Below are 55,928 nucleotides of genomic sequence, written 5' to 3' on the forward strand. Positions count from 1 at the left end.
ATAGCGTCTACTAGGCCGATAAATAACAGCTGGCGTCTATAATTTTTTTCGCAAACGATTGATTTTAAATACACAAAATTTTAATCGAAAAAAAAATCAAATTAGTTGTATCTTTTTTGAACTATTTTCTCAGGTGACAGTCTTATTTAGTAAGACAGTGTGATTTCACTTTCATCATCTCCCTGGGACTTCTAGCGCGGTCCCCTTGATCTCAAAGTGGATCGATAGGCAATCATTTGATTGCCTTTTTTTATGGCTGTTTTTCTTTTGCTATCACGTTTTATCATTCCCTTTGGAAACATGGATTACTAGGACATCCACCGTTTTAGCGTATTTAATGCAGGCAAGCCATTTGGTTATTTTTCTCAGAGATGGGAATTAGCATCATTGATTTAGCCGTTATGACGGGCTTAGAGACACCAGCTTAATAGGAAATTAAATAAATTTGATCTTTTTTATAAAAAATTTGAACCTTTCTGAAAAGCGTGACTCTGAGTAATGTAGCAAGTTGATAATGTCGATTTACTTTAAAACGAATAACCCCTTCATCACGGTTTATTCAAAGTTAATAAACATATCAACATGGTCTCATCAACCAATGCTAATCGAATTAGTTTTAAGACTTTTTCTTTGTTTTAAAGTTTCATCATCATCCCCCACATTTGGGAACGTATCGATAAGCTAGCGCAACTTTGATACATGTCCCGCAAGAGATACTTCTGGCAACCCGTTGGGTTGCCATTTTTTTTGCGTTCGATTTATCGTAAATCAGTCTCTGCCATTTTGGTAAAACGCCAAGCTGCTCTTCCTGTAAAAAGCTAAGCTGATTTTAAAGTTACAGTGCCAAAGGTGAATATCAGAAACAGAAACGGACAACGACTGCATAGCAATCTATTGATAGCTGAGAGATGGCGATGTGAAAGTAGATGCTATCGAAAAAGCGTTTACAGAAGTGTGACAAAAAATGAAAAGAAATAATCAACAGCAGCTTGAAGAGCTGATTACAAACGAGTTGACTCACAAGCCGTTAAAAAAGCCTATTCAATGATAAGAACAAACGACTTTTCAAAAAGCTCTTTTTAAAATAATGACTAAAAATTAAATTTTTTATCGAGCACATTGAACCTTTCTAAACAATGATACTCATAGTAACTGTAGCGAGTTGATAATGATTTAAACGACTTACTGTTTACAGTAAATCAAGACATTATCTAAGGTTAACTAGCCCTTCATCACGGCAACTTAATTATCGCTAAAAGAATTAGTTTAAAACGGTTTTATTGTTTTTCATTAATTGTTCATCATCATCCCCCTTATTTGGGAACGAGTTAATACGCTAGCGCATTATTAGCCATGTCCCGCAGAGATACTTCTGGCAACCCTTTGGGTTGCCATTTTTTTGAGTTCAATTTCGATATTTCACTTACGCTTAACTTCAGTCACAGTTAACTTTAGCCCCGCTCAAGCTTAGATACAGCCATGCTCATAGCCACACTCAAAAAATAAATTGAAAAAAAGATCATTTTTTATCGATCTGATTGAACCTTTTATAAGGTGGATACTCATAGTAACTGTAGCAAGTTGATAATGTTTAAATGACTTACCGTTTTTGACTGTATCTCATTACAATTTCAACGGTTAACTTGCCCTTCATCACGGCAAACTAATCATCGCTAACCGAATTAGTTTTAGACTTTTTCATTGTGTTTCCTGTAAACGTTCATCATCATCCCCCCTATTTGGGAACGTATCGATAAGCTAGCGCAACTTTGATACATGTCCCGCAGAGATACTTCTGGCAACCCATTGGGTTGCCATTTTTTTTACCTCCCACTCATGCAACTCAAACTTAAATACATAATATCTGTATAGCCATAAGCGCAATCTCGGACGTTTATGAATAAGCTTGAACGACTTTAAAAACAAGAAAGTTGAGGGTTGAGGGTTGAGGGCTAAGAGTGAATTGATGAAGAGATATAGCTAAAACCGTCACTTAAATCATTTAGTACGGCATAAATTAGCTTAGGAGAAAGTATTAGTATTAAACTGAATAAATAAATCGAAAAAAAAGATCATTTTTTATCGAATCGATTGAACCTTTTCCAAGGTAGGTACTCATAGTAACTGTAGCGAGTTGATAATGACTTAAACGACTTACTGTTTCAGTGAATCAAAACATTATCTAAAGTTAACTAGCCCTTCATCACGGCAACTTAATTATCGCTTAAAGAATTAGTTTAAAGCGTTTTGTAGTTTTTCATTAATTGTTCATCATCATCCCCCTTATTTGGGAACGAGTTAATACGCTAGCGCATTATTAGCCATGTCCCGCAGAGATACTTCTGGCAACCCATTGGGTTGCCATTTTTTTATCTTTAAATTTGCTAGTACCATTAAATTAACCACTACTAGTGATTTAAATTCAATCTTTAAATATCAGGTCTAACTGCACTTGTAGTGAAGGATGGTAGCCAGCTCTAGCTTGCTCAAAAATTGTTGTTGCTTGAGTTCGGTAACCCGCTATTAGTAGTTCGCTATAAAGAGGCTTAACAAACTTAGCTCGGCCAATATTGGTGAGAAATTCTGCTACTTTTGGTAACACGATTTCATATTGATTTTTGATCGCAACTCTAAACCAATCACATGCGAGTTCAGCGTTTTGGCTGTTAGTAAAATCAAATGCCATATCAAGATCTTTTAATTGCACTTGGCTTAAGGTAAAAGGCAGTTGAGTGATGAAATATTGCCAATGATGTACTCGCCAGTTCGTCACGTTAAGCTTCGCGGCATTGACTCCCTCACCAAACTGCTTCAAAGCAAATTTTACCTTATCAAGACTGGTTGAAGTTGGCCCAATAAACCACTCAGGTAACCCCTCACCATAAACCCAAATCATTAACTCTGACTCGCTGATTACTGAACTATGTTGGGTGAGTAACGTTTGCTTTGCATACTTAACGAAGTCTTCCGTGGTAATTGCTTCAAATTTGAAATGCTCAACATAATCAAATAAAAACTTATCGAAAGCTTCGCGACCTAACCGCGACTCTAATTCATGGACAAACATCGATGCTTTATCGTAAGTAAATCGATTAAATGAGTCGTTGGCATCTTGATCTTGTACATTAGCTGGAAGAGTTTGCGACGCTAATGGCATTGACTGCATTTCTTCTTGTAGGCGCCCATACTCAATCACCCATTCAAGTTCTGCCTGCTCTTTGCCATATATTTTCTCAACTAACCGATTAGTAAAATAAGTGGTAAAACCTTCATTAAGCCATAAATCGCGCCAAGTGGCATTACTGACTAAATTACCCGTCCAAGAATGAGCGAGTTCGTGAGCAACGGTCGACACTAAGCTTTTATCACCAGCAATTAAAGTTGGTGTTATAAAGGCTAATCGCGGGTTCTCCATTCCGCCAAATGGGAAACTTGGTGGCAATACAATCATATCGTAACGTCCCCATGGGTAAGGCCCAAGTAAAGACTCTGCAGCTACAATCATTGATTCAGTATCTTCAAATTCTTTGAGCGCTTTTTCAAGCATCGCTGGCTCTGTGTAAATTGCGCAGCGCTCGCTCACTTCACCATAGGCAAGATCGCCTACCGCAAGTGCGAGCAAATGCGTTGGAATCGGCTTCTCCATTTCAAAGTTAAACAAACCATCTCGCGGCATTTCAGCAGAATTGGCGGCACTCATCACCGCCCTCAACCCGTTATTAACTTTAATTGACGCACTGAAAGTAATTCTGGCTTTCGGAGTGTCTTGTAGCGGGATCCAACTGCGAGCATTTACAGGCTGAGATTGACTAAACAAATAAGGAGACTGTTTTCCTAAGGTTTGTGCTGGTGTTAACCACTGTAACCCTTGTGCATCCTTGGAGGTATAATAGTTAACTACAACCTCAGTGAGCTCACTACCAACTTCAATTATGATCATTTCGCCCTGAAGTTCATTAACATGCTGCTGGGTAAATTCAAGCTGACGGCCACTTGTATCAGTGATACTAGCAATGTTTAAGCGGCGACCATCCAAAATTAATTGAGTTGAAGTGGTAATGCGGTTAAACAATAGATTAACTGAACCTTGTAGCTGCTGTTTATCAAAGTCTACGTCTAAGGTAAGTGCCATATGATGCACTTTCATTTCGTTAGTATTCGCTAAAGAATGGTAATCGGTATTGAAATCAAATTGTTCAGCCACAACAGTTCCTTATAAGTATTATTCTGCTGCTATTTTAGCTTAATATCTTGGCTTCATCGAGTGTAAGCTTGAGTGGATTTCAGACACAAAAAAGCCTCACGAATGAGGCTTAATAAATCAGATAAATCTAGGCTTTTATCACTTCAGTAATTAAAGCTTGATACCTGCTTTTTCTAGGTCTTTAGCAACTACACTGCGTGGTAGTGGTACATAACCGTCTTTTTCTACAATTTGCTGACCTTGCTTAGATAACACGTAACGGATGAACTCGCGATCCATTGGTGATAAATCTTTGTTAGGGTGCTTATTGATGTAAACGTATAGGTAACGTGATAATGGGTAAGTACCATTCGCAGCGTTAGCAGCTGTTGCATCAATATATTTAGTGCCTTTCTTAGAAATAGCTACCGCTTTAACACCTGCAGTCTTGTAACCGATTCCAGAGTAACCGATAGCGTTAAGGCCTTGAGAAACAGACTGAACTACTGACGCAGAACCTGGTTGCTCATTAACGTTTGCTTTGAAGTCACCTTTACAAAGTGCTTTCTTTTTGAAGTAACCGTAAGTACCAGATACTGAGTTACGACCGTATAACTGAATGTCTTTCTTAGACCAGTTTCCCTCTAGCCCAACATCAGCCCAGCGAGTAACGTCATCGCCACCACATTTTTTAGTAGACGAGAAAATTGCATCGATTTGTTCGATGCTTAAACCTTCAATTGGGTTATCTTTATGTACGAAAACCGCTAATGCATCGATTGCTACACGAATTGCCGTTGGTTGGTAACCGTAATGCTTTTCAAATGCTTCAATTTCGTTAGGCTTCATTTGACGGCTCATAGGACCGAATTGTGAAGTACCTTCAGTCAAAGCCGGTGGTGCAGTAGAAGAACCAGCAGCTTGAATTTGGATATTTACATTAGGGTAAATGTGTTTGAAATCTTCAGCCCATAACGTCATCATGTTTGCTAACGTGTCTGAACCAACTGATGACAAGTTACCTGAAACACCACTTGTCTTTTCATATACAGGTAATGTTTTATCAATTGCTGCCATCGATGTTGCTGAAAAAACACCAGCTGCTGCAAAGGCGATAGTGCCAACTAGCTGTTTAAGTTTCATTGTAATGCTCCGGTATTATTAGCGTTGTTATTTAAGACACGCTCAGTATCAATCGCTTCAATGACAAGTCTATGACTAATATGTGACAGTTGTATGACAATCAACATTTTAAACAATTAAGAAACAAACCCACCAAACGCTGTGACACATAACAAAAAGCAAATTAAATCAGACAAATAACCCTACTTGACACAGTAAAAAACATAGAACATATAGTGGCATAACCACAAAACCATGACAGCTAGTTTTCGTTTAAATTAAAACCTACGGCCGAAACCTACAATGACATGCTGCCAATTTAAGAAACCGTATTCAGCATAAAAATTCCATTCATTCTTAGGGCCAAAGTCATAATTGACACTAAAAGACATGTTTTTAGTTTCTTTTTTAGCAAGGTCTATATCAAACTTTACCTCTTCCATCAAAGGTTCAAGCTCTGTCCCAATAAAGGAGTAATCACCTGTCACATTCTGATTAACACTCTGATGGCTAAATGCTAAAAACCAAGCAAGTTTATCACTGCCGACATCAAAACGTTGCCCGACCCTAATTGAAGCAAGTTTGGTTTTAATAACACTGTCAGTGGTATCTGTATGGGCTTTTACTATCGCCCCAACCGCCATAATAATTACCGGTGTATCACCGATTAACGGATCGATTTGCCCAGCAAGCACTGTACCGATCCCATAATTTTTAGCAGTGTATTCAATAGGGATAGGCAAAACGATGCCATTACAGGCCTCGTCACAAGGTAAACCTTCAACATTATCAAGTTTAGCCTTGATGTTTTTACTGCCTTCAGTATATCCAAGCAAACCATAAACATTCCAAAATGGTAGTATCCATGCATCAATTTTTAGCTGTACACTTCTGTCAGTACCAGTAATGCTGACATCCTCCGCTGGTACGACATAGTCGTTTGGCCCTCTAAAGCCTAAAAGTCCACCATCGACCTGAACTTGAAAGTCATTTACCGCGATATAGTCAGCGTCAATATTGTTATAAAAAAGGCTTACCCCCACAGGAATGGGTAGCTCATGACCGCGCTCTGTAGCTTTATCGGCCATTAATGGTAAACCACTCCAATGAACCGGTTTAGTTTGTTGTTCTACCAGTTCTTTGACATCATTTTCAGCCCAAGAAGACAAACTAATAGTAATGAGTAGTATAAAACCACTTATGTTTCGAGAGTAATTAGCCATATATCCGAGACCATAATGAAAGTGAAAGAAGGTCAGGTTTAGAAACTGACTTATAGTAGAGTAGCAGTCTTATATAGAGGAGCTGTCTTATCTAGAGGAATAACCTTGATACATATTGTAAAACATATTAATTAAACTGGAGAAGTACTTAAGCAATCATTAAATCAAGGATGTTAAGCCCATCACACCGAACAGGGCTGAAATATTCCACCCAACAAAAAAGCCAACCCAATGAAATTGAATTGACTTTGTTAATAGAACTTTCACGCAAACGTTTTACATCTTATTTTAGCTTTTTTTTACCACTAAATGGGTTGGAATGATAAAGCTAAAACAACTGCCCTTTTCAAGCTCACTGCTGATGCTTAATTCACTGTAGTGATGGTTCAACGCATGCTTAACAATCGCTAAACCTAAGCCACTACCACCAGTTTTACTTGAACGGGCATTATCAACTCGATAAAAGCGCTCTGTCAGTCTATTAATATGCTGCGGCGCAATACCAAGACCAGTATCTGTCACACTAAACCTAGCCCCAGTCGATACGGTTTCCCATCTTATTGAAATTTTGCCACCAGGTTCTGTATAGCGAATAGCGTTAGAAATTAAGTTGGTACACGCGCTGCGAAGCTGCACTTCATTACCATGACAATCTAAGTTATCTTCAGCATAAAAGCTGAGCTCGTACTGATCTAATGCTAATGCTGATGCTTCATCTTTTAAGATATCAAGCATCACTCGCATATTAATGGTTTGTTCAAGGTCGATGTCAGCACCATCTTCAATACGAGATAAAGCAAGTAGTTGCTCTACCATTGATTGCATGCGCCGAGTTTGCTGCTGCATTAGGTTCAATGGTTTGTGATTCATGCTGTCTGGCTCTTCCATACTTTGCATGATCTCTAAGTAACCTTGAATCACAGTTAGCGGCGTTTTAAGTTCATGAGAGACATTTGCCACAAACTCTTTACGCATGCCTTCTAGCTGATTAATTCGAGTAACATCTCTTGCAATAAGCAGTAACTGCCTATCACCGTAACTCATCAAGCGAATTTCTAATAACCGTTGTTCAGAAACTGGAGACGCAAGTTCAAGTGGCTCTTTAAACTCGCCTTTTTTTAGATAATCAGAAAAGTCTGGATGGCGAATTAGATTATCTATTCGCTGACCATTATCCTGCGGCCAAACGAAACCTAAAATCAACTGTGCTAGTTTATTACACCAAAGAATATTGTGCTCAGAATCGAGAACCACAGCAGCATCAGGAAGCGCTTCAGCACCTTGTCTAAACCGGCTGAGCAGTGACGCTAATTGGCCTACACGACGACGGTTTTTTCCCTGAAGGCGATAGATACCGTTAAAGATCCCTTCCCAGCTGCCAGTACCTTGAGGCGGAGTTAACTTTCTATCTTTCCAAAGCCAGAAATTGAGACGACTTATTTGACGATAATGCCAACCTAAAAGTAAAACACTGCCAACAATAATGGCAAAAGAGACTTGCTCAATGATAACGCCGATGAGAGCAAAAACTAGCAGTATTCCAACGAGGCGTAGGAGCAACCGGGATCCTGAATAAGATCGAAACATAAGCGGCCTAATAATTAATGAAAATAATCTCTTAGCGGATATTTAACTAATTGTCGGTAGAAATAATGGCTCACAAGATAGCTTAAAATGATGACACTGACTATAGCCGACTGTTAAAAAAACTGCTGAATAAATGTGACAACGAAACAACACTTCCTGTATGTATCATTTATAAACAATCTGATTCAGCAGTCTTTCATTCGCGGTCTAATGAGCGATTACATTCTGGTTGAAAAACGGTATCCCGCCCCGCGCACAGTCTGAATTAGCTTATCATGGCCAGAGTCTTCAACGGCTTTACGTAAGCGACGAATATGTACATCTACAGTTCTGTCTTCAACATAGACGTTTGTGCCCCAAACGTTATCTAATAGCTGCTCACGGCTATAAACACGCTCTGGATGTGTCATAAAAAAATGCAGTAGTCTAAATTCTGTCGGCCCCATATCAAGGACTGATTCACCCACCGAGACGCGATGACTCACAGGATCAAGTAGTAATCCTTGTACATCAATCGTTTCTTCTAAACGTGTTGGTGCACTGCGACGTAATACCGCTTTAATACGTGCAACCAGCTCCTTAGGTGAGAAAGGTTTAGTGATGTAATCGTCAGCACCGACTTCTAAGCCTTTTACCTTATCTTCCTCCTCACCACGTGCGGTGAGCATGATAATAGGAATTTGACGTGTAAACTCATCTTGCTTTAAACGCTTCGCTAATTGTATACCACTGCCACCAGGGAACATCCAATCCAACAGAATCAAGTCTGGATAAGGTTCTTGCAGTAGGTCTATCGCTGAATCAAAATCTTCAGCAGCAGATGTGGTAAAACCGTGTTGTTCCATAACAAAGGTCAGCATCTCTCTGATCGCTGATTCATCTTCTACAATTAAAATCTTAGCTGTCATAATAGTTTCTGTGATTAATTTGCCGCATGGGTATTATTGGTCAGTTTTATTACAGAAATATGATCTTAGGGCTAATAAAACCTACAAAATCATATTTTTGTCATAAATCTATCATGTTTTAGCTTAGGTCATTGGTTTAAAAACACACAAAGGAGACATACGCCTCCTTTGTGATACTACTTTATTCAAATTAAATCGTTATGAATAACGACTCAATTTAGAATTTGTGTTCGATACCAACAGCGAAGTAGCTTTCATCAATTGAGATATCAATCATTTCGCCATCATCTTCTTCCACTGTACCCATTGAAGTACGGTCAGTGTAGAAAGCGAATAGTTTAGTAGGCTTACCTAATGAATAATCGGCACCAATTGACCATGAATCACCTTTATCTTCCATGTCTTGGTATTGTGCTTTCAACGTCACTTGTTGAATTTTGTAAGCTGCACTTAGTAAGTAACCATCAATGCTTTCTCCGCCATCAACAGCTTCTTCTTGTTGGTACATACCACCTAGTACGAAACCAGCAATTTTACCCTGAACAGTACCACGAACAATATCGTAACCAGCGACTTCTGAATCATAGGCAATGGCTGCGTAAACGGGTGTACTCTTAAGGCCTGAATCACCGTACATAGCCGCAAGACTGAAGCCATCATTTTCTTCTTGCTTGCTATCGCCTTCAGCTGCGTAAGTCACGCCCACTTGGAAATCACCAAACTTAGGTGTTAAGTATGTTGCTGTTTGCGCTAGACGGTTTTCGCCTTTGAATAGCGCCTTTAAATCACCTGAGTAATCGTTGAATTGGTCAACTTTACCTTGTGACTTTTTAAGCATTGTATCGTTACGACCTACAGCAAAAGAACCAAAGTTACCTTTTAAACCAACGAATTGGTTACGTGCTGTGAAGTTATCAGAGCTTGAGTTACCCGTATCAACTTGGTACTCGATTGTGTAGAACGCTTCTAAAGAGTCGCTTAATTCGAATCCACCTTTAACACCAAAACGAGACGCATTACTTTGAATTTCTGTAACTGAACCATCGCCATCATCATTCGACTGAACAGTAACATTTAACTTACCGTATACTTCAAGTGGTTCAGCAGCGTGTGCAGTTGAAAGCGTAGCAGCGGTAATAGCTGAAGCAACTAGAGTTTTATAAAAAGCGTTCATCATTATCATCCTTTAGACATAATTTATTGGTGTTCTACACCTAGTTTTTGCTGCTATTTGGTTGGAACTAACAGATTACTGCTAACCAATAGCTTGGGAACGAGGCGAATTCTGCACGTCTTTTGTTGCAGAAATATTTCAATTCGTTATTTTTATTTAGCGAAAGCTAAATTAAACACACAAAAAAACAAACAAGTCATTGTAAAATAAAGGGAATAATGCATATTTAGCAAATATGACAGTTTAATGAATTCTGTTATTGCAACAATCTTTGATCATTAATCTGATGGTTTACCCCAGCGCTGTGATACCGTAAACTGCATTTTTAATTTTGATGAGCGCCTTATATGTGGTTTAAAAATCTCACCCTTTATCGTTTCAACAAGCCTTTCACTACCGATACCGAGGCACTCGAAACAGCTTTAGAAGACTTCACCTTTTCTCCTTGCTCAAGCCAAGACATCAGCAAGTTTGGCTTCTCTAATGCATTAGGCAAAAAAGGCCAAGCCTTAGTTCACAGCGCCGAAAACCGTCACTTAATCTGTGTAACCAAAGAAGAAAAGATAATTCCAGGTCAAGTCATCAAGGAAGCCATTGATGAAAAAGTGGCGATGATTGAAGATCAAGAAAGTCGCAAAGTCACTAAGAAAGAAAAAGACGCGATGAAAGAAGAGATAACCATGACATTGCTACCACGAGCATTTTCTCGTCGAAGCCAAACTCATGCGCTTATCATGCCTGAACTCGAAATGATCCTTGTGGACAGCTCAAGTGCAGCAAAAGCTGAAGAGCTATTGGCTTTATTACGTAAAGCATTAGGCAGCTTGCCTGTAGTGCCTTTACACTTCACAACGCCAATTGAAACGACGTTAACTGAGTGGTTACGTAACGGCTCATCTCCACAGCCATTTGAGATGCAAGATGAAGCAGAACTTAAATCAGATTCAGATGAAGGCGGTATTGTGCGCTTTAAGCAACAAGTGCTTCAAGAAGATGAAGTCCTTGCGCATTTAGCGACAGGCAAGCAAGTGCATAAACTAGCGCTTCATTTTGGCCAATCTATTGCGTTTTTATTGCAATCAGATGCCAGCGTAAAACGCCTTAAATTCTCAGAAGAATTTAGAGCAGCGACTGATGATGTTGGTACTGAAGATCCTTTAGCAAAATTAGATGCGGATTTTGCATTGATGGGCGGCGAACTTGTAGCCTTCATCAATTCGCTTAAACAAGCACTTGGTCCAATTGAAGAAAATATTTAATTGCTGCCGCTTTTAACGTAATAGCTTGAAAATAAGCGTATAGATTAAAAAAGCCCCCACAACCTAGGTTATGGGGGCTTTTTATTAACTGAATATTCGCTAAAGCAGCTAACTTAAGAAAGCTAACTATTTGCTAAAACCACTTATTTGAGAAAGTTGCCTTCTTCATCAAATGGCCAATCAATTCCGAGCCATGCTTTTAAGAAAGCTTTTTGTTGAGTGCTAGCGTTCTCAATACCTTTAATAGATAACTCGCCTTTGGGTTGCTCATCCAATGTAATGACAATCTGCTTTAACTGATCATTATTAAACAATGACACAGTAATCTCATCACCAGGTTTAAAGTCTTCTAAACGTTTTTTAAACCCTGCAGCTGTCACTTTTAATCCATTAATGGCGACAATCTCATCTCCTGCAACCACACCGGCATTCCAAGCAGGGCTGTTACGGCTAACGTGTGCCAAAGTTAAGTCATCGTGTGCACCAGTTAATCTCAACCCGCTATATACCGTCGCTTCATCCTTTTTGCCATAGCGAATAACAAGACCAGCCTTTGCTAACATCGAATCAAAATCTAAACTAAACGGTGAAGTAATGTGTTGTTGCCACCAAGGTTGATAGTCTTTGCCTGATAAGTTTTTTAAAATACCTTTGACATCATCAACGTTATAACCCTTAGGTAATTTAAAATCGCGATACAGTTGACGATGAACATCACGGTATGAATGCGTTAACTCAGTATCACTTAGCAAACTAAAGTCTAATGATAGCGACGCTAAATAACCTTCTGAGTAGATATTAACTCCGTGGTTTATCGCGTAATCCCCACCAGTATTAGTCCACTCATTAAGGCTTGCCTCAGATACTGATTGAACTTCTCGGCCAGGTTTGTGCATGTTGCTATTCACCCGTTTAGCTAAGTCGGCAAAGAACTCCTTCGGCGTAATCACGTCTGCACGCAGCAATAACTGATTTTGAAAGTAGCTAGTAGAACCTTCGGCCATCCAAAGTAACTCAGTCATGCTAGCTTCTTGGTAATCGTAAGGTACCAAACCTTGTGGACGATATGCCTTCACATTCCATGTATGGATAAACTCATGTGAAGCCGTGCTAATAAAGCGTAAATAATCTTTGCGCTCTCTGAAATTAAAGCGAGGCAACTGAATAATCGTTGAATTTAAATGCTCTGTCGCCCCACGTGCACCACTGGTTGCATGAACCATGTATACATAACGCTCAAACGGATAGTCATCCCAAATGACGCTAGCAGTGCTACTGATTTTTGTTAAATCTTCAACAACTTGCTTAGCGTCATAATTTCCTTCACCCCAAAAAACAAGTTCATAATCTCTACCATCTGCTTCAAAGCTATAGTGAGTATTTATGCCGGTTTCAATAGGGGAATCAATAAGTACATCGTAATTGTCTGCAATAAAAGTATGAGACTTACGGCCACTTTTCATGCCAGAATGGCTATCCCACCCCTTAGGCACTTTCATTGCTACTTTGACATTATCATCTCGAAATTCTGGGCTATACATAAACACACCACTGGCATCTAGGTATGCATGGGTATTGTCAATATGGCGCACCCGAGTGCCTAAGTCATTGGCATAAAGCTGATAAGAAACGTTAACTTCTGTAGGTTTGGTTAAGTTAACTTGCCATTCGCCTGTAGCGCTGCGTTGCCAGGTTAATGGGTTTCCTTTGTTATCGGTTGCTTCAAAAAGGCGAATCCCGTCAGCTAACGGCAACACCGCATACTTTCCTGTGCGCCACACAGGTAAGTTAACAGTTAACACATCAGCGGATGATTTAGGAAAACTCACTTTTACTGTTGCTAAGTGGTGCTGTGGATGGGTTAAATCAATTTGGTAGTTTACCTCAGCAAGGCTGTTTGCTGAAAAAAATACCCCTGCAGTAAAAATAGCCAGTTTTGAGACTTTCACTCTACATTCCTTCTGTTATTATTCTTGTTATGTTTTTATGTATTGTAGTTATTTGTTTTCAATATCATACAAATTCTTTGCTGTAAGTTTACTTTTTACCAAGTGATATTATAACAAGCGCGATTGTTCGCCCACCTACTTCCAACAAAAGCTTACAAAAATAATAATAAGGTCGTCATTAACTTATGCAAAAATTGATTCTTTTCTATCACACCTTACTGTTATTAATTGTAACTTTTCCAGCTCACGCTGAGATTAACCAGCAACGTGAGATTGAGTTTATAGAAACCCCTAATATTTTGTTCGAGCGACTTTCAGCTCGTACTCAGTTTCCACTGTCATTTAATAATCGCTCTGAATTTGAAGCAGTTGCAGACTCTTTAAAATATCGCCCAGATGAGTTACAAGCAGATTTAGAGATTCTGGCGCGGCTGTTTCTGGAAACAGCGCTCAAAGCAGATGATAAAATAAATAATGCCCGTTTATTAACACAGCAACTTGAGTCTCTTGCTGAAACGCCTATGCAAGAAGCAATTATTTTACTGCTCGAAGGCAGAATAAGAGGCCTTGAGGATCAACAGTACAAACAATCGATAATTTTATTTAAAGAAGCCCTTAATAAAATAAACAATCTCAATGATACTCAGAGTTTAAATTTGCAATTTATATTGCATCAAAACTTGAGTTCCTTGCACACTTTAGTGAAACAAGACACGCAAGCCTTATATCATTACAAACGCTATCGAGAAATTGCCTACCGACTGCGTAATGATTACTTCATTGCCCTATCTGAAACAGCAATAGGCATCTATTACACTGGCCGCAATCAATTAGCTAAAGCACTGCAGCATCACAGTGAAGCTTATCGAATTTCGAATCGCTTAGACTACCCCGTCATTCAAGCGCAAACTCAATTTCAATTATCTCGTGCTTACCGTGACTTAGGTCAATGGGATGAAGCACTTAAAAACGCCAACGAAGCTGCTATCAGTTATCAAAAACTGGGGCGAGATGCATCTCAGTCTAAAGCGATGACTGTCATTGCGATGATCTACGCTAATCAAGAACAATGGAATAAAGCCATTGACTACTACCTTAATGCTCAGCAATTGGATGAAAAGCACAATAGGAGAATTAGCCAAGGGCTTAATTTCCATAATATTGGTGAAGCGTATCTTCATTTAAGTAATTACCCTTCAGCAATGAATTACCTACAAATGGCTAATGATATATTCAGAGAAAAAGGGGTCATGCATTATCTTGTTTATAATGAATTGCTATTTGCCCAAGCATTGTCTGAACAGTCATTATGGAAAGAAACAATAACCCACGGGGTCGCAGCATTAATCATAGCCGACTCAAAGCAATTACCTGATGCTCAAAAAGAAGCACTTGAATATTTAGCCAACGCATACAGAGAAGAACGTAATTACCCTGCGGCATTGGAAATGATGGACAGATTAGTCCAAATGCAACAAAGTACAGAAGAAGACCCTGTTGAAGAAACACTCTCCTCAAACTTAACTGAAGAAAAATTAAAGTTTGAAATCAATATCTATCAGCACAAACTTAGTGGTTATATTAAAAACAGTAAAGACCAGCAAATGGCTATTATTATCTTGCTTGCCGCCATCTTTATTTTATCTTTTGCCTGGCTTTATAGCTTAAAAAGGTTAAACAGTTTTAAACAACAGAAGACTTTACTCGCCACACAAGTGCTACAAGAGCCTCAAACTCAACTTAAAGGGTACCAAGGGCTACTTCACTGCATGTCTGATGAGAACTCACCTAAAACCATAGCACTGGTCAATGTTAAGCTATTAGCCGATTTAGACAATGAATTTGGACTTACAGAATCTAAAATCATCACTGAAAACTTAATCAATCAATTTGAATCACAATTAAGTTGCAAAGTTTATTTGATTAAACCCGGTGAGTTTGCATTTTGTTTTACAGACTCTTTAGCACCAGAGCAAACTTTGATTCAAATATCGGAGGTACTTTCTCATCAAGCGTTAACAATCAATAGCAATGTGCCCAACTACTCAGAGTTACATAACCTTGAATTAGATTGCATCATGGGTCACATCAATTTGCCTTTGTTGGCGAACCCGGATTTAAGACTCACCACCGAATTACAGTTTGAAACGGTACAATATGCATTGGCGGCAGCAAAAAGCATAGATATAGGCCATACTTACGTCAGTATCCGAACATTAAACTTTGCCCCAGCTGCAATCTTTTTCAAGCCTTTATATTTAAACCTAACGCATGCATTGCAAAGAGGCATTATTCGAGCTGAAACTAATAGGACTATTTCAGATATTAAATGGCCTAAAAATTAACCACAAAAGCCTCAGTTAGTTCAGCTTTTATTCAAACTGGCCGATATAAATATATAGTTAGTTGATAGCATATTAAAAGTGTGGGTTTTACTATACAATCTGTAACATTCAACTCGCTAGATGATTGAAGTTGTTAGTAATTTATTTGTTCATTTCAGGGAGCCAAAAAGCATGAAAGATTCTTCAACTGCTGTCTCGCAAGTTTCATTATTAAAACAGAAACTTAATTCAGCTAAGTTGGCCCTCGAAGAAATCCATGAAGATCGTAATGAAAAATTACGCACTTTAATCCAATTTTTAGGGCATTTGAGTCTAGCTTGTAAAGGACAGAACCTAGAGCTCGACAATCGTTTAGCTAAATTACGTCATCATCTGCAAGGCTATGATCAAATTGATGAAGCCCTACCAGAATTAGTGGAAATTGAACGCCTTTTAAAAGGCCAATATCACCACACTATGACCCGCTTAGAAGAGAGTCGCACTAGTCTTTCTCGTGTCATCAGCCAGATTCAAAGAGTTGACTCTGCACCTGATGAAATAAAAAAAGAAATTAATTACTTCAAAAAAGATCTCAATAAGCCAATCCATACTATATGGGAGTACATCCCAAAAGTAGAACAGGTCATTAGTTTCTATGAACATATTCTTCAAAAGGAATTTGCAGATAGCGATGACCATGTCATCTTGCCTCAGCACCTTATCCTAGCGAAAGAGTTGGCACATAAAATTTCAGAGATAGAGTTTAGAAAAGAGCAACGTGATCAGATTCTGGTTATGAAAGAAGTGTTAATGGGTGATATTAAACTCAATACTTTGCTTGAATCTTATCAAACCATTTTAAGTTTATTGCTCAACAACATTGCTCGTGAGAAAACTGCATCTCAAGATTTCTTATATTCATTAAATGATGCCATTAGTGTTGTGCGCGATGTTGTCACGAACACAGCTAACAACAACGATCGCTCACAGCAAATTAAGACTCAACTTAATAAAGAAATTAACTTACGTGTAGATAATGCAGATGGAATTCTCATTGAGTCCGATGATTCATTGTCATTAAAGACTGCACTTACTGTACAACTTGCTTCACTAAAAGATGCCTTGAGTCGCAAAGAGGCATTAGAAAGTCGGGAACAAGCTTTATTACGTAAATCAATCGAGTCGATGCGAAAAGAACTCTCAAGCATGACTAAAGAAGCCAATGCCTATAAAGAAAAGTTATTCGAGCACCAAAAACTTAATTTACTCGATCCGCTAACTCAATTACCCAATCGGGCAGCTCTTGAAGATCGTATGGAACAAGAGTTTAGAAACCATAAACGGTTTAATACCCCACTTTGGGTCGCAGTCACTGATATTGATTACTTTAAATCTGTGAATGATAATTTTGGTCACAGTACCGGTGATAAGACCTTACAAGTTATCGCAATGGCGCTCAAAAACTCCCTTAGAGAGAGTGAATTTGTTGCAAGATATGGCGGTGAAGAATTTGTTTTATTGCTGCCAGAAGTCAATGAAGACAATATTGGTTTATTATTAAACCGTGTACGAGAAAAAATTAAGAACATTCCTTTTAAATTTAAGAATCAGCGTATTACCGTCACATTATCCATTGGTGCAGCGCAAGTTATGGACAACGAACGTATCGAAGAGACTTTTGAACGTGCTGATGCTGCCCTATATAAAGCCAAAAATAATGGCAGAGATAGAGTCGTAATCGATATTTAATATCAAATGCAACTCATCTCTTAGAGGAGTTGCTTATGATTATAAAAATAAGTCCCAGAGGCAGTTTAGATCAATTGTCTCAAATGGAAGTTAATCGCCTTAAACAAAGCGCTAAAAGCGAACTATACCAACTTTTAAGAAACTGCTCCCTTGCTGTACTCGCCTCAGGCCTCCAAAGTGATAACTCTGAGGCCTTATTCGATACGTATTCCAACTTTGATATTAATGTGTTGCAGCGCGAACGTGGCCTACTCATTGAATTAATTAACCCTCCTGAGCAAGCTTTTGTTGATGGAGAGATCATTGCTGGTATTCAAGAGCATCTTTTTGCAGTACTACGCGACATTGTCTATATCGATAACAAATACGATAATTTAAAACACATCAATCTCACTAACGCCAGTCACATAACCAATGTTGTGTTCGATATTCTACGCAATGCTCGAGTCATTTCTCCAATGAAAGATCCCAACGTCGTGGTATGTTGGGGCGGTCATAGTATCAACCCCACTGAATATCAATATACTCGAGAAGTAGGCTATGAACTTGGCTTGAGAGGCTTAGATATTTGCACTGGTTGTGGCCCTGGAGCCATGGAAGGCCCCATGAAAGGCGCGGCTATTGGACATGCTAAACAACGAGTCAATAATGCCAGATACATAGGGCTTACAGAGCCAAGTATTATCGCCGCCGAGCCCCCAAACCAGATCGTCAATGAATTAGTCATATTGCCCGATATCGAAAAACGCTTAGAAGCCTTTGTTCGCTTAGGACATGGGATTGTTATCTTCCCTGGCGGTGCGGGTACGGCAGAAGAATTACTGTATATCTTAGGCATTTTGCTCAACCAAGCTAATCAAACACTGCCGTTTCCACTCATTCTTACAGGCCCTAAAGAAAGTGAAGATTATTTTATCGAAATCGATGCTTTTATTGCTGCAACACTAGGACAAGAAGCGCAGGACAAGTATCAAATCATTATTAATGATCCAGTAAAAGTCGGCCGCACAATGAAACAAGGCATGCTGAAGGTAAAAGAGATGCGTAAGAGTTTAGGCGATGCCTATCAATTTCAGTGGTCATTAAAAATAGAGCCTGAGTTTCAACTACCGTTTGAGCCTACTCACGATGTGATGGGGAATTTGCATCTATATTTTCAGCCAAACAAAGCAGAACTTGCGGCAACGCTTAGGCGCGCTTTTTCAGGTATCGTGGCAGGTAACGTTAAAAGTAATACCATCAAATTAATTGAAGAATATGGCCCCTTTGAAATACGTGGTGACAAGCAATTGATGAAAATGATGGATAAACTGTTAAACGCTTTTGTTAAACAGCAAAGAATGAAATTGCCGGGTAGCGCTTATGTCCCTTGCTATCAAATTGTTACCCCTGATGACTAGAAGCCACTTTGACAAAGTAAAATACAGGACGTTGTTTAATATCATGTTAAATAGCTATATGATTAGTCATTATTATTTGCGCCATATGGAATAGGTTATCCTGTGATGTTAATAATAAAATATTCCCTGCAACGGCTCAATTGAGCCATGTCACCAGCAACGAAAAGATAAAACATGAATAAACTATTGATCATTGATGGTCTCAATCTTGTTAGACGTATTCATGCTGTACTGCCAGATGAAAATGATATCACCAGTGTAAAAGAGCGCACCATTTCAGCTGCCCAAAAACTACTTAAACATCATCAGCCCAGCCATGCTGTTGTTGTTTGGGATGGCGATAAGGAGTCATGGCGAAAACAGTTATATCCTGACTATAAAAAAGGCCGCAAGCCAATGCCTGCTCCGTTAAAATCAGGCTTAACTGATATCAAAACAGCTTTAGCTGAAGTCCACGTAAATTCACATGACGCAGTATCTGAAGCTGATGATGTAATTGCGACTTTAGCGACAAAAATTGCTGAAAATAATGGTCAAGCCATCATTGTTTCTACCGATAAAGGCTTTGGCCAAATCAGTCAGAATAATATTGATATATGGGATCACTTTAAGCAGCAATATTTTGATATTAAAGAATATGAAAAAAAGCTCGCTGTGCAGCAAAATCAAATTTTGGATTTTATTGCATTAGCCGGCGACTCAGGAAACAAAGTTCCTGGCATCGCTGGAATTGGCCCTAAGTCAGCTGCTGACTTACTCAACAAATTCAGAAGTCTTGCCAACTTATACAAATCAATTGATAACCTTGGAGCCAAACAAGCTCAGAAGTTATTAGACGGTAAAGAAATGGCGCGAGTGAGCTATAAACTTGCCCAACTTCAATGTCATATGCCGCTCAACATTAACCTAAAACAATTCAGAGTCCCTTCCAACAATGAAGGGAGAGTTTAGACAATGAAGCCTTCCCTGTCGTTTCTTATTGCCTCAATGTTTATTGCTTACGTCGTGTTTGCCATTACCGTAGTACTCGTCTATGAACCTCGCCCAGAAGACCGCAGCTGGCAAGATAGGCAAGAATTTAATCATAGGATGCTTAGCGAAATCACCATTGGTCAGAGTATCACGAGTATTCGTCAGAAAATGGGACGAGCTGACTTTACTGAAGCTAAAGCCACCGAAGATGCTAACTTTCAAATTATGTTTTACCGCACGCATCACGTGAAATCTGATGGTATAACAACCAAAGATGAGTGTACCCCATTGTTATTTAAAGATGATCAACTCATAGCTTGGGGGCAAGAAACTTACGATCAGTTTCTACAAATCCCAATATTGAATGTTGTCATCGAATCATCACCGGTAGTAACTTCCAAACCTGCTGCTAGTGAAGAAAAACAGGCTAATAAATCTCTACAAAAGTAGCCTCTAATTTTAAATGAAACCCTTAAAATTCAGACATAAAAAATGCCACATTAAGTGGCATTTTTATGTCTAGCTTGGCCAAAGCTTGTGATTAAATAGGCCGTAAATCTTGAGGCTACTTATATTCTTTATAAGCCTCACCTTTCTCTAACCACTCTGGTGCTTTTGCCCCTTTTAAGTAATGGTCAAAGTACTGCTTCATTCGAATAGTGTAGTCCAGTTTATTAGGGTACTTCTTCAAATGATGTGGCTCATCTTCGTATTGTAAAAACACCACATCTTTGCCAGTACGGCGCATAGCTAAATAAAGTTCAACCCCTTGCTCCCAAGGCACCGCATCATCCTTGTCACCAAACATTATCATCATAGGTGTTTGAATGCGCTCGACGTAAAATACAGGTGAGTTCTCAATATATTTTTGCGGAGATTGAAATAAGCTTTCTGCAATACGGCTTTGCCCTGTTTCATATTGGAATTGACGTGCTAAACCAGAACCATGACGAATGCCACTATAAGCACTGGTCATATTCGATACTGGTGCGCCAGTCACAGCCGCTTTAAAGATGTTGGTTTGAGTCACAGCAAAAGCCGTTTGGTAACCGCCCCAAGAGTGACCTTGGATACCTACAGCATCAGGGTCTGCAATTCCCATATCAATCAGCTTTTGTACCCCTGAAGTTAATCCTTTAACCGCTGATGCACCAGGGTAGCCGACTTCAAATCTGATATCTGGTAAGAAAATAGCGTAACCATTATCAGCATACCAAGCAAAGTTAGGTCGATGGTTAATTGCCATGTGAGGGAATGAATGCAAACGGTCACTCATAAAACGATAGAAATAAACCATCACAGGGTATTGCTTGCCCTCTTGATAATTGGTGGGCTTAATTAATACACCATCGGTTTTACGGCCATCAGCATCGCTCCACTGAACCAACTCAGCACTGCCCCAATTAAAGCCATCGCGTTGCTTATCAAGATCCGTTTGTTTAACCGCATCATTTGGTGAAGTCACACTTGCTGTGTAAAGGTCTGGGTATAAATCATAGCGCTCTTTTGAATACACAATGGTGTCAGCATTCTTACTACGCGCAAGAACTTTAAGCTTAGCTTTACTGTCCACTAACTCTGTCAAACCTGGTACACCAATCGTCACACTATATAAACTATCAGCTTTAGTCGATTCGTTATAACCATGAATAAGCACAGACTGTTCTTGAATCACTTCAGCTGGAGCATTTTGATCTTCATATAGACCTTCAATTCTCAACTGCGTACTCGTTTCACGACCTTGCCCTTTTGTCAGCATGTATCCGTCAAAAGACGATGTATTGAACTGCCAAACATCATATTTATCATAAGCGATAATGCCAGAACCATCGGCCAACCAAGGTCCAAACCCATAGCTAGGGGCATTACCAGGGTAGTCGTGGTCTTCATTGGCAAAACTCACACTAATATCTCTTGAAATAGTGTGCTTTCTTACTCCTGCAATGTCATACATAAATAGCTGACCTTGCTGGTAATATGCAACAAAGCGTGCGTTTGGTGACAATGTTGGCATTTCATTTGTTGGATGCTGTGTTAATAACTGCTGCTTTCTTCCCGTGTTTAAATCAACTAAATACACATCTTGATAAAAACCAGCCCAAGTAATCATCTTCTGGTAAGGCACATCAGATGTCGCTAACAAATAACGCTGTTGCTCCCCGTACAGAACATTAGGGATCGTTTCATCAGCAAGTTGAACAACGCGATTAGCATTAATATGAAGCACGGCTAAATAAGTGCGCTGTACCTCTTTTGAATATTGCTTGATTTCATGAGGCTTAATTTTGGGGTCGTCGCCATGCCAGACTTTTAAATTGCGCAGACCAGTTACCACCGTTTCATCAAATAAATCAGCTTCGGTTTCTATTTCTGCAAGCGAGATAATTTTATCAACCTGTGGGACACGCCCCAAGAAAAGACGTAAACTGTCTTCGGAGAAAAAGACTTTAGAATATTGGTTTAATGTCCAATCATCATCTTGTGGGGTATCTTTAAGCTCGAAGGTTTCCAAACTCAATAACGAAAGTTGATACTCACGCTCATCCCGGTCATCAGTTGCGTTACCTTGAGTAAAGGCTAACCAATTTCCATCGTCAGATAGACTTAACTCACCTATTTGATTATCAGTACTTTTATACAGTTGCTTTAGCGTATTATTCGCTAGGTTTACCTTTTTGATGAAATGTTGTTTTGCTTTGTTGTCATTTATGGCTACAACAAAGTTCTTACCCACTCGATCAAAAGCAAATTGAGTTACGTTGATAAAATCATGGCTAGAATTGTCAGCTAATTTAATCAGCTTAATCGCACTACCAATGTCTTTTTCATTGATTTTAGGCGCATCTTTATCATCTGAATCAGCCTCTTTTTCATCTTCAACGTCAAACCAGATCGCTAAAAATAATCCATCATCGCTAAACTCTGCCTGTTTTACCTTTTCAAAACGTTGTTGTTCACCCGTTGCTGTATTCAGTAATGCCAGTCCAGAATTAAGTTCTGACTTCTTTAAAGTTTCTTTGTCTAATAAAGATGGTTTAAGCGTCGCGATAGCATAGCTACCTTGGCTATTTACTTTAACGTCTGATCCGCCATCAATAACAAACTGCTTCTTAGACTCAATGATATTGATTAAAGCACGGCTATCACCTCTATCAGGCATAGCTTCAACTGCCAATGTTCTTCCATTATCAGAAAGTACAGGCTGTTTCAGCGTTTCAAAATGCATGATGTCATTCAGCGATAAAGAAGTGGCTTGTTCTGCCGCGGTGAGCGACATTGACGCTGTCAATAACGTCAAAGGAATAAGTTTATGTAACTTCAAAGTCATCCTCATTATATTTATTATTTTAAGCAGTTAAGCCTTAATGACTCATTTCTACTTCAACCTTGATAAAACGACACATTGGCTTCAATTTGAAATATATCGTTCAGTATCGTATTAAAATTAGCGAACTTGATAATAAAGTTTATTTATTAAGCTGTTAGACCAAAGTCGTCTGTTCAAAAAATCTAACCTCAATAAGCTGTCTTGGTAAATCGACCCGCTAAGTTAACGTTTTAGCAACAATCAAAGTCGAAATATGACGCATATTGAACCTTTAAATTAAGCTGTTGTGAATATCTTAAAGCAATCAGCTGAGGATTAACTTAAAAAATATAAAAAATATGTGATTAAACTCACTAAATCCTGTAAAAAAATTTCAAAATTCGTTAAAATGCGCCGCAACAAAACCGTTAGTTAATCGTCCCGTAACCGTGTTATTAACACTTACAGGAAAATGCAGTAACCACTAAGTGGAAGGACTATCCATGCCAAAACGTACTATAACCGTAATCCCAGGTGACGGGATTGGACCAAGCATTATCGATTCCGCTTTAAAGATTCTCGACAAGGCTGGTTGCGACTTTGAATATGAATTTGCAGACGCCGGTTTAGCCGCACTAGAAAAACAAGGTGAATTAGTACCACAGCGTACCTTAGATCTCATCGAGAAGAACCGTATTACTTTGAAAGGTCCACTTACGACTCCAGTGGGTGAAGGCTTTACTTCAATTAACGTTAGCTTACGTAAAAAATTCAGCTTATACGCTAACGTACGTCCAGTGCTTTCTTTTAAAGGTACTCAAGCACGTTACGACAATATTGATATCATTACAGTACGTGAAAACACTGAAGGTATGTATTCAGGTCTAGGTCAAAAAGTATCTGATGACGGTGCTACAGCAGAAGCCACCAGTATCATTACACGTCAAGGCGCTGAGCAAATCACAACATTTGCTTATGAACTTGCAAGAAAAGAAAACCGCAAAAAAGTCACTATCGTTCACAAAGCCAACATCATGAAATCTACTTCAGGTTTATTCTTGAAAGTGGCACGTGAAGTTAGCCTACGTTACCCAGATATCGAAACAGAAGAAATGATCGTAGACGCAACTTGTATGAAGTTGGTTATGAATCCAGAAAACTTCGATGTCTTAGTTACCACTAACCTATTCGGTGACATTTTATCTGACTTATGTGCAGGTCTTGTTGGCGGCCTAGGTATGGCTCCTGGTGCTAACATTGGTAGTGACGCTGCAATTTTTGAAGCAGTACACGGCAGCGCACCTGATATCGCTGGTAAAAACTTAGCTAACCCTACTTCTGTTATTCTTGCTTCAATCCAAATGCTTGAGTACCTAGGTATGGCAGATAAAGCTGAAATGATCCGCAGTGCAGTATCTGCAGTGATCGAAGAAGGCGACCGTACTACACGTGATTTAGGTGGTACTCATGGTACTACTGACTTCACTCAAGCTGTTATTGACCGTTTAGGTTAATTTTAAACGGCAATAAGTCGGTAATATAAAACCTTTAAAAAAGCCCTTAGTGATTCACTAAGGGCTTTTTAATATCTCTTATTTATTCGCGATATGAACACGCGATATCAGCTGCTACTTAATCGTGAAAATTCCAAGCTGTATTAGGCTTAACCCATAAATGCACCGTCACTTCATCACGGTCATGATAAAGGTGCTTACATTGAATTTTAAAGTCGTCGATTTCGTTTTCTTTTAAAATCTCAGCCATAGTATCAAGAATTTGTCTTACTTCTTTATAACGGCTCTTCATTGGTAGTTTCAAGTTAAAAATGGCTTCTTTAAACCATCCATTAATCGCCCAAGCTTCCATAAGCTCAGCAACCCGTGAAGGCTTCTCAACCATGTCGCACACTAACCAATAAATATTCTTTCTTGGTGGCTCAAAACGGAAACCATCAGCGCGGTAATGACGTACTTGCCCTGTATCCATTAACTTTTGATCCATAGGACCATTATCAACAGCCGCCACAAACATACCGCGGCGGACAAGCTGATAAGTCCAGCCACCAGGACAAGCGCCTAAATCGACTGAATGTAAACCAGAACGACAGCGTTGCTCTTGCTCTTCTTTAGTTAAAAAGTGGCCAAAAGCTTCATCTAGTTTAAGACTTGAGCGACTTGGTGCATCAGCCGCCATTTTAAGACGTGGAATACCCATGAAATGTGGCGAGCTATTATTGGTCAGCGAATAACCGACATAAGCTTGACCGGGTGCAACAAAACATACGTGGATAATCGGTCTTCTATCATTTTCTTGCGCAAGTAAAGAACCTGATTTTTTTAAGCCTTGACGAAGCGGCACAGTAAATTTGCGACAAAAACCTGAAAGCTCTTTTGCTTCGTTGGTATCTGGGGTCTCAACTCTTAACTCACCAGCTTTAGTTACTCCCGCTAATGCAGCCACAATTGGCGTCATGCGATCAGTTTCTGGCAAGTCTTTTAATAAGTCATTTGCTGCAAACATTTGTCTAGCAAACACTAATGAGTTTAAGTCAATTTTTTTAGCTAGCTGCTCACCACCATCTTCTTCAAAGCATTGGTAAATAACATAGGCATCGTTGGTATTGGTTTTAACAAAACCACCAATATTCAAGTCAGCTGCGCGCTGTTGAATTTCTGCAGCACAATCTTTCTCATAGCCTGCACGGCAGAACAAAAATAGGTTTTTCATGGTGAACCTTAAGCTTCAATAACGCCGTTCAATAATAAATTGCGTTAGTGTGTACGAATAAAAATACAATAATGAGCTGCATTATACGCAACTTTACTGACACTGTGTAAATTGAAGATACAAAAAAAACAAAACAAAAAAGCAGCTGAAATGGTGTATTTCAGCTGCCTTGATTAAATAACGAATATTAAATTTTAAAGCTAACTGGCTTTAACGTCGTCATTTTGCTTAAAAATCGCCACCGCAAACAACAACCAGCCTAAAAGCATACAAAAACCGCCCATTGGCGTTATCGGACCAATCCATTTAGCCCCCGTAAATGCATACACATATAACGAACCTGAAAACAGCAATATGCCGACAAAAAACAAACCCGCTGCCCAATTAAGTAATTTTGAAGATATCCAATGGCCGGCAAATGCCACCGCAATGATCGCGAAGGTATGATAGAAATGATAATCAACACCTAGCTTAAAAATAGCGACAAGTTCAGGTGGGGCGATATTTTTAAGTCCATGAGCGCCGAAAGCACCTAACCCTACCGCTAAAAAACCGCTCAGTGTCGCTAACAATAACAAGCCTTTTTTCATTTCATTGCCTTTATAAATTCTACTATCATAAAAAGTGATTAAATCTGTGATGCCATAAACTGCTGACATTGTTTAACGCAGGCTTGCAGATTAGCCTCTAAACTTGTACCTGACGACTTCCTAGGTTTAAAACTATGATCGCCATCGGTAATCCACCCTAATGAGATTGATTCATCAATTGGCCAATTTGGGATTTCAGCTTTACCACCAAATTTATCTCGCTCCCCTTGCAACACCATCACTGGAATCGTGGCATTATTGATGGGGGCTAAACGTGGTTCGCCACCTTTAAGGGGCACAAACGGGTAACCTAAACACACTACGCCTTTGATAAGCTTTTTAACTTGCTCAAACTCTGGGTGGATTTCCACTTTAGCAATGTCACTTAACTCTGGGGTCATTAGCATAGCTGACATTCTGCCTCCCATGGATTTACCCATAAGGAATATATTTTCAGTGACCAAACTGCCGTCTTTAATTTGATTCAATACGTCGGCTAAAACTTGTTGATAGTAGTCAAGCAACTTAGGCGCTCTATCAGGCGGTCTTCTTTTTCCATCTTGCATGTTGGCTTGCATATACAAAAAATTAAACCGTAAAACTTGTACGCCTGTTTTAGCTAGGTCTTCCGCTACTTGCTCCATAAAATCTGAATGCATATTGGCGCCAGCGCCATGAGCAAATACCACTAAGGTTTTACTTGGCTCACCCAGTAAAATAGATTCAATGGCTTGAGTGGGTTTATTAGGTACTGCTTCATCAACTTTCATCATTGTTTCTATTACTGCTCATTAAGTTTGATTCTTGTACTAGTCACTGGAACCGTATTAGCCACCAGCCAGTAGTTCGCTACGGGATTCTTCAGCAAACATGTCCACCATCCACTCTCTAAACGCGGCCACCTTGCCAAGTTCTGAGTGATTTTGCTGACAAACAAGATAATATGCATCTTTGCTAACAAGCACTTCAGAAAAAGGACACACTAATCGACCGGCTTTAATATCAGGTCTTGCTAGTACGCTATAGCCCAGTGCCACACCTTGACCATGCGCCGCAGCCTGTAGCACAAGAGACGAATGACTGAAGATAGGGCCAGAGTTAACATTAATTTCACTAATCCCGCATTGTCTAAACCAAGCTTGCCAATCATGGCGGCTTGAGTCATGTAATAAGGTATGATTTTTTAAATCGCTAGGTTTCTCTAATGGTTTAGGACCACTCAACAATAAAGGTGAACATACTGGAATAAGCACTTCATTACGCAATTTGTCGGCGCGCAGTCCAGGCCAGTTTCCTTGGCCATAATAAATAGCCACGTCCACATCATCAGTTAACGAATCAGCTTCACTGTCCACGGCTTTAATTCGCACATCGATATCAGGATTTTTTTCGCTAAATTTTGCTAGCCTTGGCACAAGCCATTGAATAGCAAAGCTTGGTGACATACTTACGGTCAATGAACCTATCGCACTTCTGGCTAAAAGGCGGTCGGTTGAATCACCAAGTTGGATAAATATATCTTTAATATCGAGGAAGTAACTCTGCCCTTCTTCGGTTAATAGCAAAGAACGGTTTTTACGACGAAATAGTTTTAAGCCTAAAAAATCTTCCAATGCTTTAATTTGATGACTCACCGCCGCTTGAGTGACAAATAGCTCTTCTGCTGCACGAGTAAAACTCAAGTGTCTAGCAGCTGCTTCGAATGCTTTAACAGCATTTAAAGGTGGCAATCTTCTCGACATAGTGATCAATCTCTCGTTTTTTAATTAGTTTTTCTAATGATTATCGTTATTTTTTGTCGTTTGTAAAGAACACTCTGTTCGTTTAAATTATAACCATTGAAATTTAGTGAGTTGGACAATCTCAATATGGAAAAGAGGGAGTGTCCGACAGTGTGATTTGTCAGCCCGGAGGCGACCCTTTATGTTTAACTTAAAAACTTTAGCGACTGTAGCTTTACTCTCTTCTTTTGCTTTTGCTGCAAACGCAACTGATACCACCATTGATATCAGCGATCTTCAAGCTTCAATCAATGCTGAGTTTGAACAAAGCATGTCAGACATGCAAAAAGACATTGATGTTGATGTAAAAAGCACTTTAGTTGCCGACAAAGAAGACAAAACAACAGTGACCACAGCAGAAGTTCGCATTGCTGAATAATCTACTGTAAAAACAGTTTCAAAAAAACCGCATTAGCCAAATTTATGGTAATGCGGTTTTTTTATGTCTATTTATTAGCAATTATTTTACATTATCCAAGTTCGCTGATAAATCACTTAAAAAAATAGCCAAAGGCGTAATACCGTCGGCTATTTAATCTAATGATATTGTCTATGACATTATCCAAGTTCACTGATAAATCACTTAAAAAAAATAACCAAAGGCGTAATACCGTTGGCTATTTAATCTAATGATATTGTCTATGACATTATCGAAGTTCACTGATAAATCACTTAAAAAAAATAGCCAAAGGCGTAATACCGTTGGCTATTTAATCTAATGATATGGTCTATGACATTATCAAGCTGCGGTTAAGGACGATATACCTTAACGTTACTATAACCTTGCTCTGTTAGGTATAGTGCTTGAAGTTTACTCATCACGCCACGGTCACAATATAACAAATAGGTTTTCTGTTTATCTAAATCTGCAAACTGAGTTGCCAATTTAAAGAAAGGAATTTTCAAGATTTCAGTATCTGTAATTTTAAGCGGATTTTGCTCTTCTTCATCTTGAGCACGAATATCAATCACTACGTTACCATTATCGATAGACTCAACCGTTTCAGTTTCGCTTACAGTGGTTTCAACCTTTTCAGCAATCTGTTTAATATCGATAACTACCGCATCGTTAACAACACGATCAATTAAGTCTTCTGTAAATTTAAGTTCTTCAGCTTCAATTTTAGCTAATACAGCTTTCACTGTCGGCTTTTGCGAAATTACACCACAATATTCAGGAATCGCTTTAGCAAAGTCTTCTGTACCAATTTTGCGGCTTTCGTTAATAATGTCTTGCTTATCCATAGTGATAAGTGGACGTAAAATCAATAAATCAGTACAGCGGTCAATAACGTTAAGGTTCGTCAGTGTTTGACTAGAAACTTGACCTAAGCTTTCGCCAGTCACTAATGCTTGAATACCGTATTTTTCAGCAATTTTAGTCGCTGCACGCATCATCACACGCTTTAAGATTACGCCCATTTGGCCATTATCGATGCGTTCTAAAATCTCTTCGACTACTGGTTCAAAAGGCACAGTGATGAATCGCACTTTGTGTGATTCACCGTATTTTTGCCATAAGTGATAAGCAACCTGCTTAACGCCGATTTCATGTTGTGCGCCGCCTAAATTAAAGAAGCAATAGTGAGTACGTGCGCCTTTCTTAATAAACTGGTAACTGGATACGCCTGAATCAAAACCACCTGAAATAAGAGACAGCACGTCTTCTTGAGTCGCCATTGGGAATCCGCCTAACCCTTCAATACGACGTACAACCATATAAAGCTTTTCATGATCGATTTCTAAGTTTACCGTCATGTCAGGATTTTTAAGCTTAACGCCTGTGGCTTCAGTGTGTTGATTTAACCCACCGCCAACATAACGTTCAACTTCAATAGAGTTAAAATCATGCTTACCTGTGCGCTTAACACGAACACAGAAAGTTTTACCTGCAAGCTCATCTTTATAAACAGGCAATACTTGCTGGTAAATATCATCTATCGATTCAAAGCTGTATTCATCAACTTGGATGACATGTGCAATACCTGGAATGCATTCTAAACGCGCAGAAATAGCATCAACTCTTGCTTGTTCATCACTAGCTACGTGGATCATGATGCGATCCCATTGGCGTTGCACTCTTACATCTTCATCGACTTTTTTAAGTACATTGCGAATGTTTGTTTCAAGGATTTTAGTAAAACGCATTCTAACGGTTTTACTTTTCATCATGATTTCTGGGTATAGCTTTACGATAAACTTCATTGGACTTCCGCGGGCATCTGATTCGGTATAAGCCTCATTAGCACTAATAATCTGTCGCTTTAAAGTCGTTCTCTTTGGTTATTTGAGAGCTCACTTTTAGCTTCAATATTGGTGTAAACAGGCATAAAAACGATGACTAGTAAGGTGACTAGTCATTTAAGGGCGGGATTATAGCAAAAATTGGCTATTTACCAAACACATTAAATAGCGTTACGCAGACTGTAACCAGTTTGTGTGAGTTAACCTAAATTCAATAAAAAAGCCGCTTAATAAAAGTGCATGACTATTATTAAAACGGCCTTTAAATGTCCATTTAAAACTTGTTTAAAATCACTTAGCTGTTCGAAAACAGATAAAACCATAAGTAGACCAAAACTAAAACTCAGTCATCACTGCTCAGGAACAGGAATCGCTTCAATCTCTCTAGACTCTTTAGCTTTACCTTGTTCAATGGCAATTTCAACTCGGCGGTTTCGACTTCTATTTTGATTAGAATCATTTGGCACTAATGGCGCATTTGATGCCATTCCAACCACTTGCATCCTAGATTCATCAAATCCTGTTACTTTGGCAAGCTCATGTGCCACAGCAACAGCCCGTTTACTGGATAAGTCCCAATTCGAACTGTAAAGCTCATTACTTATGTGCATACCATCTGTGTGGCCGGAGACAGTTATTATTCCTGGTACATCTTTCAATAAATCACCAATAGAGCGTACAACAGGTTTAAACCGTGGTTGCAAAAACCCAGAGCCCGAGGCAAACGAGCCTTTCTCGCGAATACGAATAATAATTTGTTGGCCTAATGATTCAATTTCGATTGCTCCATCTACAATTTCTTCATTCAACTGCTCAGCCATCTTTTTAACTTGGTCGTTAATGTTTTCTTGCTCAGATGACGCTTGAGATTGTTGAGCTTGCGCTTGCTGTTGCGCCGTTGCTGCCGCATTGCCGCCTCTATCTTCACCTTGTTGCTTTTGCACCCCACCAGCACTGGCATCATCACCCGCTTGGTACTCAATGGTTTGCTGGGTCATTTCATTGGTTTGTTGATTGATAATTTCAATCGGTGTGGGGTCGGGTTTGCCGGGGCGAAACTCCAGCGCAATCACAGAAGTCCCTTTAGGAATGTCTTTCACTTCTACTTTATTTTGTACACCAAAAGCGTACTTCATCGACCCTGCAATTTGTTTAAACTTCATCACATCCATTTCAGAGAATGCTAGCAATAAAACGAAGAAACACATCAACAATGACATCAGATCAGCAAATGTAGCTAACCATAATGGGGCTCCAGGAGGGGGACAATTACACTTGGCTTTCTTAGCCATGAGTTATTCTCCATCCGTTGTATCAATTTGACGTTGTTTTTCTGATAAATAGTTTTTAAGAAAGCCTTCAATAACACGGGGGTTTTGACCATCTTGAATCGCTAGAACCGCATCCATAATCAAATTACGATTAAGTAATTCTTCACTCATTCTTAATTGCAGTTTATCAGCAATGGGAATTGCAATCATGTTGGCGATGATGGCGCCATACAGTGTGGTTAATAATGCAACGGCCATTGAGGGACCGATAGATTTAGGATCATCCATATTCGATAACATGGCAACAAGTCCAATAAGTGTACCAATCATCCCCATTGCAGGTGCAACATCACCGAGGGACTTAAAAATACCTATACCTGTTTTATGACGCTCTTCGGTTAATGCAATATCCTTTTCAAGCGCCTCACGAACCACATCACCATCGTGACCATCTACCAACATATCAACCGCTTTTTGCATAAAGCTGTTGGTGATTTGTGCTTCTTCCAATGCAAGGAATCCACCTTTACGTGCAGCGTCGGCCATATTAACCGATTGTTCAATTAAGTCTTCAGGCTTATCAATTTTAAACATAAAGGCTTTGGCGCCAATTTTAACCGCCCCAAGAAATTGCTTTAAATTGTACTTCATCATTACGACGAATAATGAACCAATAAATACGATCATCACTGACGGCACATCAACAAAGATTGAAATACCACCACTGCTGACCATAGACCCAATAATAAAAGCAAAGGCTCCGATCAAACCTATTAGGGTTGCTAAATCCACAATTTCTCCTTGATTGCAGTCTTTAAATGCTGCCGTACTGACTGATAACCATTAACATGATTAACCGCGTTATGAATATCAATGTAACACCCTGAGTGACAGGGATAATAGTTCAAATAACAAAAAAATACTCTATTCGCAGCATTCTAATAAAAAATGACCAGTTGTGATAAAAATTCCATCAATTCTTATTTATAAAACGATTGTCTTAATGAAGAAGAATATTATTAGTCGATTAAGGAAACTGGCATTCGTTATAGTTATCGGTCAAACTTAGCCCAAGTTTAGATATTTTTTATTAATTGTATAATTTTTCAGTCACAAAGCGTGCTATTGAGCAAATAAACTACGACACAATTTGACCCTTAGCCCGCCCTGATATACCTTGTCCTCCGCACAACAGAAGGAATAATAATTGTGGCAAAAAAACCTGAGAATCTTAGTTTTGAAGAGTCCTTATCGGAGCTTGAAAACATCGTTGCAGATCTTGAGCAAGGTGAAGTCACACTAGACAGTGCCCTCAAACAATTTGAGCGTGGAATTAAGCTGGTTCGTCAAAGCCAGTCCAAGCTTGAACAAGCACAACAGAAAGTATCAATTTTATTGGATGAAGACGATACCAACCTGAGCCCATTTACCGTTGAAGGCGAATAAGCGTGTTAGCCCAAGCAATTGAAAAGTATCAACAACGTGTCGACAACGTTCTACGAAATAAACTCGCAGAACTCGATGACACGGCACCTGAATTAAAAGCAGCCATGACCCATGGTGCTTTATTGGGTGGCAAGCGTATTCGTCCTTTTATGGTTTACAGTATCGGCGAAATGCTAGGCGCAAAAATAGAACACCTAGACAATGCTGCGGCAGCAATTGAATGCATTCATGCCTATTCATTAATTCATGACGATTTACCTGCTATGGATGATGACGCGCTCCGCCGTGGTCAGCCTACCGTGCATATTGCTTTTGATGAAGCCACAGCAATCCTTGCTGGTGATGCACTGCAAACACTCGCTTTTGAACTTATTTGTCAGCCAAGTGACGATATTACGCCACCTCAACAACTCGCTATGGTAACTGCCCTTGCAAAAGCTTCGGGTTACAGTGGGATGTGTGGCGGGCAAGCAATTGATCTTAGTTCAACCAATAAGCGTATAAATCTTGAACAGCTAACCCAGCTACATAATAAAAAAACGGGGGCGCTTATTAGCTGCGCAGCAGAACTTGCATTAATTGCAGCTAATGCTAACCAAGACGAACAAAATATGATTCGAGAGTTCGCCGCTAATATCGGCTTAGCTTTCCAAGTTCAAGATGACATTTTAGATATTACTGCCAGTACTGAAGAGCTGGGTAAGCCTCAAGGCAGTGATGAAGAAGCCAATAAGAGCACCTTCCCGCGCTTACTTGGACTTGACGGTGCGAACAAATGCGCCGAGCAACTAATTAACGATGCACTATCAGCGCTGGCCAATTTGACCTACAATAGCCAGTTAATTGCAGACTTCGCCCGCTATATCATTGCGCGAAGATTATAAAAGAGACAGTTTATCTCCTTATGAGTTTCGATAATTCTCAATTTCCCGTATTAGCTCAAGCCAATACGCCTGAAGATTTAAAAAAGCTGCCTCAAGGCATGCTGCCACAACTATCTGATGAGTTAAGACAATTCTTACTCAAGTCAGTGAGTAACTCTAGTGGCCATTTTGCTTCAGGACTGGGTACTGTTGAATTAACAGTAGCGCTTCACTATGTCTACAACACCCCTTTTGATCGTGTTGTATGGGACGTAGGTCATCAAGCGTACCCGCACAAAATTCTGACTGGTCGTCGCGATCAGATGCACACCATACGTCAAAAAAATGGATTACATCCTTTCCCTTGGCGCGAAGAAAGCAAGTACGACACTTTTAGTGTTGGCCATTCTGGCACTTCTGTTAGTGCTGCTCTAGCGATGGCAGTTACTGCAGAGAAAGAACAAAAAGATCGTAAAGTTGTTGCCGTCATTGGTGACGGTGCTATGACCGGTGGTATGGTGTTTGAAGCCATGAACCACGCAGGCGATCTGCACAATGACATGCTAGTGGTATTAAATGACAACGAGATGTCAATTTCTGAAAACGTTGGTGCGTTAAACAACCATTTAGCTCAGCTAATGTCTGGTCGTTTTTATACCACCATTCGTGAAGGTAGCAAGAAAGTGCTTAAGGGCATGCCTGTCATCAAAGAAATGGCTAAACGTACTGAAGAACACCTTAAAGGCATGGTCGTACCCGGTACCCTATTTGAAGAGTTAGGCTTTAATTATATTGGCCCTATTGATGGCCACGATGTTGACTCTTTAGTTGAAACCCTGCGAAATATGCGTGATCTTAAGGGGCCGCAAATATTACATATCATGACTAAAAAAGGTCGTGGATATGAGCCCGCTGAAAAAGATCCTATTGGCTGGCATGCAGTCCCTAAATTTGATCACACCCAATTTAGAAAACCTAAAGCTAAACCGACTTCACCAACCTTTTCACAAGTGTTTGGTAAGTGGCTATGTGACGTTGCTAAAGAAGATGAAAAACTGTTAGCTATCACTCCAGCCATGCGTGAAGGTTCGGGAATGGTCGAATTCTCGCAAAAATTCCCTAAACAATACTTTGACGCTGCAATTGCAGAACAACATGCTGTTACCTTAGGTGCGGGTTTTGCTTGTGAAGGCTTCAATGCTGTTGTCGCTATCTATTCGACGTTCTTACAACGTGGTTATGACCAAATCATTCATGATGTGGCATTACAACGTTTACCGGTATTATTCGCTATTGACCGTGGTGGTATTGTCGGAGCAGATGGACCAACTCACCAGGGCGCGTTTGATTTAAGCTTTTTACGTTGTGTACCTAACATGGTGATAATGGCACCATCTGATGAAGATGAATGTCGCCAGATGCTGTATACCGGTTATCGTTATAAAGATGGTCCTACGGCAGTTCGTTACCCTCGTGGTAGCGCTACAGGTATCGAGCAAACGGAAGCGATGACAGCCTTGCCTATTGGTAAAGGCTTAATTAAACGTCAAGGCTCTGACAGCAACGCCCCAAGTATTGCCATCATTAACTTTGGCACCACTTTAGCAGCGGGTCTTGAAGCTGCAGAAGCATTGGATGCAACCGTTGCAGATATGCGCTTTGTTAAACCACTAGATGAAGCGCTACTGGCTGAACTTGCAAACAGTCACGACATTATCGTAACCCTTGAAGAAAACGCCATTATGGGCGGTGCGGGTAGCGGTGTAATCGAGGCTTTGCAAAAAATGAAAATCATCAAGCCAGTGCTACAAATTGGTTTACCTGATGAATTTATTAAGCACGGCGCACCAGACGAAATAATTCAAGAATTAAAACTTGATGGCGCTGGCGTACTAGAACAAATTCAACAATATATTGGCTAAGATTCAATATAAATCAGCCACAAAAAAAGGACTGCCATGCAGTCCTTTTTTATCATTTTAAATAGGTAATTTGCTTAACTTTACATCAAACTACCCAATCAAATATCTTGCAAGCTTTACACTTCAGCCGCTAATGCTTTAATAACTTATTATGTATTAAATATCTTATGCTTTAGTTGCTTATGCTTTAGTTGCTTATGCTTGAGTATCTACGCTTGGGCCGCCTTGCGAAACCATAACCATAGCAGGGCGCAATAAACGTGAGTTTAATGTGTAGCCTTTTTGCATCACTAGCATAACAGTGTCTTTCGGGTATTCGGCACTTGGTTGCATACCGATAGCCTGATGATGCTCAGGATTAAATGCATCACCTAACGGGTTAACTTGTACCACACCAAATTTCTCAACAGAGCTTAAGAAACCTTTCATCGTTAAATCAACGCCTTCAACAATAGCTTTAGTCGCTTCATCTTCAGGGTTAACCCCCGTTAACGCACGCTCCATGTTGTCTAACACAGGTAAAAGTTCGTTTACAAACTTCTCTAAGGCGAAAGCTCGTGCTTTTTCTACATCTTTTGCTGCGCGAGTACGGATGTTTGCCGTCTCTGCAGCAGCACGAATTTCAACATCTTTACGATCAGCTAGTGCTGCTTGAGATTCCGCAAGTTGTTGTTCTAATGCTTCAATTTTAAGATTAGCTTGAGTTAACTCATCAACTTCTTGTGTTGCTTCAGCTTCAACTTCTGTTTCAACATCAGTGATTACTTCTGCATCAATTACTTCTTGATCTGCTTTATTCGACTCGTTGCTCATTTTCACTCCAGCTAAAAATGCTTTGTTTCTGATTACTATGGGCATATTATGGGGATCAATTTCTTTGTTTCAAGCCTTTGAGCAAATCAAATACTAATATGACCAAAAAGTTCCAAACAATTGGCCTTATCGGCAAACCACATCACCAAGGTACAAACCTCACTTTGAAGCGTTTGCATCATTGGTTGTCTATGCAAGGCTTTGAGATTTTAGCTGAAGAGCGAGTGGCATCTGAACTCAAAGTTGATATTGAATCCGTTGATTTAACTGAATTAGGTGAGCGTTGCGATCTAGCCATCGTCGTGGGTGGTGACGGTAATATGTTAGGTGCAGCCAGAGTATTGGCAAGATACGATATTGCAGTGATCGGTGTTAACCGTGGCAACCTAGGCTTTTTAACTGATTTACCGCCAGATAATTTTGAAGAGTCTCTGTCTAAAGTGTTAGATGGTCAATACGACACAGAATATCGATTTTTACTGGAAGCTGAGGTTCATCGTCATGGAATGCTCAAATCAAGTAATACAGCAGTGAATGAAGCAGTCTTGCATCCAGGGAAAGTTGCCCACATGATCCAGTTCGAGGTCTATATCGATGACCAGTTCATGTATAGCCAACGTGCAGACGGTATGATTGTATCTACCCCGACAGGCTCGACGGCTTACTCGCTTTCTGCCGGAGGCTCGATTTTAACCCCTAACCTCCAAGCATTGATATTAGTGCCGATGTTTCCCCATACACTCTCTTGCAGACCTATTGTTGTTGATGCTAGTAGCACTATTAAACTGGTTGTATCGCCAGACAATGGTGAAAACTTAGAAGTAAGTTGTGATGGTCATGTGCATTTGTCAGTACTTCCAGGCGATGAGATTTTAATTAGTCGTAGCGAAGACAGATTAAGAATGATCCACCCCAAAGGTCACAATTACTTTAATGTATTACGTGCAAAGTTAGGCTGGGGCAGTAAGTTGTTTTAGCCCTTTTTATTAAAACGAGAACAATCTTCATTTCAAGGTAAAGCTAACTTGAACAATAGGAAGACTTATACTGCAATAAGCCTTCCAGTCAGGAAATTAATCTTAATGGCTAATCTCCTGCGGTTATCTATTTCGTGATGGTTGTTCTATTTCATCAAGGTTAATATCTCTCGTAACAGCTATTCTATTGCAAAACTCGCTAACAGTTGTTGAGTAAGCTTTGTTTCATCTAATGGCGCTAATGCAATAATCTCGATACGTGAGTCCATGGTTTCATCTAGCTCCGACACAGACAGTTTTTTATCTACCATGTTAAAACCTGCAATGCCGTCTTCGGTTATCATCACCGCTTTCAACCTGACAATATCTTGCTCAATTAATTGATTAATGAACTTTATCAAGGCATCGAAATCGAAGCATAACCTTGGCTCGAATATCCAACCAATACTATAAGCACCCTCGCCTTCATTAGCTTTTAACCAGTACCCCAACTGATTAAATTCAATAATCTGTTTTTCTGGCTCTGTAGTTGCATTTGAGTGAAATATCGAAGTGGATTGAGGGCTTACCTTTTTTATTAAACCTAACGGCTGTGTTTTTCTTATCACAGGGGTATGTGACTCATTAAGTGCCATAAACAAATTTGTTATTGCGTTAACACTCGTTGAACTGACTAAAGACTTATTCGGCTCAAATTGCTCTAAAAATATTTTCAAGTCATCAAGTTCTTGTTGCTCATATAAATCGACCTTGCTGGCATAAATAATATCTGCGATTTGCAGTTGCTGATTAAAGTTCTCGTTTTCACAATAACGTTCATCCAATATTTTACGCGCATCGACCACACAGACGGTCTGGTTCACTTTTAATACTTGTTGATTAAACTCATTAGTGAGCACTTTTAAGATTTCAGCTGGATGTCCTAAACCTGTTGGCTCAATGAACAAGCGATCAGGCTTAGCTTTTTGAATAAGTTGATTAATAGCAACTTGTGTAGGAATACCTGCAGCGCAGCAAAGACAGCCACCAGCGACCTCTTTAATCACAATGTCATCACCAGTATTTACACCACCAATAAGCCCTGCATCGATTCCTATCTCACCAAATTCATTGACTAATACTGCCCAGGTTTCGTTTTGCGGTTTTAACTTGAGTAAAGATAAAATAAGGCTGGTTTTACCTGCTCCTAAAAAGCCAGTAATAATGTTGGTATTAATTCGTTTGAGGATCACGCTGTAACTTCCCTGTTCTAGATGGCTAAAAAAAATACTTACTTAGCTTTTTTAGCGTATTTGCCTTGACGCGTCGGCTTAGATTTATCACTGCCTCGATTTCCACTTGGTCTTTTATGCTTAAAAGATTTTTTTGGTTTTACTACTTCCACGTCGCGATACCTTGCAGGTAAAGGTGCTCCAGCTTCATAACCAGGGTGAATATGAATATCTAGTTGAGTATTAATTAATGCTTCAATATCAGCTAATAAATCCATTTCGTTTTGTGCCACTAACGATATTGCCTCGCCAGCTAAGCCAGCACGGCCAGTTCGTCCAATACGGTGGACATAATCTTCAGGCTCAGGTGGTAATTCAAAGTTAATGACTAAAGGTAGAGCTTCGATATCTAGCCCCCTGGCAGCCAAATCAGTCGCAATCATCACTCTTAGTTTGCCAGACTTAAATTCCTCTAGCGCTCTATTCCTTGCACCTTGGGTTTTATCGCCATGAAAAACAGCGGCTTTAATACCATCTAATTTCAATTCTTTTAACAGATGCTCAGCCGTTTCTTTCATGCTGGTAAACACCATGACTTGCTGCCAATTATTACGGCCAATAAGTTCTGACAATAATTCCGCTTTGCGTCTTTTATCCACTTGAAACACAGATTGAGAAACTGTATCCGCTGTCGTTTGATTCGATACATGCACAAACTCAGGTTCATTCAGCATTTTTGCAGCTAAGCTTTTTACAGCTTCTGAATAGGTCGCTGAAAACATCATGGTTTGATGCTGGCGATTAACTAAACGTTTTACCTTTTCAATGTCTTTAACAAAGCCTAAATCCAGCATACGGTCAGCTTCATCTATCACCAAATGAGTGACAAACGATAAATCCAATTCATGTTGACCGATAATGTCAAATAAGCGACCTGGCGTAGCAACAAGGATATCTACACCTTTCGTTAGCGCTTTACGCTGTGGGTTGATACTGGCGCCACCATAAACAGCAACGCTTTCAAACGGAAGAAACTGTGCGTAATTAACAATATTCTGTTCAATCTGAATGGCGAGCTCACGAGTCGGTGTCATGATCAATACGCGCAGCCTTTGCCAAGCTGTTTTATTGTCTTGCTCGCTAAGCTGTTGCTCTAATAAAGACAATAACGGTAATGAGAAAGCTGCAGTCTTACCTGTTCCAGTTTGAGCACTGGCTAAAATATCTTTTCCATCAATGGCCAATGGCATCACAACCTGCTGCACTGGCGTCATGCAGTCATAACCACAAGCCGTTACTGCATCTAATATAGGCTGTGAAAAGCCAATTGAATCAAAAGTCATATGTTTCTCTAATATACACTACCAATAATGGCGTCATTGTAACGGTTAAAGCCTATTTTTGCGATTTATTCACAAGCTTTATAGTCGATCCCCTTAAACACAGAAGTAATCTCAAATTAGCCATTTACCTATATTTTAAATGCGTAACTAAAATCTTCATTATAACTTTAGCTATTCTTTATTAATCCCTATTAATCTTTAGGAAATGACTAATCCCTCTCGAAGTAACAGTTTGTATCTTGTGTGATTTCCTATTGCAATTAACACCTCATTTAAGCAACATTGCAGCTACAAAAACAAAACAATAAAGGCCTGAAATGAAATTGTTGTACCCTTTGCTATTTGCACTGACGTTATCTGCCTGCGGTGGAAGTTCAGATTCAAGCTCTCCAGCTCCTATCGATCCAGATCCCGTTCCACCAGTTGAAGATAAAGAACTACAGGCTGATGTCTGTTATTTGATGTCTACGACCCTTGGGGATATGACACTGGCAATTGATACAACCAATACCCCAATCACAGGGCAAAACTTTAAACGTTATGTAGATGATAAGTTTTATGATGGCACTATCTTCCACCGAGTGATCCACAATTTTGTATCTCAAGGTGGTGGATTTACTACGGGCTTAGTTGCTAAACCTGGTTATGACCCAATCGAACTAGAAACAAACCTAGGCCTAACTAATGCTCACTACACTCTTGCAATGGCAAGAACCAGTGAAGCAAACTCAGCGACTTCTCAGTTTTATATCAATGCGTTAACTAACACTGACCTTGATTATCAAAATAGTACAAATCCTGGTTACGCTGTTTTTGGTCAAGTCATCGAAGGTTTAGATGTGGCAGATCAAATCAATATCGTTAGCACAAGTAACGATGTTCCTATTACTGAAATTGTTATCAATAGTGTGACTGAAGCGAATTGCCCAGCAATGTAAATATCTTAAGCTCTTCTGATTAGAACACTTCAAATGCCTATAACTAATTAAGTTGTAGGCATTTTTATTTTCTTCATAAATATGCGTTAGTTCAAACCTAAATAGCAAAATTAGCGCTACCTCCCCATTTGGTATTAAAACTACAAAACCACACAAAACAAGTATGAATATATGATTTTCATCACAAAAAGCAGTGCGTTTGGTTGTTACTTTAACGACAGAAAAGAATTTTATCATTTATAAACTTACGCGTTAAAGAGGTCCATTATGGCTACTAAATTTTTTATCCCAAGTGTTAATGTAATTGGTCAAGGCGGTGTTGACGATGCAATTAATGACATTAAAACCTTAGGGTTTAAGCGTGCATTAATCGTGACTGATACGCCACTGGTTAAAATCGGATTGGTGGAAAAGGTCACCAGTAAACTCATTGATAATGGCATTGCCGTTTTTGTGTTTGACGGAGTGCAACCTAACCCAACTATGGGGAATGTTGAGGCTGGTTTAACCATGCTAAAAGCTCACGAATGTGACTTTGTGATTTCTCTAGGCGGTGGTTCTCCGCACGATTGCGCCAAAGGCATTGCTTTAGTGGCAACTAATGGCGGTAAAATTAGTGACTATGAAGGGTTAGACATGTCAGCTAAGCCGCAATTACCGCTTGTTGCGATTAACACAACTGCTGGTACTGCTAGTGAAATGACGCGTTTTTGTATCATTACCGATGAGAAACGTCATATTAAAATGGCTATCGTCGATAAAAATACTACGCCAATTTTATCAGTTAACGATCCTGAGTTAATGATAGAAAAACCTGCTGCATTGACAGCTGCAACAGGTATGGATGCTTTAACCCATGCAATTGAAGCATATGTTTCTATCGCTGCAACACCAATCACCGATGCTTGTGCAATCAAAGCTATTGAGTTAATCCAAGCAAACTTAATTAATGCTGTTGAGCAAGGCGATAACATTGATGCTCGCGAGCAAATGGCTTACGCACAGTTTTTAGCTGGAATGGCATTTAACAATGCTAGTTTGGGCTATGTTCACGCTATGGCTCATCAATTAGGCGGTTTTTACGACTTACCGCATGGCGTTTGTAATGCATTGCTATTACCACATGTACAAGCGTACAACGCAAAAGTAGTACCTGCGAAGTTAAAAGATATTGCCAAAGCAATGAGCGTTGATATTGCAGAACTGAGTGATGTGCAAGGTGCAGAAGCGGCAATTGATGCAATAAAAGCTTTATCTGTCGCAGTCAATATTCCGGCTAACCTGACTGAGTTAGGCGTTAACCCTGAGGATATTCCTGTCCTTGCTGACAATGCACTAAAAGATGCTTGTGGTTTTACTAATCCTAAACAAGCAACCCACGCTGAGATTTGTGAAATATTTACTAACGCACTATAAATATAAAGTGACTACACTATACATAACAACTATATGACCTGACGATTATATTGAGTTGTATGGTATTGAGTAGTCACATTTTAATATAGAAATAGCATTAGTTATCGGCTTTATTAGATATTCGATTAAATAATTTGCGATAACTAAAGCCGCAAGATAGCCATAAATGTCGCTTTATAAAGGAATCACTATGCACATTTGAATGTAAATGTGCATAGGTTTCTACTTGGAAAGTTTTATAGTTGAATTTTCAGCGTTCAATATATGTAGATCAAGCTGCGCGGTACAAAAAACAGGCGTTAGCGCACTTCACGAAAATCATTAAGCAACTGATATTTAACAACTAAAAAAGTTAACGCCAGAACATTTGTTAACTAGATCTAACTTCTATAAATAACCGTTGACCAAAGTTAAATTAGCGGTCTATGATGAATTACATTCTTAAAAAAGTAGGTAAGCTATGACAGCAATCACTCACGTGTACAACTACACCGTAAGATGTCCTCATTACAAAGAAAACGAAAAACCAGCCAGCTGGTTAAATCATATCGAAATCAATCAATCTAGTGAAATCGCATTAAACAGAATCACAAAGTGGCATGATGAACCTGGTACAAAAGCTTTTGAAAACGGTGAGTTTGTCGTAAGAAAATCCAACACCGATGATACTTATTACGCGATGCAAAGTGACCGAATGTTCAACAATGCTCATTCCCTTGTTACCTTTAAAATATTTTTAGATAAATGTTGTCAGGATGCAGATCCTGAAAAGATTATCGCTCACCTTATTGAAGACTATAATGGTCGCCTTGCTAAAGCACAGGATTCATAGTCATAACTTTCTACGTAGCGATTCATACATAAAACAACGTAGTTAAACTGATGCCGACAAGTTTTCGCTTGTCGGTTTTGTTTTTAAGGTCACATAACTAATCACTGTTAAATAAAGTGATCGATTTCTCATTTATAAAATCTCATCTAATATTCGGTCACACTTTGATGAACTATTTAAGACGAACATTCACTGTTTAATATATAAACACGTCTATATAAATTTCTTAGTCTCCAACTAACATCAAATCCAGCAACACGCTCTGCCGATTTAAACTGATGTTCAAAGATTTAGCGTAAACGCTATGTTGTTGATTTAACTCTTATGGCTAGTTAGCCACACAAATCAACTCATTCTCAATGATGCAATCAACCAAAATTAACTAAGTCACTCCTTGGGTAATTAGGCTATTGATATAAGAAATTTTACCCAATTCTATTTAATCTCAAGTAAACAAGTAAAGGAGCATCACGTGATGCAAGCAGTTCCAAATATCGTCATCATAGGTGGCGGCGCAGGCGGTATGGAAATCGCCACAAAACTTGGCCGTAAAGTTGGCAAAAAAGGCAAAGCAAAAGTCACCTTAATTGACTGCGCAGAAAGTCATGTTTGGAAACCCTTATTACATGAGGTCGCAACAGGTGCACTTGATATTGGTCTTGATGCCATTAGCTATCGAGGCCATGCATCAGATCATGGTTATCATTTTCAGCAAGGGGCGATGATAGATATTAATCGCGAAGAAAAGCACATTATTCTTGCTCCAATTAATGATGAAGAAGGCCAAGAACTACTTCCAGCACGTAAAATCCCATACGATTATGCAGTTATCGCCATTGGCAGTGTTGCTAATGACTTTAAAATTCCAGGTGTTAAAGAACATAGCTTGTTCTTAGACAACACTGAGCAAGCCATGTCTATTCGTAAAATTTTACTGAATAAATTCATGCGTTATGCAAGTCATCATCAACTTGACGAAAAAATCAAAATTGCAGTGGTTGGCGCAGGTGCAACGGGGGTTGAAATGTCAGCCGAAATGCATCACGCAGTTGAACAGCTAAGTGGCTTTGGTTATAAAATTGATACAAGCCTACTTGAAGTGACATTAATCGAAGCTGATGAACGTATTCTGCCAAAAGTCGATAAAGTCGAAATATCAAACTCTGTCACCCGCGAGCTTAAGCAGCTGGGTGTGAATGTGATGACCGATACTCGTATCACGGAAGTGAGTCCAGAAGGTTTATCAACCACTAATGGCAACCTCATTCCTTCAGATATGGTTATTTGGTCAACCGGTGTAAAAGCACCTGACTTTTTGAATAATATTGGTGGCCTTGAAAGCAACCATATTAACCAAGTAATGGTGAAGCAAAACATGCAAACTACACTTGATGACACCATTTTCTCAATTGGCGACTGTGCAGCTTGTCCGCAAGACGATGGCAGCTGGGTGCCTCCTCGCGGTCAATCAGCTAGGCAAATGGCATTGATGACAGCAGACAACATCATTTTGATGTTGGATGGTAAAGAGCCCATTAATAAATACGTATATAAAGATTTAGGTTCACTGGTTAACTTATCAAAGTTTCATACAGTGGGTAACTTGATGTCATTCATGGGTGGCGGTGTGTTAGTGGAAGGTAAGATTGCACGCTTTGTATATACTTCGCTATACCGTCGTCATTTGATTGAATTACATGGTGTGGTAAAAGGCACCTTGATGATGCTAGCCAAGGGTATTGGTCGAATTATTCACCCACACTTAAAACTACATTAGTATAGCGTTTTAGCACCTAGCTTAAATTTGTATCGAGTTTAGTCGTAATCACGATAAATTAAAAAGCCAGCTCCAATCTCATTGAAGCTGGCTTTTACATACCAAGCAGGTTAAGCCGCATTGGCTCTAATACCGTGAGGAACTGGCAACCCTCTTTCATTGATGTTGACGAATACCACTTTATCCACAAAAGCGATTGGCGCATTATTAAAGCTATTCCGTACTTTACAGCGAAGAGTGATCGAGCTTTGTCCCAAACTAATCACTTCCATTCCAAACTCAATCACATCCCCAAGCTTTGCTGGACTCATGAAGTTAATCTCAGAAACCAATTTAGGCATTAACAATTTACTGTGCATTTCACAGCGGGCAAAAAGCGATGTTTCTTGATTCAACCAACATAATAATTGGCCGCAACAAAGGTTTTTATCAGAATTTAAATCAATAGGTTTTACAATATGACGGCTTATATATTCCATTATATTGATCCTTACATTATGAATACCCCTAAAGAGGTAGCAAGAACGATACCATCATGCTAAATAATTGATATTAAAGATCTTACAAAAAACACGCTTTTAGAGTATTCATATTGTTGAACTAACTAGAAGCAGATTTTATAACCTTTGCACCAAAAAAAAGCATAACCTCTAATGAGTTATGCTTTGTAAGCGATTCAAGGTTACAGCTTTCGTTTACTTGACTATCGACTACTTAATGATCGATTACTTAACAACCGATTGTGGTAAGCAAGTTTTTAACGCATCAATGAAAGTTAAAATGTCTTGTCGACTGATATCTTTATGCGTAACAAAACGTAATGAGTAAGTAGCACTAATCAGTATCCCCTGCTGCGCTAATAACAAGGTTAAATGGTTTACATCGTAGCGTTTATCTAATTCTGCAAAAACCATATTGGTCTGTACTTGTTTAACATCAACACTTAATTCAGGCATTTCAGCTAAATGTTGCGCGAGTAAAGCAGCATTATCATGATCCTCAGCTAATCGCTCGACTTGATCCGTAATTGCAAGTTCTGCTGCAGCAGCAATGACCCCAGCTTGACGCATTCCGCCACCGAGCATTTTACGCCATCGCACGGCTTTGTTAATTAACCGCTCATCACCTAATAAAATTGAACCTATAGGTGCTGCTAAGCCCTTTGATAAGCAAATAGACACAGAATCAAAGTATTGAGTAATCTCGCTTATTTGAACATTTTGAGCAACCGCAGCGTTAGCAACGCGCGCGCCATCTAAATGGATTTTCAAACCTCGATTGAACGCTAAAGTTTGCGCATCGGCTAAGTATTGTAGCGGTAACACTTTACCACCAATGGTATTTTCAAGACTCAACAAACGAGTTTGCGCAAAGTGAACATCATCAGGTTTTATTGCTGCTTCAATGTCGGTAAATAAGATACTACCATCAGCTTGATTATTAAGAGGCTGGGGCTGAATACTGCCTAACACCGCAGCACCGCCACCTTCAAACTTGTAATTGTGAGCTTGTTGACCACATAAATACTCGTCACCGCGCTCGCAATGGCTCATAAGCGCTAATAAGTTCGCTTGAGTACCCGAACTTACGAATAAGGCGCTATCAAAGCCAAAACGCTCTGCAGCCATATCTTGTAAACGGTTAACGGTAGGGTCATCACCATAAACATCATCACCAACCTCAGCTTGAGCCATGGCTTTACGCATAGCATCTGTAGGTTTAGTCACGGTATCACTTCGAAAATCTATCATGTTTATTCTCAACTACATCAAGCTCGTTTAAAAGCAGTTTAAAATTATAAAAAACTCATTCTACCTTAAAAAATATTACCCGCGCTGAGTTAAATGTTGCAAACAAAAAAGCCAGCATTTAATGCTGGCTTTATTTATGTGTATTCAATGTTACTGAGCTGGCATATCTTTTAAATGTAGATCCATTTGCGGGAATGGAATCTCAATATTCGCAGCATCTAGCGCATTTTTAATTTGCTCTAGTAACTCAAAATGAGCTGGCCAGTAATCAGCAGTATTAACCCATGGGCGAACCACAAAGTTAATAGAACAATCTGCTAATTCACCAAGTGCAACTGTGTAAGCAGGATCTTTAAGTACATATTGATTACTGTCTAATACAGAAGAGATAACTTTCTTGGTTTCTGCAATGTCAGAGGTGTAACCCACGCCGATAACCAAATCAACTCGACGTGTTTCTTTAGTTGAGTAGTTGGTAATTGTGCCGTCCATCATCGCTGAGTTTGGCGCAATAATAGTTTTATTGTCACCTGTGCGAAGTTTAGTAGAGAAAATAGTAATTTCTTCAATCACACCAGCAACACCAGCTGCCTCAACAAAATCACCTACACGGCACGGACGGAAGATAACCATCAACACACCAGCAGCGAAATTTGACAATGAACCTTGAAGCGCTAAACCAACAGCAAGACCTGCGGCACCAATAACAGCGACAAGAGAAGCAGTTTGGACTCCAATCTGCCCTAAAGTTGCAATGATGGTAAATACAAACACCAATCCCCAAACTAAATTGCCAACAAATGAAGCCACTGTTTCATCAATTTTACGGCCTAACATCATTTTTGTTGTTAGTTTTTTAGCCACATTAGCAAGATATTTACCGACGATAAATATCACAATCGCCATGACAACTTTAAGACCGTAAGTCATTATAAACTCAGGTGCTTGATCCATTAGACCTTCAATATTATCCATTGTTGTACTCCCTTAATAAAAATTATTTTTTAACTACAAATTCTACACGTCTATTTAATTGTCTTTGTTGAGCAGTGTTGTTTTCAACCGCGGGTTCAAGACTGCCTTTACCTAGCACTGTTAACCCGCTTGGCTCAAAATCAAACTGATTAACTAATACCTTTTTTACAGACAACGCTCTTTGCAAAGACAGGTTTAAATTAATTTGTTCAGAGCCGACATTATCAGTATGCCCAACTAATAAAATATTTTGGTTTTCCCGTAAAAGAGGTAACATTTTTTCAATTGTTGGTAATTGTGTGGTTAGAACATCTTCATGGCCAAAATCAAAATAAATTTTTAAACCTTGTTTTGAAGAAACATGACTGATTTTATTTTGCTGCATATCCAAGTTTTGTAATTCACTCTTGGGGATTAAATCAGAAATTTCTTGGCACCCATTAGCTAACACCACAACACCCATTGGAGTCTCTGGACAGGCATCTTTTTTATCAGGTACACCATCTTTATCGGTATCTTCCCAAGCAAAACTTGGCAGGCTGAGACATGTACACACTAACAAGAGTAATAATTTAAAAAACATACAATCTCCAACCTTGTTAGTTACCTGAATTACCGCCAGCAATTGTTACCAAAACATTAACGACTTTCCTCACAACTTGCTTTAGCAACGTAAATCCAATGAGTTGCATTTTATAGCCTTGTTAAGACTTTGAAAAGCAATTACCACATCTAAACACAAGTATAGATTCAATTCTAAGACTCGTTCATTGTTCGTTTAAGGTTAAGTACTAAATTATTCGTCATCTGTGCTCCAACTCCACCGCCAATACTTTTAAAGAACAATATTTACAAAACCCCACTGAACCACAACACACGTAACTCAGAATTTGTATTAAATGGTAATTTTGTACAAGTATTTGCTCTGCCAGATGCCCCACTAGCATTGACTTCTAGGGGCTTTAAAGGGTATATAAGGTTAGCTTTTTGAGGTTTTCATGATTAAAACATTAAAAAGACGATATTTAATATAATAAATAAACAACAAAGTGATTAATTTTATAGCAACTAAATTGAAACACTAAAAGGCTTAAGCCTGAAAATATCAATACGTTGAAATTAATTACCATTGCAGACAACAATTTCTGTGGCGACCTTTGTCCCGCAGGCAATCACAAGCTTAAGGTGGAAGACTTAATGAGCAATGCAAAACCACAGGGGACCATGCTTGGTCACCCCAAGGGGCTTTTCCTGCTGTTTACAACAGAACTCTGGGAAAGATTCAGTTACTACGCAATGCGCGCCATTCTGGTGTTATATCTTGTAGATAAAGTTCAAACAGAAGGTGGACATGGTCTTGGTTGGACACAAGGTGATGCAATCTCACTTTACGGTACTTTCACCGGTCTTGTTTATTTAACCCCACTCATCGGTGGTTGGTTAGCTGATAATTATTTAGGACAACGTAAAGCCATCATGATTGGTGGTGCATTAATGGCAGCCGGTCAATTCATCCTCGCTTTCCCACATAGCTGGATCCCTGGTGCTGAAACTACAGCATTCTATTTTGGTTTATTTACCCTAATCATTGGTAACGGTCTATTCAAGCCAAATATCTCTACTATGGTTGGTGACTTATACGAAGAAGGCGATCATCGTCGTGATGGGGCATTTACTATCTTCTATATGGGTATCAACGTTGGTGCATTCCTTTCTGGTATCATTGTAGGTTCTGTTGTTGCGGCCTACGACGGTAACTTCCAAATGGGCTTCCTTTGTGCCGGTATTGGTATGGTACTTTCTTTAATCATCCAATTTATTTTTGCTCAAAAACTATTGGGTGATATTGGTCGCTACCCTGCAGCTAAACTTGAAAAAGAAAAGCAACAGGAAATGGGTGAAGTGCGTAAAGAGCCACTGACTAAAATTGAACGTGACCGTATTAAAGTCATCATGGTTATGGGTCTATTTACCATCATTTTCTGGGCTGGTTTCGAACAAGCCGGTGGTCTAATGAACTTATTCACCAACGACTTCACCGATCGTATGATTGGCGGCTGGGAAGTTCCTACTACATGGTTCCAATCTCTTAACGCAATGTTCATTGTAATCTTTGCACCTGTGATTGCCTCTATCTGGATCCGCCTCGGTAAGAATGAACCAAACTCACCAGTTAAATTTGCATTAGGTCTCGTGTTACTGGGTATTGGTTTCTTATTCATGATTGGTGCTGTACTTGAAATGGGCGGCGACGCAAATGCTAAATCAAGCATGTGGTGGTTAGTCGGTGCATATTTCTTCCATACAATGGGTGAGCTATGTTTATCTCCAATTGGTCTTTCTATGGTAACTAAACTTGCTCCTCTGCGTATTGCTTCGCTTATGATGGGTGCATGGTTCCTATTCGTTGCTATTGCGAACAAAGTAGGCGGTATCGTTGGTTCATTCATTGGACATGGCGGAGAGAAAGAAGAGCAATTAGCAAACGCTATGGCCATCTTCGCAGGTATCGCAATCACCTCTGCTGTATCAGGTATCATTCTTTACTTTATGGCTGACAAGCTTGTTGACTGGATGCATGGCGCTGAAGGACACAATGAAACTGAAGAACAAGCATTAACTGAAGAAATGGCAGTTACCGCTGAACATGAAGCAATTAAACCTAGCTAAGTACTAAGTTTATTGTTCATAAAAAAACCTCGCAATAGCGAGGTTTTTTTATGTTCAAACGACATGTAAATTTACGGTTATCTTATGCATACAATCTACAGCTACAGCTACAGCTACAGAAACATCAGATAACTTCTAGCTCCATAAAACCACCTGCTGGCAATTCTTCATCATAAAATAATCCATCAAATTTATTCTTCATTAATAGATTCCGGTGATGAGAAATATTACTCGCAATACAAATTTTCTCATTTGGCATCAAAGTTCTAAACTGCATGCTCGGCTTATTCCACTCAACAGTACCAAGCTGTAAAGATTCAGAAAGCGCAAGTGGCGCTAAACCATTATCATTTCTTAAGTAACACCTCAACCCGCTACCAGCTTGGCCGATGGCGACTCGAAAGTTCATCAGCTCAATCGCGACATAAACAATATCCACGTAAAGATTCAAACCTGAGTTAACCATTCTATCATTGAGATAACTCAACATATTAAATGGCTCAACCAAGGTCGAACTGAGACCATTTCTATACAATTTTAATTTTTGATTTACGAAACTTCTAAGTAGTACACAACCAAAAGCCGCGCGATTATCTTCAGGGTGAAAGTGAGCCATATACATGATCAAATGATTATCACCGACCATAGTCGAATCAATAAAGTAGGCACTGACATCGCTATTTTTACACAAGCTATAATGAATTTGAGCCTTGGGATAATGGACATTAGAGGCTGGAAATAATTGCTGCTGAACACTTTTAGCAGCTTCTGCATTATGTTCAAGCAAAGTGAAGTTATCACTGAGCTCTTGATAGGATAAATCTTGACTCATTTTTGCAGCTGAGTTCATCACCGCGTCGCTATCAGTAAAATCTAACGGACCAAATTCTATGCTGTCAAACGATTGCTCAGGTGAATTAGCTGGTGAAATAGCTTGCTCTATTGCTTGTTCAATAATCTTAAAATCAGCAACAGGTTTAACTAGATAATCGCTAGCACCGTAACGCAAAGCTTCGACTACATCAGCCATTACATTGTTGCCAGAAATCACAATAGACGGAATTGCAGGATTTATTTTGAGGATTTGCTTTAACATACCAAGTCCACCTAACCTTGGCATGCTTAAATCAGCAATGACGATATCGACAGTATGTGATTTAAATTCAATGACGCCTTCGTCACCATCACAGGCTTCAAATACAACGGCACCTTGTTGGGTTAAAAAATCCGCGAGTAATTGTCTAAAAACTGAATCATCTTCAACTAAAAGCACTGCGACATCTGTTAATGCCATACAACTCCCTCGGCAGCTAACTGCCGAAGAAGCTTTATACTTCGGCAGGGTTACTCGAGTTCAGATAGGTATTCTTCGAGTAACTCATCGTCATCTTGTTTAGAAGGCACATTACCGTCATAAACTTTGTAATCCATATACTGAAAATAAGCTTCTTTGACAAAGGTATATGGATCAAGCGCATTATCTAATAAACGTTCTTGATCAATAGCAGAAGCACGAGAATCGAGATTTTTTAATCCCCATTTTAAAATAGATTGCCACAATAAGAACTCTGATAAAGGAAAGTATAGACTATCAACCCAATCTGTCGCGAGTTCCCTTGTCACATACGGACCAAAAAAAGGCGCCATAAAATAAGGGCCATTGGGGACACCGTAATAACCTAACACTTCATTAAAGTCGTCCTGTTTTCGAACCATTCCCATCATGTCAGCTACATCCACAACCCCTAGTAAACCTAAGGTTGTATTCACTGTAAAACGCCCTCCAGCATTAGCTGCCCAGCCCCACTTCCCCTGTAAAGCGTTATTTACTAAAGAGCTTGGTTCTTCGAAATTGCGGACAAAATTATTTACACCAGACTTAACGGGAGATGGCAGATAATCGTTGTATCCATGAGCAATAGGACGAAATAGATGTCTATCTAAAATAAGGTAATTAAAGTCCCACATTGCACGGTTAAAGCCTTCGATAGGGTCACGGGGATCAGTATAGATAATCTCCACAGCAGGTTTTTGAACATGCTCGCTCTCAGTACTCTCTGCACTGACACCTTCTGCTTTTATTGAAGCAGAAACACAACCCAACAACAAAGAAAGTAACATCCATTTATACTTCATACATCTCTCTTTACGGGAATAACTAACCCAATACAATCAAAGTTTAATCTACTAAAATTAATTAATAATGCACAAAAGCAATACAGTAACTAACCTGTCTACTACTGAGTAAAGCACAAATTATCACCGACAGGAAATGCACTGAAACATTAAAGCTTCAACATTTCGAGTCGATAAAGGTTAATGTAAAACGAAATAGATTAAATGCAATTTTTGATAACATTCTAGTAAATCAATTATCGCTAAGAATACTGCCGAGACTTCATAGATCAACAATTAATTTGTAATAGAACATATTTTAAGGTGCTATTAGATTTTCCATGACATCAATAAAACACACAATATCAACGGACAAGCAGACTAGTAGAGCTTCGATAATTGAGGTTCAAAACCCTCATGGAGAAAAAATCACTTCTGGTACCAAGGTTACAAACACTGGTTCAAATAGCACTAATATCACCAATAACAATCTCCCTGACCCTTCATCAAATACAAAACAATCAACCAATCAGTTAGCCCAAAGTTCTTTAGCAACTAACACCGTATTACTACCTGCGACAGTAACCAATCAGGCTTCAATTTCTTCGGCTAGTTCAGTTAAGTCAGATAGTATCGCCATTGTGATTGATGGCAGACATTACCAATTTAAGGCTAATGAACAAATTAGTAGGTTAATTCAAACTGGCGCGAAATTAATGCTTAACGCAGGTAACTTACAGCAATTACAAACCATGAATGCACAAGCAGTAAATTCAGCAAATCAGCCTTTGAATCAACAGATTGTTTTAGTTTCTCAAGCAATTAAACTGAATCTTCCAATAGAGATACTAAACTTAGCACAATCAAATGGAGTATCTTCGCAACAACTACTTACTCTAGCCTCTCGACCGCAAGGCTACCCTTTACCTTTAGTAGAGATAAATACAAACCGCTTGCGGTTTGAAAATGGCACTAACGTGATGATTTCACCGCTTAACAAGCTGCCTTTAGGTCACAATTTAGCTCAAATTACCCAATCAGCAGGGCAGCTGCTTTTAAGATTAAGTCCAATACAACTTATCGACAGTGTGAGAATGACGCCAACGTCAAATAAATCTATAGATTTAGCTTTAGTTCAAACAACGAATACCGTCATCAGTAAACAAGAACCAGTACAAGTATTAACCCAATTTTTAAAAAAACTAGAACAGCTCCCCTTTACTGCAAATATCACTAATAACTCATCAGTAAAGTCCTCGACTTCAACAACATCAAATCATGACTTACCACAGAATTTGAATGCTTTATTGCGCCAGCCGTTAAATAGCCAGACTCTTGAGCAATTAACACATCAGTTAAATCAAGGCAGCAAATTAACAGTAAATCAGTTTAAACAATTGGATTTACAAATTACTCAAAACTTACTCAAGCCAGAAAACACCCTTACAGCTAATCAAGTCAATGAGCTTAAATTACTTGCCAGTAAACTTAACCCTGAACATTCTGCGGCTCAAGCTCGGTTAGATAACGCTTTAAAATCACCAATTGAAGTTCTGAGTCAAAATTTATCTAAAGCGGGTGCATTGCCAATACAAGCCACCCAAGCAAATTCGAACCTGCAGCAAAACCTTGCCACTCAATTGTTAAAATTAATCCCAAGACTCGACCCGTCGCCTTTAACTGAACTTGCAAACCCTGAATTACTCAAAGCAGAGTTAAAAAGTCTAGCAAGCTTAAACTTATCACATGCAGTTTCTGCTTCTAACATCAACCTTTCTGGTAGTGCGATAACCACTCTATTTCAGCTAATTTTAGGTTTTAAATTAAACACTAACAGCTCAGCAATGAGTCCACGATTACAAGCTTATATGGCAAAGCTGCAGCAAAAAGTATTCAATTCAAATTCTACTGCGCCACAATTATTAGCCGCCTTAGATAAAGCTGGCAGCCTTGATGCAATGGGAAAACTTGCCAGCAGTATCGGACTCTATCAGCAAAGCAGTAGCGACTCTAATCAGAACCTAACTTGGTATTTTGCTTTGCCATATTCGATTGGCCAAAGAGATGAGCAATTAGAAGGTAAGTTTGAAAAGGAACCACAAGACGATACTGATAATGAGAAAGCAGCTTGGCAATTGCAGCTTAAGTTTAATCTAGCTCAAGGTCCACTACTGGTGAAGGCTCATAAACAAGGTGATTACCTTGATCTCACCTTTACAGGCAATGATATGAAAGTGCTAGAAAAGGTTGAGCAATATCAAACCTCTCTTGCAAGTAAAATTCAGCAAGTGGGCCTACAAGCAAGAGATATCAGTACTCAAATTGATGTGGTACCAGCAACCCTGTTACCAGGTGATCATTACTTGGTGAAAACCAATGCATAGCCTTCTAAACAAGATAGGTAATCCAAATGACTGAAGTAAAAAAAGCAGTGGCATTAAGTTTTGATGGAAACACTGCCCCTACCATTACAGCTACTGGCACAGATTTGATTGCGGAAGAGATTATATCTTTAGCCCAAGAGGCTGGAGTGTATATCCACCAAGATGAGCACCTAAGCAACTTTTTGCAATTGCTAGAGTTAGGTGAAGAAGTACCAGAAGAGCTCTACACGTTAATTGCAGAGCTTATTGCGTTTATTTATATGCTTGATGGAAAGTTTCCGGAACAATGGAACAACCTTCATCAAAAAATTATCGAAAAAGCATAAATAACAGAATTACTTTTTATGTAACCGAATAATTAACTCCGCTTCTGCTTTTGGCAGCTCACACTCTTGCATCAACTCTTCAATTCCAGCACCTAAACCGACCATTTTAAGGGCTCTAGAGTACATCTTCGATTGCGGATCTTGTTGGCTAGCCTCTTCAATAAGCTCAGATTGTTTGCTAATTTTCTGTTCGAGTTCAACAACTCGTCTACCGACACCGATTGTGCCGCTGCGCAATTCTTGCAATTCTTTTTTAACGGTTTCACGCTGTCGATCATTTTCTTTTACTAATACAGTTAAAGCATCGACTTTGCTCTGTAGTTTTGTTGTCTTTTTACTGAAGAGCATCCAAATGACAGCGCAACTAACAACATAAACAACGGTGATAATGAGCAATTC

The 55,928-nt window shown here is 39.3% G+C and carries 44 protein-coding genes; 19 read left to right on the forward strand and 25 right to left on the reverse strand.

Annotated features, from left to right (window positions below; translation table 11 throughout):
* Positions 1 to 2,422: 2,422 nt before the first annotated feature.
* The 6 genes from K5Q58_RS15445 to K5Q58_RS15470 all read right to left on the reverse strand — a co-directional run bounded on the left by K5Q58_RS15445 (position 2,423) and on the right by K5Q58_RS15470 (position 10,200).
* A complete protein-coding gene (locus K5Q58_RS15445) occupies positions 2,423 to 4,147 on the reverse strand; it encodes a M1 family metallopeptidase (protein WP_220754842.1) in 1,725 nt (574 codons plus the stop codon).
* Between the two features lie 207 nt (positions 4,148 to 4,354).
* Positions 4,355 to 5,326: a PstS family phosphate ABC transporter substrate-binding protein gene (locus tag K5Q58_RS15450; protein ID WP_220754804.1), complete on the reverse strand. Its 972-nt coding sequence runs from the start codon at positions 5,324 to 5,326 to the stop codon at positions 4,355 to 4,357.
* Positions 5,327 to 5,583: 257 nt separating this feature from the next.
* Entirely contained in the window at positions 5,584 to 6,528 is a 945-nt protein-coding gene (locus tag K5Q58_RS15455; protein WP_220754805.1) for a hypothetical protein, read from the reverse strand.
* Positions 6,529 to 6,816: 288 nt separating this feature from the next.
* Positions 6,817 to 8,115 carry a phosphate regulon sensor histidine kinase PhoR gene (phoR, locus tag K5Q58_RS15460; protein ID WP_220754806.1) on the reverse strand — a complete coding sequence of 433 codons (1,299 nt, stop codon included), beginning with the start codon at positions 8,113 to 8,115 and terminating at the stop codon, positions 6,817 to 6,819.
* A gap of 218 nt (positions 8,116 to 8,333) precedes the next feature.
* Positions 8,334 to 9,023 (reverse strand): phosphate regulon transcriptional regulator PhoB, encoded by a 690-nt coding sequence (phoB, locus tag K5Q58_RS15465; protein ID WP_102529072.1) that lies wholly within the window; start codon positions 9,021 to 9,023, stop codon positions 8,334 to 8,336.
* 217 nt (positions 9,024 to 9,240) lie between these two features.
* A complete protein-coding gene (locus tag K5Q58_RS15470; protein WP_220754807.1) occupies positions 9,241 to 10,200 on the reverse strand; it encodes a porin in 960 nt (319 codons plus the stop codon).
* A 344-nt stretch (positions 10,201 to 10,544) separates the two neighbouring features.
* On the opposite strand from K5Q58_RS15470, the gene rdgC reads away from it, so the two are divergent.
* The gene (gene rdgC, locus K5Q58_RS15475) at positions 10,545 to 11,456 is read left to right on the forward strand and encodes a recombination-associated protein RdgC (protein ID WP_220754808.1); all 912 of its coding nucleotides are present in this window, start codon (positions 10,545 to 10,547) and stop codon (positions 11,454 to 11,456) included.
* Between the two features lie 143 nt (positions 11,457 to 11,599).
* On the opposite strand, the gene K5Q58_RS15480 is transcribed toward rdgC, so the two are convergent.
* Positions 11,600 to 13,405: a M61 family metallopeptidase gene (locus K5Q58_RS15480; protein WP_220754809.1), complete on the reverse strand. Its 1,806-nt coding sequence runs from the start codon at positions 13,403 to 13,405 to the stop codon at positions 11,600 to 11,602.
* Between the two features lie 185 nt (positions 13,406 to 13,590).
* Between K5Q58_RS15480 and K5Q58_RS15485 the strand changes: the two genes are divergently transcribed.
* From K5Q58_RS15485 to K5Q58_RS15505, 5 genes are all read left to right on the forward strand, one after another.
* The gene (locus K5Q58_RS15485; RefSeq protein WP_220754810.1) at positions 13,591 to 15,750 is read left to right on the forward strand and encodes a hypothetical protein; all 2,160 of its coding nucleotides are present in this window, start codon (positions 13,591 to 13,593) and stop codon (positions 15,748 to 15,750) included.
* Positions 15,751 to 15,921: 171 nt separating this feature from the next.
* Entirely contained in the window at positions 15,922 to 17,478 is a 1,557-nt protein-coding gene (locus K5Q58_RS15490) for a GGDEF domain-containing protein (protein ID WP_220754811.1), read from the forward strand.
* Positions 17,479 to 17,513: 35 nt separating this feature from the next.
* Positions 17,514 to 18,878, forward strand: a complete 1,365-nt coding sequence (gene ppnN, locus K5Q58_RS15495; protein ID WP_220754812.1) for a nucleotide 5'-monophosphate nucleosidase PpnN — start codon at positions 17,514 to 17,516, stop codon at positions 18,876 to 18,878.
* A gap of 174 nt (positions 18,879 to 19,052) precedes the next feature.
* Complete coding sequence (xni, locus tag K5Q58_RS15500) at positions 19,053 to 19,829, forward strand: flap endonuclease Xni (RefSeq protein WP_220754813.1); 777 nt, start codon at positions 19,053 to 19,055, stop codon at positions 19,827 to 19,829.
* 3 nt (positions 19,830 to 19,832) lie between these two features.
* The gene (locus K5Q58_RS15505) at positions 19,833 to 20,300 is read left to right on the forward strand and encodes a DUF3192 domain-containing protein (protein WP_220754814.1); all 468 of its coding nucleotides are present in this window, start codon (positions 19,833 to 19,835) and stop codon (positions 20,298 to 20,300) included.
* Positions 20,301 to 20,415: 115 nt separating this feature from the next.
* On the opposite strand, the gene K5Q58_RS15510 is transcribed toward K5Q58_RS15505, so the two are convergent.
* Positions 20,416 to 23,178, reverse strand: a complete 2,763-nt coding sequence (locus tag K5Q58_RS15510) for a prolyl oligopeptidase family serine peptidase (protein ID WP_259651364.1) — start codon at positions 23,176 to 23,178, stop codon at positions 20,416 to 20,418.
* 482 nt (positions 23,179 to 23,660) lie between these two features.
* On the opposite strand from K5Q58_RS15510, the gene K5Q58_RS15515 reads away from it, so the two are divergent.
* Entirely contained in the window at positions 23,661 to 24,671 is a 1,011-nt protein-coding gene (locus K5Q58_RS15515) for an isocitrate dehydrogenase (protein ID WP_220754816.1), read from the forward strand.
* A 118-nt stretch (positions 24,672 to 24,789) separates the two neighbouring features.
* On the opposite strand, the gene rlmM is transcribed toward K5Q58_RS15515, so the two are convergent.
* The 4 genes from rlmM to K5Q58_RS15535 all read right to left on the reverse strand — a co-directional run bounded on the left by rlmM (position 24,790) and on the right by K5Q58_RS15535 (position 28,216).
* On the reverse strand, positions 24,790 to 25,884 hold the full coding sequence (rlmM, locus tag K5Q58_RS15520; protein ID WP_220754817.1) for a 23S rRNA (cytidine(2498)-2'-O)-methyltransferase RlmM: 1,095 nt from the start codon (positions 25,882 to 25,884) through the stop codon (positions 24,790 to 24,792).
* 200 nt (positions 25,885 to 26,084) lie between these two features.
* Positions 26,085 to 26,474: a DUF423 domain-containing protein gene (locus K5Q58_RS15525; protein WP_220754818.1), complete on the reverse strand. Its 390-nt coding sequence runs from the start codon at positions 26,472 to 26,474 to the stop codon at positions 26,085 to 26,087.
* Between the two features lie 38 nt (positions 26,475 to 26,512).
* Complete coding sequence (locus tag K5Q58_RS15530; RefSeq protein WP_220754843.1) at positions 26,513 to 27,244, reverse strand: alpha/beta fold hydrolase; 732 nt, start codon at positions 27,242 to 27,244, stop codon at positions 26,513 to 26,515.
* 57 nt (positions 27,245 to 27,301) lie between these two features.
* On the reverse strand, positions 27,302 to 28,216 hold the full coding sequence (locus tag K5Q58_RS15535; protein ID WP_220754819.1) for a transcriptional regulator GcvA: 915 nt from the start codon (positions 28,214 to 28,216) through the stop codon (positions 27,302 to 27,304).
* 181 nt (positions 28,217 to 28,397) lie between these two features.
* On the opposite strand from K5Q58_RS15535, the gene K5Q58_RS15540 reads away from it, so the two are divergent.
* On the forward strand, positions 28,398 to 28,634 hold the full coding sequence (locus tag K5Q58_RS15540) for a hypothetical protein (RefSeq protein ID WP_220754820.1): 237 nt from the start codon (positions 28,398 to 28,400) through the stop codon (positions 28,632 to 28,634).
* Positions 28,635 to 29,005: 371 nt separating this feature from the next.
* Here K5Q58_RS15540 and thiI read toward each other — a convergent pair whose 3' ends face one another.
* The 3 genes from thiI to pomA all read right to left on the reverse strand — a co-directional run bounded on the left by thiI (position 29,006) and on the right by pomA (position 32,562).
* The gene (thiI, locus tag K5Q58_RS15545; protein ID WP_220754821.1) at positions 29,006 to 30,460 is read right to left on the reverse strand and encodes a tRNA uracil 4-sulfurtransferase ThiI; all 1,455 of its coding nucleotides are present in this window, start codon (positions 30,458 to 30,460) and stop codon (positions 29,006 to 29,008) included.
* Positions 30,461 to 30,849: 389 nt separating this feature from the next.
* The gene (locus K5Q58_RS15550; protein ID WP_220754822.1) at positions 30,850 to 31,791 is read right to left on the reverse strand and encodes a flagellar motor protein MotB; all 942 of its coding nucleotides are present in this window, start codon (positions 31,789 to 31,791) and stop codon (positions 30,850 to 30,852) included.
* Between the two features lie 3 nt (positions 31,792 to 31,794).
* The gene (gene pomA, locus K5Q58_RS15555) at positions 31,795 to 32,562 is read right to left on the reverse strand and encodes a flagellar motor protein PomA (RefSeq protein WP_220754823.1); all 768 of its coding nucleotides are present in this window, start codon (positions 32,560 to 32,562) and stop codon (positions 31,795 to 31,797) included.
* Between the two features lie 417 nt (positions 32,563 to 32,979).
* On the opposite strand from pomA, the gene xseB reads away from it, so the two are divergent.
* The 3 genes from xseB to dxs are packed head-to-tail and all read left to right on the forward strand — an operon-like array spanning position 32,980 to position 36,001.
* Positions 32,980 to 33,216, forward strand: a complete 237-nt coding sequence (gene xseB / locus K5Q58_RS15560) for an exodeoxyribonuclease VII small subunit (RefSeq protein ID WP_102529053.1) — start codon at positions 32,980 to 32,982, stop codon at positions 33,214 to 33,216.
* Between the two features lie 2 nt (positions 33,217 to 33,218).
* The gene (ispA, locus tag K5Q58_RS15565; protein WP_220754824.1) at positions 33,219 to 34,100 is read left to right on the forward strand and encodes a (2E,6E)-farnesyl diphosphate synthase; all 882 of its coding nucleotides are present in this window, start codon (positions 33,219 to 33,221) and stop codon (positions 34,098 to 34,100) included.
* Positions 34,101 to 34,120: 20 nt separating this feature from the next.
* Complete coding sequence (gene dxs, locus K5Q58_RS15570; RefSeq protein WP_220754825.1) at positions 34,121 to 36,001, forward strand: 1-deoxy-D-xylulose-5-phosphate synthase; 1,881 nt, start codon at positions 34,121 to 34,123, stop codon at positions 35,999 to 36,001.
* Positions 36,002 to 36,196: 195 nt separating this feature from the next.
* On the opposite strand, the gene grpE is transcribed toward dxs, so the two are convergent.
* On the reverse strand, positions 36,197 to 36,814 hold the full coding sequence (gene grpE / locus K5Q58_RS15575) for a nucleotide exchange factor GrpE (protein ID WP_220754826.1): 618 nt from the start codon (positions 36,812 to 36,814) through the stop codon (positions 36,197 to 36,199).
* 98 nt (positions 36,815 to 36,912) lie between these two features.
* Between grpE and nadK the strand changes: the two genes are divergently transcribed.
* On the forward strand, positions 36,913 to 37,791 hold the full coding sequence (gene nadK, locus K5Q58_RS15580; protein ID WP_220754827.1) for an NAD(+) kinase: 879 nt from the start codon (positions 36,913 to 36,915) through the stop codon (positions 37,789 to 37,791).
* A gap of 179 nt (positions 37,792 to 37,970) precedes the next feature.
* Here the strand turns inward: nadK and K5Q58_RS15585 are convergent, their stop codons facing one another.
* Positions 37,971 to 39,023, reverse strand: a complete 1,053-nt coding sequence (locus K5Q58_RS15585; protein WP_220754828.1) for a GTP-binding protein — start codon at positions 39,021 to 39,023, stop codon at positions 37,971 to 37,973.
* 38 nt (positions 39,024 to 39,061) lie between these two features.
* Positions 39,062 to 40,345, reverse strand: coding sequence for a DEAD/DEAH box helicase (locus K5Q58_RS15590; RefSeq protein WP_220754829.1), 1,284 nt, complete (start codon positions 40,343 to 40,345; stop codon positions 39,062 to 39,064).
* Positions 40,346 to 40,662: 317 nt separating this feature from the next.
* Between K5Q58_RS15590 and K5Q58_RS15595 the strand changes: the two genes are divergently transcribed.
* The 4 genes from K5Q58_RS15595 (at position 40,663) to K5Q58_RS15610 (ending at position 45,308) form a co-directional block, all read left to right on the forward strand.
* Complete coding sequence (locus K5Q58_RS15595) at positions 40,663 to 41,283, forward strand: peptidylprolyl isomerase (protein WP_220754830.1); 621 nt, start codon at positions 40,663 to 40,665, stop codon at positions 41,281 to 41,283.
* A 267-nt stretch (positions 41,284 to 41,550) separates the two neighbouring features.
* Entirely contained in the window at positions 41,551 to 42,699 is a 1,149-nt protein-coding gene (yiaY, locus tag K5Q58_RS15600; protein WP_220754831.1) for an L-threonine dehydrogenase, read from the forward strand.
* Positions 42,700 to 43,159: 460 nt separating this feature from the next.
* Positions 43,160 to 43,531, forward strand: a complete 372-nt coding sequence (locus K5Q58_RS15605; protein ID WP_220754832.1) for a cytoplasmic protein — start codon at positions 43,160 to 43,162, stop codon at positions 43,529 to 43,531.
* A 475-nt stretch (positions 43,532 to 44,006) separates the two neighbouring features.
* Entirely contained in the window at positions 44,007 to 45,308 is a 1,302-nt protein-coding gene (locus K5Q58_RS15610) for an NAD(P)/FAD-dependent oxidoreductase (protein ID WP_220754844.1), read from the forward strand.
* A gap of 110 nt (positions 45,309 to 45,418) precedes the next feature.
* On the opposite strand, the gene K5Q58_RS15615 is transcribed toward K5Q58_RS15610, so the two are convergent.
* The 4 genes from K5Q58_RS15615 to K5Q58_RS15630 form a co-directional block, all read right to left on the reverse strand.
* Positions 45,419 to 45,787 carry a hotdog domain-containing protein gene (locus K5Q58_RS15615; protein WP_220754833.1) on the reverse strand — a complete coding sequence of 123 codons (369 nt, stop codon included), beginning with the start codon at positions 45,785 to 45,787 and terminating at the stop codon, positions 45,419 to 45,421.
* A gap of 246 nt (positions 45,788 to 46,033) precedes the next feature.
* Complete coding sequence (ltaE, locus tag K5Q58_RS15620; RefSeq protein ID WP_220754834.1) at positions 46,034 to 47,059, reverse strand: low-specificity L-threonine aldolase; 1,026 nt, start codon at positions 47,057 to 47,059, stop codon at positions 46,034 to 46,036.
* A 150-nt stretch (positions 47,060 to 47,209) separates the two neighbouring features.
* A complete protein-coding gene (locus K5Q58_RS15625) occupies positions 47,210 to 48,034 on the reverse strand; it encodes a mechanosensitive ion channel family protein (protein ID WP_220754835.1) in 825 nt (274 codons plus the stop codon).
* A 22-nt stretch (positions 48,035 to 48,056) separates the two neighbouring features.
* On the reverse strand, positions 48,057 to 48,617 hold the full coding sequence (locus K5Q58_RS15630) for an OmpA family protein (RefSeq protein ID WP_220754836.1): 561 nt from the start codon (positions 48,615 to 48,617) through the stop codon (positions 48,057 to 48,059).
* A 614-nt stretch (positions 48,618 to 49,231) separates the two neighbouring features.
* On the opposite strand from K5Q58_RS15630, the gene K5Q58_RS15635 reads away from it, so the two are divergent.
* Positions 49,232 to 50,704, forward strand: a complete 1,473-nt coding sequence (locus K5Q58_RS15635) for a peptide MFS transporter (RefSeq protein WP_220754837.1) — start codon at positions 49,232 to 49,234, stop codon at positions 50,702 to 50,704.
* A 124-nt stretch (positions 50,705 to 50,828) separates the two neighbouring features.
* Here the strand turns inward: K5Q58_RS15635 and K5Q58_RS15640 are convergent, their stop codons facing one another.
* Both K5Q58_RS15640 and K5Q58_RS15645 read right to left on the reverse strand, forming a co-directional pair.
* A complete protein-coding gene (locus tag K5Q58_RS15640) occupies positions 50,829 to 51,998 on the reverse strand; it encodes a response regulator (protein ID WP_220754838.1) in 1,170 nt (389 codons plus the stop codon).
* 50 nt (positions 51,999 to 52,048) lie between these two features.
* Positions 52,049 to 52,840 (reverse strand): VacJ family lipoprotein, encoded by a 792-nt coding sequence (locus tag K5Q58_RS15645; RefSeq protein ID WP_220754839.1) that lies wholly within the window; start codon positions 52,838 to 52,840, stop codon positions 52,049 to 52,051.
* Between the two features lie 320 nt (positions 52,841 to 53,160).
* Between K5Q58_RS15645 and K5Q58_RS15650 the strand changes: the two genes are divergently transcribed.
* A complete protein-coding gene (locus K5Q58_RS15650; RefSeq protein WP_220754840.1) occupies positions 53,161 to 55,203 on the forward strand; it encodes a hypothetical protein in 2,043 nt (680 codons plus the stop codon).
* Positions 55,204 to 55,229: 26 nt separating this feature from the next.
* Positions 55,230 to 55,529, forward strand: a complete 300-nt coding sequence (locus tag K5Q58_RS15655; protein ID WP_220754841.1) for an EscU/YscU/HrcU family type III secretion system export apparatus switch protein — start codon at positions 55,230 to 55,232, stop codon at positions 55,527 to 55,529.
* A 9-nt stretch (positions 55,530 to 55,538) separates the two neighbouring features.
* Here K5Q58_RS15655 and K5Q58_RS15660 read toward each other — a convergent pair.
* Positions 55,539 to 55,928, reverse strand: a 390-nt coding sequence (locus tag K5Q58_RS15660) for a DUF2802 domain-containing protein (RefSeq protein WP_259651365.1), incomplete at its 5' end; no start/stop codon positions are given.

The sequence above is a fragment of the Shewanella sp. KT0246 genome (assembly GCF_019654955.1).
In the GTDB taxonomy this organism is placed as follows: Bacteria; Pseudomonadota; Gammaproteobacteria; order Enterobacterales; family Shewanellaceae; genus Shewanella; species Shewanella goraebulensis.

What these genes read in the sequence shown, in the direction of transcription:
- K5Q58_RS15650 (WP_220754840.1), top strand. Translation starts at nt 53,161, where the DNA reads ATGACATCAATAAAACACACAATATCAACGGACAAGCAGACTAGTAGA.
- ppnN (WP_220754812.1), top strand. Translation starts at nt 17,514, where the DNA reads ATGATTATAAAAATAAGTCCCAGAGGCAGTTTAGATCAATTGTCTCAA.
- K5Q58_RS15635 (WP_220754837.1), top strand. Translation starts at nt 49,232, where the DNA reads ATGAGCAATGCAAAACCACAGGGGACCATGCTTGGTCACCCCAAGGGG.
- K5Q58_RS15490 (WP_220754811.1), top strand. Translation starts at nt 15,922, where the DNA reads ATGAAAGATTCTTCAACTGCTGTCTCGCAAGTTTCATTATTAAAACAG.
- K5Q58_RS15525 (WP_220754818.1), bottom strand. Translation starts at nt 26,474, where the DNA reads ATGAAAAAAGGCTTGTTATTGTTAGCGACACTGAGCGGTTTTTTAGCG.
- yiaY (WP_220754831.1), top strand. Translation starts at nt 41,551, where the DNA reads ATGGCTACTAAATTTTTTATCCCAAGTGTTAATGTAATTGGTCAAGGC.
- K5Q58_RS15610 (WP_220754844.1), top strand. Translation starts at nt 44,007, where the DNA reads ATGCAAGCAGTTCCAAATATCGTCATCATAGGTGGCGGCGCAGGCGGT.
- K5Q58_RS15615 (WP_220754833.1), bottom strand. Translation starts at nt 45,787, where the DNA reads ATGGAATATATAAGCCGTCATATTGTAAAACCTATTGATTTAAATTCT.
- K5Q58_RS15590 (WP_220754829.1), bottom strand. Translation starts at nt 40,345, where the DNA reads ATGACTTTTGATTCAATTGGCTTTTCACAGCCTATATTAGATGCAGTA.
- phoR (WP_220754806.1), bottom strand. Translation starts at nt 8,115, where the DNA reads ATGTTTCGATCTTATTCAGGATCCCGGTTGCTCCTACGCCTCGTTGGA.
- K5Q58_RS15510 (WP_259651364.1), bottom strand. Translation starts at nt 23,178, where the DNA reads ATGACTTTGAAGTTACATAAACTTATTCCTTTGACGTTATTGACAGCG.
- K5Q58_RS15630 (WP_220754836.1), bottom strand. Translation starts at nt 48,617, where the DNA reads ATGTTTTTTAAATTATTACTCTTGTTAGTGTGTACATGTCTCAGCCTG.
- K5Q58_RS15625 (WP_220754835.1), bottom strand. Translation starts at nt 48,034, where the DNA reads ATGGATAATATTGAAGGTCTAATGGATCAAGCACCTGAGTTTATAATG.
- K5Q58_RS15655 (WP_220754841.1), top strand. Translation starts at nt 55,230, where the DNA reads ATGACTGAAGTAAAAAAAGCAGTGGCATTAAGTTTTGATGGAAACACT.
- nadK (WP_220754827.1), top strand. Translation starts at nt 36,913, where the DNA reads ATGACCAAAAAGTTCCAAACAATTGGCCTTATCGGCAAACCACATCAC.
- phoB (WP_102529072.1), bottom strand. Translation starts at nt 9,023, where the DNA reads ATGACAGCTAAGATTTTAATTGTAGAAGATGAATCAGCGATCAGAGAG.
- K5Q58_RS15645 (WP_220754839.1), bottom strand. Translation starts at nt 52,840, where the DNA reads ATGAAGTATAAATGGATGTTACTTTCTTTGTTGTTGGGTTGTGTTTCT.
- ltaE (WP_220754834.1), bottom strand. Translation starts at nt 47,059, where the DNA reads ATGATAGATTTTCGAAGTGATACCGTGACTAAACCTACAGATGCTATG.
- thiI (WP_220754821.1), bottom strand. Translation starts at nt 30,460, where the DNA reads ATGAAGTTTATCGTAAAGCTATACCCAGAAATCATGATGAAAAGTAAA.
- K5Q58_RS15530 (WP_220754843.1), bottom strand. Translation starts at nt 27,244, where the DNA reads ATGAAAGTTGATGAAGCAGTACCTAATAAACCCACTCAAGCCATTGAA.
- xni (WP_220754813.1), top strand. Translation starts at nt 19,053, where the DNA reads ATGAATAAACTATTGATCATTGATGGTCTCAATCTTGTTAGACGTATT.
- K5Q58_RS15550 (WP_220754822.1), bottom strand. Translation starts at nt 31,791, where the DNA reads ATGGCTAAGAAAGCCAAGTGTAATTGTCCCCCTCCTGGAGCCCCATTA.
- K5Q58_RS15595 (WP_220754830.1), top strand. Translation starts at nt 40,663, where the DNA reads ATGAAATTGTTGTACCCTTTGCTATTTGCACTGACGTTATCTGCCTGC.
- K5Q58_RS15445 (WP_220754842.1), bottom strand. Translation starts at nt 4,147, where the DNA reads ATGAAAGTGCATCATATGGCACTTACCTTAGACGTAGACTTTGATAAA.
- K5Q58_RS15540 (WP_220754820.1), top strand. Translation starts at nt 28,398, where the DNA reads ATGTTTAACTTAAAAACTTTAGCGACTGTAGCTTTACTCTCTTCTTTT.
- K5Q58_RS15515 (WP_220754816.1), top strand. Translation starts at nt 23,661, where the DNA reads ATGCCAAAACGTACTATAACCGTAATCCCAGGTGACGGGATTGGACCA.
- K5Q58_RS15455 (WP_220754805.1), bottom strand. Translation starts at nt 6,528, where the DNA reads ATGGCTAATTACTCTCGAAACATAAGTGGTTTTATACTACTCATTACT.
- K5Q58_RS15470 (WP_220754807.1), bottom strand. Translation starts at nt 10,200, where the DNA reads ATGATGAACGCTTTTTATAAAACTCTAGTTGCTTCAGCTATTACCGCT.
- K5Q58_RS15505 (WP_220754814.1), top strand. Translation starts at nt 19,833, where the DNA reads ATGAAGCCTTCCCTGTCGTTTCTTATTGCCTCAATGTTTATTGCTTAC.
- K5Q58_RS15640 (WP_220754838.1), bottom strand. Translation starts at nt 51,998, where the DNA reads ATGGCATTAACAGATGTCGCAGTGCTTTTAGTTGAAGATGATTCAGTT.
- K5Q58_RS15485 (WP_220754810.1), top strand. Translation starts at nt 13,591, where the DNA reads ATGCAAAAATTGATTCTTTTCTATCACACCTTACTGTTATTAATTGTA.
- K5Q58_RS15605 (WP_220754832.1), top strand. Translation starts at nt 43,160, where the DNA reads ATGACAGCAATCACTCACGTGTACAACTACACCGTAAGATGTCCTCAT.
- dxs (WP_220754825.1), top strand. Translation starts at nt 34,121, where the DNA reads ATGAGTTTCGATAATTCTCAATTTCCCGTATTAGCTCAAGCCAATACG.
- grpE (WP_220754826.1), bottom strand. Translation starts at nt 36,814, where the DNA reads ATGAGCAACGAGTCGAATAAAGCAGATCAAGAAGTAATTGATGCAGAA.
- rlmM (WP_220754817.1), bottom strand. Translation starts at nt 25,884, where the DNA reads ATGAAAAACCTATTTTTGTTCTGCCGTGCAGGCTATGAGAAAGATTGT.
- K5Q58_RS15450 (WP_220754804.1), bottom strand. Translation starts at nt 5,326, where the DNA reads ATGAAACTTAAACAGCTAGTTGGCACTATCGCCTTTGCAGCAGCTGGT.
- rdgC (WP_220754808.1), top strand. Translation starts at nt 10,545, where the DNA reads ATGTGGTTTAAAAATCTCACCCTTTATCGTTTCAACAAGCCTTTCACT.
- K5Q58_RS15535 (WP_220754819.1), bottom strand. Translation starts at nt 28,216, where the DNA reads ATGTCGAGAAGATTGCCACCTTTAAATGCTGTTAAAGCATTCGAAGCA.